This window comes from Desulfobacula phenolica, from assembly GCF_900105645.1.
Lineage (GTDB): Bacteria > Desulfobacterota > Desulfobacteria > Desulfobacterales > Desulfobacteraceae > Desulfobacula > Desulfobacula toluolica.
In genome coordinates this window covers 57,672-115,342 of the sequence record NZ_FNLL01000013.1, presented here as the reverse complement: position 1 = coordinate 115,342, position 57,671 = coordinate 57,672, and the positions used below count along the sequence as shown (strand labels likewise).

Annotated in this window: 52 protein-coding genes and 1 tRNA gene (2 of these 53 cut by a window edge); 40 read left to right on the top strand and 13 right to left on the bottom strand. The window is 42.3% G+C overall.

Annotated features, from left to right (window positions below; translation table 11 throughout):
- Positions 1-164, bottom strand: the beginning of a protein-coding gene (gabT, locus tag BLT94_RS18605; RefSeq protein WP_014955657.1) for a 4-aminobutyrate--2-oxoglutarate transaminase. 1,144 nt of this gene lie to the left of the window's left edge; the window shows 164 of its 1,308 coding nt (coding positions 1-164); the start codon lies at positions 162-164; the stop codon falls past the left edge of the window.
- Positions 165-917: 753 nt separating this feature from the next.
- On the opposite strand from gabT, the gene BLT94_RS18600 reads away from it, so the two are divergent.
- From BLT94_RS18600 to BLT94_RS18545, 12 genes are all read left to right on the top strand, one after another.
- Positions 918-1,973 (top strand): TRAP transporter substrate-binding protein, encoded by a 1,056-nt coding sequence (locus tag BLT94_RS18600; RefSeq protein WP_092237469.1) that lies wholly within the window; start codon positions 918-920, stop codon positions 1,971-1,973.
- A 57-nt stretch (positions 1,974-2,030) separates the two neighbouring features.
- The gene (locus BLT94_RS18595; protein ID WP_245743181.1) at positions 2,031-2,555 is read left to right on the top strand and encodes a TRAP transporter small permease subunit; all 525 of its coding nucleotides are present in this window, start codon (positions 2,031-2,033) and stop codon (positions 2,553-2,555) included.
- Entirely contained in the window at positions 2,552-3,874 is a 1,323-nt protein-coding gene (locus tag BLT94_RS18590) for a TRAP transporter large permease (RefSeq protein ID WP_092237463.1), read from the top strand. The genes BLT94_RS18595 and BLT94_RS18590 overlap by 4 nt, the downstream gene beginning before the upstream one ends.
- Before the next feature lie 74 nt (positions 3,875-3,948).
- Positions 3,949-4,221 (top strand): MoaD/ThiS family protein, encoded by a 273-nt coding sequence (locus tag BLT94_RS18585; RefSeq protein WP_014955653.1) that lies wholly within the window; start codon positions 3,949-3,951, stop codon positions 4,219-4,221.
- Positions 4,222-4,403: 182 nt separating this feature from the next.
- Positions 4,404-5,381 (top strand): CoA transferase subunit A, encoded by a 978-nt coding sequence (locus tag BLT94_RS18580; protein ID WP_092237460.1) that lies wholly within the window; start codon positions 4,404-4,406, stop codon positions 5,379-5,381.
- 48 nt (positions 5,382-5,429) lie between these two features.
- Positions 5,430-6,191 carry a CoA-transferase subunit beta gene (locus tag BLT94_RS18575; protein ID WP_092237457.1) on the top strand — a complete coding sequence of 254 codons (762 nt, stop codon included), beginning with the start codon at positions 5,430-5,432 and terminating at the stop codon, positions 6,189-6,191.
- Between the two features lie 388 nt (positions 6,192-6,579).
- Positions 6,580-7,770, top strand: a complete 1,191-nt coding sequence (locus tag BLT94_RS18570) for a multidrug effflux MFS transporter (RefSeq protein WP_175530410.1) — start codon at positions 6,580-6,582, stop codon at positions 7,768-7,770.
- Positions 7,771-7,819: 49 nt separating this feature from the next.
- On the top strand, positions 7,820-8,248 hold the full coding sequence (locus tag BLT94_RS18565) for a MarR family winged helix-turn-helix transcriptional regulator (protein ID WP_092237452.1): 429 nt from the start codon (positions 7,820-7,822) through the stop codon (positions 8,246-8,248).
- A gap of 108 nt (positions 8,249-8,356) precedes the next feature.
- Entirely contained in the window at positions 8,357-9,601 is a 1,245-nt protein-coding gene (locus BLT94_RS18560; protein ID WP_092237448.1) for a TetR/AcrR family transcriptional regulator, read from the top strand.
- A gap of 377 nt (positions 9,602-9,978) precedes the next feature.
- Entirely contained in the window at positions 9,979-10,260 is a 282-nt protein-coding gene (locus BLT94_RS18555) for a hypothetical protein (protein WP_014955644.1), read from the top strand.
- Positions 10,261-10,278: 18 nt separating this feature from the next.
- Positions 10,279-13,101, top strand: coding sequence for a sensor histidine kinase (locus BLT94_RS18550; protein ID WP_092237446.1), 2,823 nt, complete (start codon positions 10,279-10,281; stop codon positions 13,099-13,101).
- 71 nt (positions 13,102-13,172) lie between these two features.
- Positions 13,173-13,547 (top strand): response regulator transcription factor, encoded by a 375-nt coding sequence (locus tag BLT94_RS18545; protein WP_014955642.1) that lies wholly within the window; start codon positions 13,173-13,175, stop codon positions 13,545-13,547.
- 93 nt (positions 13,548-13,640) lie between these two features.
- Here BLT94_RS18545 and dksA read toward each other — a convergent pair whose 3' ends face one another.
- Positions 13,641-14,003, bottom strand: a complete 363-nt coding sequence (gene dksA / locus BLT94_RS18540) for an RNA polymerase-binding protein DksA (protein WP_322787305.1) — start codon at positions 14,001-14,003, stop codon at positions 13,641-13,643.
- Between the two features lie 277 nt (positions 14,004-14,280).
- Between dksA and BLT94_RS18535 the strand changes: the two genes are divergently transcribed.
- A complete protein-coding gene (locus BLT94_RS18535) occupies positions 14,281-14,475 on the top strand; it encodes a hypothetical protein (protein WP_092237441.1) in 195 nt (64 codons plus the stop codon).
- Between the two features lie 109 nt (positions 14,476-14,584).
- Here the strand turns inward: BLT94_RS18535 and BLT94_RS18530 are convergent, their stop codons facing one another.
- Both BLT94_RS18530 and BLT94_RS18525 read right to left on the bottom strand, forming a co-directional pair.
- On the bottom strand, positions 14,585-15,994 hold the full coding sequence (locus tag BLT94_RS18530) for a sigma-54 interaction domain-containing protein (protein ID WP_092237438.1): 1,410 nt from the start codon (positions 15,992-15,994) through the stop codon (positions 14,585-14,587).
- 175 nt (positions 15,995-16,169) lie between these two features.
- On the bottom strand, positions 16,170-16,415 hold the full coding sequence (locus BLT94_RS18525) for a hypothetical protein (protein ID WP_092237435.1): 246 nt from the start codon (positions 16,413-16,415) through the stop codon (positions 16,170-16,172).
- 415 nt (positions 16,416-16,830) lie between these two features.
- Here BLT94_RS18525 and speA point away from each other — a divergent pair, with 415 nt between their 5' ends.
- From speA to speB, 4 genes are all read left to right on the top strand, one after another.
- On the top strand, positions 16,831-18,744 hold the full coding sequence (gene speA / locus BLT94_RS18515) for a biosynthetic arginine decarboxylase (RefSeq protein WP_092237429.1): 1,914 nt from the start codon (positions 16,831-16,833) through the stop codon (positions 18,742-18,744).
- An 83-nt stretch (positions 18,745-18,827) separates the two neighbouring features.
- Entirely contained in the window at positions 18,828-20,021 is a 1,194-nt protein-coding gene (locus tag BLT94_RS18510) for a saccharopine dehydrogenase family protein (RefSeq protein WP_092237426.1), read from the top strand.
- The gene (gene nspC, locus BLT94_RS18505; protein WP_092237423.1) at positions 20,018-21,184 is read left to right on the top strand and encodes a carboxynorspermidine decarboxylase; all 1,167 of its coding nucleotides are present in this window, start codon (positions 20,018-20,020) and stop codon (positions 21,182-21,184) included. The genes BLT94_RS18510 and nspC overlap by 4 nt, the downstream gene beginning before the upstream one ends.
- A gap of 20 nt (positions 21,185-21,204) precedes the next feature.
- Positions 21,205-22,086: an agmatinase gene (gene speB, locus BLT94_RS18500; RefSeq protein ID WP_092237420.1), complete on the top strand. Its 882-nt coding sequence runs from the start codon at positions 21,205-21,207 to the stop codon at positions 22,084-22,086.
- 13 nt (positions 22,087-22,099) lie between these two features.
- On the opposite strand, the gene BLT94_RS18495 is transcribed toward speB, so the two are convergent.
- Entirely contained in the window at positions 22,100-24,349 is a 2,250-nt protein-coding gene (locus tag BLT94_RS18495) for a DUF294 nucleotidyltransferase-like domain-containing protein (protein WP_092237418.1), read from the bottom strand.
- A gap of 624 nt (positions 24,350-24,973) precedes the next feature.
- Between BLT94_RS18495 and BLT94_RS18485 the strand changes: the two genes are divergently transcribed.
- Positions 24,974-25,813: a CvfB family protein gene (locus BLT94_RS18485; RefSeq protein WP_092237412.1), complete on the top strand. Its 840-nt coding sequence runs from the start codon at positions 24,974-24,976 to the stop codon at positions 25,811-25,813.
- Between the two features lie 217 nt (positions 25,814-26,030).
- Here the strand turns inward: BLT94_RS18485 and BLT94_RS18480 are convergent, their stop codons facing one another.
- Entirely contained in the window at positions 26,031-26,783 is a 753-nt protein-coding gene (locus BLT94_RS18480; RefSeq protein WP_092237409.1) for a cytidylate kinase-like family protein, read from the bottom strand.
- A 415-nt stretch (positions 26,784-27,198) separates the two neighbouring features.
- On the opposite strand from BLT94_RS18480, the gene BLT94_RS18470 reads away from it, so the two are divergent.
- The 5 genes from BLT94_RS18470 (at position 27,199) to cooS (ending at position 32,302) form a co-directional block, all read left to right on the top strand.
- Entirely contained in the window at positions 27,199-27,675 is a 477-nt protein-coding gene (locus BLT94_RS18470; protein WP_092237403.1) for a methylated-DNA--[protein]-cysteine S-methyltransferase, read from the top strand.
- Between the two features lie 84 nt (positions 27,676-27,759).
- Positions 27,760-28,113, top strand: a complete 354-nt coding sequence (locus BLT94_RS18465) for a hypothetical protein (RefSeq protein WP_092237400.1) — start codon at positions 27,760-27,762, stop codon at positions 28,111-28,113.
- A gap of 141 nt (positions 28,114-28,254) precedes the next feature.
- Positions 28,255-29,181 (top strand): MBL fold metallo-hydrolase, encoded by a 927-nt coding sequence (locus BLT94_RS18460; RefSeq protein ID WP_092237397.1) that lies wholly within the window; start codon positions 28,255-28,257, stop codon positions 29,179-29,181.
- 103 nt (positions 29,182-29,284) lie between these two features.
- The gene (locus tag BLT94_RS18455; RefSeq protein WP_092237394.1) at positions 29,285-30,031 is read left to right on the top strand and encodes an N-acyl homoserine lactonase family protein; all 747 of its coding nucleotides are present in this window, start codon (positions 29,285-29,287) and stop codon (positions 30,029-30,031) included.
- 306 nt (positions 30,032-30,337) lie between these two features.
- Positions 30,338-32,302, top strand: a complete 1,965-nt coding sequence (gene cooS, locus BLT94_RS18450; protein ID WP_092237390.1) for an anaerobic carbon-monoxide dehydrogenase catalytic subunit — start codon at positions 30,338-30,340, stop codon at positions 32,300-32,302.
- A gap of 128 nt (positions 32,303-32,430) precedes the next feature.
- Here the strand turns inward: cooS and BLT94_RS18445 are convergent, their stop codons facing one another.
- Positions 32,431-34,056 carry a sigma-54-dependent Fis family transcriptional regulator gene (locus BLT94_RS18445; protein ID WP_245743180.1) on the bottom strand — a complete coding sequence of 542 codons (1,626 nt, stop codon included), beginning with the start codon at positions 34,054-34,056 and terminating at the stop codon, positions 32,431-32,433.
- Between the two features lie 281 nt (positions 34,057-34,337).
- Between BLT94_RS18445 and BLT94_RS18440 the strand changes: the two genes are divergently transcribed.
- Complete coding sequence (locus BLT94_RS18440) at positions 34,338-35,582, top strand: reductive dehalogenase (RefSeq protein ID WP_092237384.1); 1,245 nt, start codon at positions 34,338-34,340, stop codon at positions 35,580-35,582.
- Positions 35,583-35,608: 26 nt separating this feature from the next.
- On the opposite strand, the gene BLT94_RS18435 is transcribed toward BLT94_RS18440, so the two are convergent.
- Positions 35,609-36,385 carry an MBL fold metallo-hydrolase gene (locus tag BLT94_RS18435; RefSeq protein ID WP_092237381.1) on the bottom strand — a complete coding sequence of 259 codons (777 nt, stop codon included), beginning with the start codon at positions 36,383-36,385 and terminating at the stop codon, positions 35,609-35,611.
- 3 nt (positions 36,386-36,388) lie between these two features.
- The gene (locus BLT94_RS18430) at positions 36,389-36,649 is read right to left on the bottom strand and encodes a hypothetical protein (protein WP_041279166.1); all 261 of its coding nucleotides are present in this window, start codon (positions 36,647-36,649) and stop codon (positions 36,389-36,391) included.
- 297 nt (positions 36,650-36,946) lie between these two features.
- Here BLT94_RS18430 and BLT94_RS18425 point away from each other — a divergent pair, with 297 nt between their 5' ends.
- The 3 genes from BLT94_RS18425 to BLT94_RS18415 are packed head-to-tail and all read left to right on the top strand — an operon-like array spanning position 36,947 to position 41,199.
- The gene (locus BLT94_RS18425) at positions 36,947-39,082 is read left to right on the top strand and encodes an HDOD domain-containing protein (protein ID WP_092237379.1); all 2,136 of its coding nucleotides are present in this window, start codon (positions 36,947-36,949) and stop codon (positions 39,080-39,082) included.
- A gap of 13 nt (positions 39,083-39,095) precedes the next feature.
- The gene (locus BLT94_RS22080) at positions 39,096-40,094 is read left to right on the top strand and encodes a GspE/PulE family protein (protein ID WP_092237376.1); all 999 of its coding nucleotides are present in this window, start codon (positions 39,096-39,098) and stop codon (positions 40,092-40,094) included.
- 10 nt (positions 40,095-40,104) lie between these two features.
- The gene (locus BLT94_RS18415) at positions 40,105-41,199 is read left to right on the top strand and encodes a MinD/ParA family protein (RefSeq protein WP_092237373.1); all 1,095 of its coding nucleotides are present in this window, start codon (positions 40,105-40,107) and stop codon (positions 41,197-41,199) included.
- On the opposite strand, the gene BLT94_RS18410 is transcribed toward BLT94_RS18415, so the two are convergent.
- From BLT94_RS18410 to BLT94_RS18400, 3 genes are read right to left on the bottom strand one after another with little or no spacing between them, the layout of a single operon-like run.
- On the bottom strand, positions 41,177-41,986 hold the full coding sequence (locus tag BLT94_RS18410) for a S16 family serine protease (protein ID WP_092237370.1): 810 nt from the start codon (positions 41,984-41,986) through the stop codon (positions 41,177-41,179). The two genes, BLT94_RS18415 and BLT94_RS18410, sit on opposite strands and share 23 nt — an antisense overlap.
- Complete coding sequence (locus tag BLT94_RS18405; protein WP_014955618.1) at positions 41,979-42,566, bottom strand: hypothetical protein; 588 nt, start codon at positions 42,564-42,566, stop codon at positions 41,979-41,981. The genes BLT94_RS18410 and BLT94_RS18405 overlap by 8 nt, the downstream gene beginning before the upstream one ends.
- 16 nt (positions 42,567-42,582) lie before the next feature.
- Positions 42,583-43,278 carry a sigma-70 family RNA polymerase sigma factor gene (locus BLT94_RS18400; protein ID WP_175530409.1) on the bottom strand — a complete coding sequence of 232 codons (696 nt, stop codon included), beginning with the start codon at positions 43,276-43,278 and terminating at the stop codon, positions 42,583-42,585.
- A gap of 145 nt (positions 43,279-43,423) precedes the next feature.
- On the opposite strand from BLT94_RS18400, the gene BLT94_RS18395 reads away from it, so the two are divergent.
- Complete coding sequence (locus BLT94_RS18395) at positions 43,424-45,613, top strand: DUF4384 domain-containing protein (RefSeq protein ID WP_092237364.1); 2,190 nt, start codon at positions 43,424-43,426, stop codon at positions 45,611-45,613.
- 98 nt (positions 45,614-45,711) lie between these two features.
- Complete coding sequence (locus tag BLT94_RS18390; RefSeq protein ID WP_175530408.1) at positions 45,712-46,293, top strand: OmpA family protein; 582 nt, start codon at positions 45,712-45,714, stop codon at positions 46,291-46,293.
- An 89-nt stretch (positions 46,294-46,382) separates the two neighbouring features.
- On the opposite strand, the gene BLT94_RS18385 is transcribed toward BLT94_RS18390, so the two are convergent.
- Positions 46,383-46,458: transfer RNA gene (locus BLT94_RS18385), tRNA-Val, on the bottom strand.
- 309 nt (positions 46,459-46,767) lie between these two features.
- Here BLT94_RS18385 and BLT94_RS18380 point away from each other — a divergent pair.
- The 11 genes from BLT94_RS18380 to BLT94_RS18330 form a co-directional block, all read left to right on the top strand.
- The gene (locus tag BLT94_RS18380) at positions 46,768-48,072 is read left to right on the top strand and encodes an ATP-binding protein (protein WP_092237358.1); all 1,305 of its coding nucleotides are present in this window, start codon (positions 46,768-46,770) and stop codon (positions 48,070-48,072) included.
- Positions 48,073-48,405: 333 nt separating this feature from the next.
- Complete coding sequence (locus BLT94_RS18375) at positions 48,406-50,145, top strand: SUMF1/EgtB/PvdO family nonheme iron enzyme (protein WP_092237356.1); 1,740 nt, start codon at positions 48,406-48,408, stop codon at positions 50,143-50,145.
- A gap of 85 nt (positions 50,146-50,230) precedes the next feature.
- Positions 50,231-50,758, top strand: coding sequence for a hypothetical protein (locus BLT94_RS18370; protein WP_092237353.1), 528 nt, complete (start codon positions 50,231-50,233; stop codon positions 50,756-50,758).
- A gap of 27 nt (positions 50,759-50,785) precedes the next feature.
- The gene (locus BLT94_RS18365) at positions 50,786-51,841 is read left to right on the top strand and encodes a hypothetical protein (protein ID WP_092237350.1); all 1,056 of its coding nucleotides are present in this window, start codon (positions 50,786-50,788) and stop codon (positions 51,839-51,841) included.
- Between the two features lie 15 nt (positions 51,842-51,856).
- Positions 51,857-52,606 carry a hypothetical protein gene (locus tag BLT94_RS18360; RefSeq protein WP_092237347.1) on the top strand — a complete coding sequence of 250 codons (750 nt, stop codon included), beginning with the start codon at positions 51,857-51,859 and terminating at the stop codon, positions 52,604-52,606.
- A complete protein-coding gene (locus tag BLT94_RS18355) occupies positions 52,590-53,783 on the top strand; it encodes a hypothetical protein (RefSeq protein ID WP_092237344.1) in 1,194 nt (397 codons plus the stop codon). Before BLT94_RS18360 ends, BLT94_RS18355 begins: the two co-directional genes overlap by 17 nt.
- Before the next feature lie 14 nt (positions 53,784-53,797).
- Complete coding sequence (locus tag BLT94_RS18350; RefSeq protein ID WP_092237340.1) at positions 53,798-54,367, top strand: hypothetical protein; 570 nt, start codon at positions 53,798-53,800, stop codon at positions 54,365-54,367.
- Positions 54,364-54,813: a hypothetical protein gene (locus BLT94_RS18345; protein WP_092237337.1), complete on the top strand. Its 450-nt coding sequence runs from the start codon at positions 54,364-54,366 to the stop codon at positions 54,811-54,813. Before BLT94_RS18350 ends, BLT94_RS18345 begins: the two co-directional genes overlap by 4 nt.
- The gene (locus tag BLT94_RS18340; protein ID WP_092237335.1) at positions 54,810-55,619 is read left to right on the top strand and encodes a lytic transglycosylase domain-containing protein; all 810 of its coding nucleotides are present in this window, start codon (positions 54,810-54,812) and stop codon (positions 55,617-55,619) included. Before BLT94_RS18345 ends, BLT94_RS18340 begins: the two co-directional genes overlap by 4 nt.
- Positions 55,620-55,715: 96 nt before the next feature.
- The gene (locus BLT94_RS18335; RefSeq protein ID WP_092237332.1) at positions 55,716-56,897 is read left to right on the top strand and encodes a hypothetical protein; all 1,182 of its coding nucleotides are present in this window, start codon (positions 55,716-55,718) and stop codon (positions 56,895-56,897) included.
- Between the two features lie 98 nt (positions 56,898-56,995).
- A protein-coding gene (locus tag BLT94_RS18330; RefSeq protein WP_092237329.1) for a hypothetical protein crosses the window boundary here: on the top strand, positions 56,996-57,671 show its 5' portion. The gene runs 428 nt beyond the window's last position; only the first 676 of its 1,104 coding nucleotides appear in the window; its start codon is at positions 56,996-56,998; its stop codon lies beyond the right edge, outside the window.

Sequence of the window (57,671 nt, the reverse complement as noted above, 5' to 3'; positions counted from 1 at the left end):
TTGACACCGATACCGCCGGCAAAATCAATAAACTCTTTTCCGTCCACATCGGTCATGACCGCACCCGAGGCTTTTTGGATAACCGCTTGGGTGATGTGGGCCGGTCCCTGGGCTACATGTTCCTGACGCATTTTTCGAAAGTATTCTGATTTAGTGGAAGTCATCTTGTTTTCTCCGCTTATTTATATTAATGGTCTGTGTATTGGCGACAGATCGGTTAGAAGGAAGATCCAGTAAAATTGCCGGCTTCTTCATGAACAAATCCGGGGTTCGTTCCAATTAAAATCAATTTAGCAAATCTCATGCCACAACTTAATATTTTATGCCAAGATCACCATAAAAGCCCTGTATTCAAAGGAAATATCTTTATTTTAACCTCATATTCCAAACCAGACACAAATACAAAACACACAAAAAACTATGCACAGGCGCATAATAATGCATTTGTGCATAAATCGCATGAATTTTACAACCAAACACAGACGAACAGGCGAATAAGCCATTGAAAGGCTATATTATAGCCTCGAAAAAACATAAAATATTATGCTAATATGCATAATATCATTAAATCTCAGCTAAATATTGGGATCTCCTCATGGTCAACAGGCAGGCTTTTTCCTTTTATATAAGGGCAATCAGGAAAGTTCATTCCTGGCACACCATTTGCATTCATCTATGGTCAATAGCCTATATTTTACAAACGTGTATCATATGGCGGCAAATTGACGATAATGAATTTAATTTAAAAAGATCAAATTCATAACAAACCATGAGGTATTTCACTCATCACGGAGCGTATTTGTTTGATCGGGGAGGAAAAAACATAATATTATTTTCATTGACATGACGGGGTTGCAGATTAAAAATAAATTTAAACAACACAATTTAAACAACACAACTTTAACAGGGAGAAAGCAATGTCAATAAACAAGAAAACTTTATCATTAAGCATTATAATGGTATTCATTTTTTCAATGGTGATGGTAACCGGATTTGAAAAATCTTTTGTAAAAACAGCTCACGCAGCAAAGACCTATCGGTTTACAATGCAGAACATGTTCTCTCTGAATCATCCCATAACCGCTGCGATTAACCAGATGGCAAAAGACGTGAAAAAAAAGAGCAACGGCCAGATTGCCGTTCAGGTTCTGCCATCGGGTGCCCTGGTAAAAGGCCCCAGTATTTTTGAATCCGTAAGCCTTGGATCAATTGACATGGGAACCACATGCAGCGCCTATCACAGCGGTATCCTGCCCATGGCAGCCACAGCTTTTGCACTCCCCGGAGATCCAAGAGGACTCCAGGAAATCATGGATTTCATTTATCAGGATGAAATCCTGACCTTTTTCAGAAACGCCTATGCCACTCAAAACGTATTTTACGGTGCCCCCCTTGTCATGGACGGATATACCATTGTCTCCAAAAAACCCATCAACACATGGGCAGACCTGAAAAAGATGAAGGTCAGAGCATCGGGGTCCATTGCGAAAACCTTACAGAAAATGGGTATTCCCACGGTTTTTATCCCGTTCTCCGAAATCTATGTCGCCCTTTCCAGAGGCACCATTGATGCTGAAATCAGTGGAAATCATGCTGAAAGCTTCCTTGCAAAAACCTATGAAGTGGCAAAATACCAGACTGTTCCCTATATCTCCGGTGCCCAGAACTGTGAAGTAATTATCAACCAGGACAGATGGAATGAACTTCCGGAAAATCTCAAAGTGATCTTTGAAAAAGCTCTTAAAGATTGTTCCACTCAGGTTGGTGTGTTGTTCAACGCAGAGAACAAAGCGGTCATGAACAAAATGACGGCCCAGGGAGCCCAGTTCATACAGCTTCCCGACGAGGTCATGAGCAGATGGACAAAAACAGCCGTCAAGATGTGGGATGAAGAATTCACAAAAGACAAATTGTCTGCCGAATATATCGCTCTTGTAAAAAAAGATCTGAAAGCTTTGGGATACGACCTGTAGACAACCCTATTATCTTCCTTCCGGATATCTTGATCCAAGAATATCCGGAAGGTGTAAATGTTAGGATTTAAAATGCAACTCATTGAAAAAATGATTAATTTTATTGAAAAAACAAACAAGAATATTGGAAAGGCAGCCTGCTATCTGATTTTTGTATTCATGTTCCTGATGGTATACGAAGTCATTGCCAGGTATTTTTTTCAAAGCCCTACCATCTGGGTCCACGAAATGTGCGGATATATTTTTGCCGCCTATATTGCCATGACCGGTGGCTGGGTACTCCTTGAAAAAGGTCATGTTTCCGTGGATATCATTTACCAGCTTTTTCCCAGAAAAGTAAAATTAACGGCTGATATCATAGTCTCCATTGTTGCCCTGTTCATGTTCATCATTTTGTTCTGGCAGGGGTATAAATTTGCCTGGCATGCTTTTTCAACAAACCAGCATTCCCATACCCTTTTTGGTCCGCCTTTATGGCCTGTAAAGATTTTGCTTCCCATCGGCTCCCTGGTGTTTATTCTTCAGATACTGGCGGATTTCGGTAAAACGATTCTGAAAGCCAAACAAAGGAGGGTAAAATGAATCCCGCTCTAATCGTTCTATTCATGTTTCTGGCCGTTGTCATTCTTTTTGTACTGCGGACACCGGTTGCCTTTACCCTTGGAACTGTGGGCATTGTCTCCCTGTACCTGATCAATGGTCCTCGATTTCTGCAGATGCTGCCCCCGTCCATTATTGAAAGCATGACCAGTATTATTCTGCTGGCCATTCCCCTGTTCATTTTTATCGGCTGCATACTTGAGAAGTCGGGCATTGCCGATGAAATATTTGAAATGATCTATAAATGGCTGGGGCCCATACCGGGCGGACTGGCAATTGGAACCGTATTTATCTGCGTAGTTTTTGCCGCCATGGTGGGAATTGTGGGCGCTGCAACGGTTACCATGGGGCTGATTGCCCTGCCTGCCATGCTGAAAAGAAATTACAAACCCTCCCTTGCCATTGGCTGTATCTCCGGTGGCGGTGCCCTGGGTTTTTTAATTCCTCCCAGTGTGACCATGATCGTGTATGCCTCCCTATCCAATCTTTCCATCGGAAAAATGTTTTTGGCCGGCATTATCCCCGGACTGTTGCTGGCATCCCTTTTTATCTCCTATATCCTGATCAGAAGCCTTGTCAACCCAGAACTTGCCCCGCCTATTCCCGTTGAAGAACGGGCCACATGGAAAGAAAAATGGATGTCTGTGAAAAATCTGGCCATGCCGTTTATTCTGATATTTTCCATCATGGGAACCATTTTTTCAGGACTTGCAACCCCCACAGAAGCTGCTGCTGTTGGCGCGGTTGTTGCCATGGTCATTGTCAGCTTAAGATCAAAATCCTTTAAGGATACAATCGGGGTTGTGTCCAATGCTGCTGAAAAGGCAGCCTTTCTGACCAGCATGGTGCTGTGGATTATTATAGGATGTCTTGCTTTTTCAGCCGTGGTCAATACTCTTGGACTTCCCATGCTGTTAAAGGATCTGATTGACTCTATCGGGCTGAACCGGTGGTCTGTCCTCATTGCCATGCAGATCAGTTTCTTTTTGCTGGGAATGGTCATGGATGATCTTCCCATTATTATGATCACGGTTCCCATTTACGTTCCGCTGATCACCCTTCTCGGGTTTAACCCCCTGTGGTTTGGTATCCTTTTTATCGTAAATATGCAGATGGCATATTTGACACCGCCTTTTGGATTTGTCCTGTTTTATATGAAAGGGGTTGTGCCGCCAAATATTTCAATGGGAGATATTTATAAATCCGTATGGCCTTTTATCGGGCTGCAGACCCTGTGTTTGATTATTATCATGGTGTTTCCCGAAGTAGTCCTGTGGCTGCCTTCCCTTGTTGGTATGTAGCCGGGGTTTATAATCTTGTACAGTGAGATTGATTTTTGCCCGTTTGGGGGCGCAAGAAAAAGAAAGGAAACATTTTGGGGGCAAGTATCTTCATCCCGATAACCCATCGGATCTATACAAACGGGCAAAAACAGATCCAAACAGATTCAAGCACCTTGAAAAAAGCGATCATGGCCCTTTATGCTGCCTGTCCGGATATAAAGGGTCATATCCTGGATAAAAACGGCAAGCTTCATGAAGGTATGCAAATAACGGTGAATTCTGAAATTGTTTTTCCATGGGACCCTGAAAAGCAAATAAACAATGGTGATCAGATTTTAATTTCATCTATTATCACAGGCGGTTGATCCTGGCGTTGCACCCACTTTAATAACTGCCACGGGCAGACCTGATATTTCACCTTGGTTTGCCCACAACAAAGATTGAAAGTCTCTGTGTGAATTTTTCAAAACTTTCATATAAATAAAAAGCAAGTCACTGGTATGATGAAAATATAAAAGGAACAATACTTCAACTGCGAGGTGTGTGAATGGAAGTAAACAGCAATAAAATTACAAATTTAAAAGATGCAGTCACAAAATATGTAACACCCGGATGCCATCTGTCCATTGGCGGGTTTACCATCAACAGGAATCCCATGGCAGCCGTTTATGAAATCATCCGGCAGAATATCAGGGATATTCACCTTTACGCCCATTCCAACGGGCAGGGGATGGATGAACTTGTGGGCGCAGGTTGCGTATCCTGCCTTGAAATAGCTTATGGCGGAACCGGCAAATTCATGTCAACCTGTATCAGGTTCAAAAAAGCCGCTCAGGAAAAAACGATAAAAATCGAAGATTACTCCAACTATCAGATGACCCTTCGATTCCTTGCCGGATCAATGGGAATCCCATTTCTTCCGACCCGGTCTTCCCTTGGAACGGATATCATCAACAAATGGGGATTTTCCAAAGAATTCCGGCAGGACAACCAAAAAATACCGAACCAGAAACTGGTTGAGTTTGAAAACCCCTTTGACAACTGGTGCGACACGGAACGTGTGGTATTGGTTCCCGCCATCAACCCGGATGTTACCATTATTCATGTGCAGCAGGCAGACTACCGGGGAAATTGCAAAATCGACGGGTTGACCTTTGCCGACATTGAACAGGCAAAAGCGGCAAAAGTGCTGATCATCACCTGTGAGGATCTGCTGGATGACGACTATTTGAAAAACAATCCCGACAGAAACCAGATTCCGTTTATCCATGCTGATGCCGTCATACACATCCCCTTTGGTGCCTATCCCACAGCCTGTTTTGGTCATTACGACTATGACCCTGTGTATCTGAAGAACTATACCCGGGTTGCCAAGAATGATGATCTTTATAAGGGATATATAGAAGAGACAATATTCAAGAATGGCACACACAGGGACCTGCTGGACAGCGTTGGCAGAGAACGACTTGAAAATATTCTGGCCGATAAAAACAGGGGCTATGCAAAAAAACTGGATCGAAGATAACTGGATCTAAGATAACTGGATCTAAGATAAAAGAACGGAGAAATATCCATGGAATATACGTTAAAAGAGATGATGACCATTATTGCAGCCCGGGAAATCAGAAATGATGACATTGTTTTTTGCGGCACCGGCATTTCAATGCTGGCGGCCATGGCGGCTAAAAACATCAATGCACCCAAGAGTGTTATTTTTTTTGAAACAGGAGCCATTGATTCTAAGCTGGAAGATCTTCCCCTTGCCGTGGCAGACCCGAGAATCATGTACCAATCCTCATGCAATGCAGGACTGTTAGAAGCCTTTGCCACAATGCAGAACAAGATTACCGGAAAGCATGTCGTGGGAATTCTGGGTGCTGCCCAGATTGACATTTACGGAAATTTGAATTCCACTGTAATCGGTGAGTATGAAGGGCCGGATGTACGGTTTTCCGGCAGCGGAGGTGCATGTGACGTGGGCTCTTTTGTGCCAAGGAGCATTATCTTCATGACCCAGGAAAAGCGAAAATTTAAAATCAAGATAGACTACCTGACGACTCCCGGCTATCTGGACGGGCCGGATGGCCGGAAAAAAGCAGGTCTTCCCGAAGGAGGCCCGGACAAAGTGATCACTGACATGGGCGTGATGGGCTTTGATGACCAAACCAAAAAAATGTATCTGAAAGGCTATTATCCCGGTATCACACCGGAAAAAATTCTGGAAAACATGGAGTTTGAAATAGATACGTCTCGGGCCGAAGAAGTTTTACCCCCCACCCCGGAAGAGTTGAAACTTTTAAGGGAAAAATGCGATCCCCAGCGCCTGATCTTGTAGTCAGAGCTTTTAAATGAAAGAACTTTTAACCTTCTGAAATTAAATATCTTTCATCCTGCCAAACCATGTATTAATTTTTTGTTTTTCATCTGTTTTTTCATATAACTGCCACGGGCAGACCTGGTCTTTCATCCTGGTTTGCCCACAACAAAAAATAAAAGTCGCTGTTTGGATTTTTTAAGACTTTCATAAAAAAGGCCATGGCAGAGCAAGCTGACATGGCCTTTTATGCTATTATCCCTCTGTTTCAAAAACCTGACGGTCTTTCCTAAAAAGCCTTTCAATTTTCTTAAAAAAATATTGATTTTATATGATCCGCATATTAAGTTGCAAAGACAATTGTTGCTTATGCAACTATTTTGCCAAACAAAAAAAGGGGGAAATCATCATGGAATCTCGAACCAATTTGTCAGCAGCTTTGCACATTCCGTTTTTAATTCCGCTGCTGGCAGTGCTGTCTGCCTTCCCCCCCCTGTCTACGGATATGTATCTGCCGGCCATGCCTTATCTTGGAAAATTGTGGGGAGTGGAACTAAAAATCATAAGTTTGACCCTGATCGGATTTTTTTTGGGTTATAGCCCTGCCCTGCTGGTGTATGGGCCGCTTTCCGATCGGTTTGGCAGGAAGGCACCCCTTCTGGCAGGACTGTCTTTGTTCATACTGGCAAGTCTTTTATGTTCGATTGCAGGATCGCCTCAAACCCTTATCTATGCCAGAATACTTCAAGGAATCGGAGCTGCCGCCCCTTCGGTTTTAGGACTTTCAATTACCAAAGATCACTATACAGGCCCGGAACGATATAAAATTCTGGCCCTGATCAGTATTATCGTTGGGCTGGCACCCATGCTCGGGCCGACACTGGGATCCTGGGCACTGCTGTTCGGCAGCTGGCATATTATTTTTATTCTCCAGGCAGCAATTGCATTCATCGCCTTTGCAGGTGTTCTCAGAATACCTGAAACCAACCCGGCCCCAAGGCATATCCCTTTAATGAAAATGGCCGTGCCTTATCTTGCCCTGTTCGGAAATTTACGATTTTTAAGCCTTTCTTTTTTATTTAGTGCGTCCATGAGTCCCCTGTTTGCCTTTATTGGTGCCTCGGCCGATATTTACATCACCGGGTTCAGCCTGTCGGAACAGGTATTTGGATTGTTTTTCGGCATGAATGCATTTTCCATAATGACAGGTTCGTTTATCTGCATGAACCTGTCTGCAAAATTCAGCGATATAACGCTTATCCGGCTTGGGTTCGGCGGCATACTGACCGGCGGCCTTCTGATCATGACGATACCCCATTCACAGGTGTTGTTTTTTACCTTTCCCATGTGCTTTATTTCTTTTTGTTTCGGTTTTACCCGCCCTGTGTGCATTAATCTGATCCTGGAAACAGTAAACCGGGATATCGGATCTGCCTCTTCATTAATGATGTTTTCCAATTTTATTTTCGGTGCAGCTGCCATGTGGATTATTTCTCTGGGCGGAGAGTGGAAAATAACAATGATCGGATTCATGGCTGTCTTATCCGGACTGGCAACTTTTTTTGTTTTCTGGTTTCTGTTAAAGGGTGTTAAAAAATGAACGCGAAAGTCAAGGAGAAATTACTCAATCAAAAAAACAAGGACATAAGATGGCAGAAAAAAAATTACTGGGTTACATGCTGGGAAAGCTTCATCGTCTCCATCTGGCTGCGGTAAAAGAAAAGATAAAACCCCTGGATATACAACCGGGGCATCTTCCTTTTATAGCAACCCTTCTGGATCATGAAACACCAATGATTCAGGATGATATTGGGTCCCATGTGTTTATTGACAAAAGTGTGGCGGCCAGGGGGATAGATTCTCTGGAAAAAAAAGGTTTCCTGAATCGATCCATTAACCCTGAAAACCGCCGACAAAAACTGGTTGAGCTGACGAACATGTCAAGGAATATAAAACAAAAATTATTTGACTCGCTTAACAAAGCCAGTGAAGAGCTTTTGAGTGCATTAAGCCCCGAAGAACAGGACCGGCTGATGGATCTGCTGGATAGAATGCTCCATGGGGCACTAAAGAGATAAAGTCGCTTTTTGGATTTTCGAAAACTTTCATATAAATTTTTTATAGAAAATCCGTTTTTTAGACAAAGCTTAAAATTTAGATACAGCGTAAAACATATTAAGGTGAACATGAAAATAAAAAAAAAGGGGATGACTGCCAGCCCTCGAAAACAAATTTTAAAGGCAGTCCAGAAGATCATTTCTCAAAAAAACCTTGAAGATTCCAGCATATCTGAAATCGCAGGCAGGGCCGGGGTAACGGATTCCATTATTTATCATTATTTCAAAAACAAAGAAGATTTATTGTTTTATGCGCTGGCAGACAAATTAACGGATGTTGAGAAAGATCTAAGGTTTCACCTGGAGGGAGTATTGGACCCTGTTTCAAGATTGAGCAAGATGATATGGCATCATCTTTACGTCACTGACCTGAATCCTGATGATTCACGGACTTTAAAAAACCTTCTGATTGAATGCCGCTCCAATAAAAATTTTTATACACATGAAGGATACAATACCCTCAGGGAATATACCAGATTCATGGGCCAGACCATTCAGCAGGGGGTTGATGAAAATGTATTCCGTCCGGATATCAACGTGAACCTCATCTTGAATTTGATTCTCGGATTGCTGGATGAAGAATCCTTAAGTTGCCTGGCTTCCGGAGAAATTAAAACCACAATGCCGGATTTCAAAGGTATAATGGATTTAGTGTTTGCCATTATTTCCAGCGAGTCAGTCACATCAATAAACAATGATGACAATAATAAAAAGAAAAGAATACTCAAGGCAGCAGTGCAGGTATTTGCTCAAAAAGGATACAATGCAGCGACAATGAATGAAATTGCAAATATTGCCAATGTGAGCGAGGGAACTATTTACAACTATTTTAAGAACAAAGAAGACCTGCTGTTTTCCATCCCCAAAAAACGGCTCCGACGTTTGAAAAAAAGCGGAGAGGAAATGTTTGATATTCAACACCCCATCAAAAAATTGCGACGGTTCATTCGACTGCTGTTCACGATCTTTATGGAGGACAGAGATTTTACAAAGGTGTTCCTGCTGGAAATCAAACTAAACAAAAAATTTTACAACTCTATTCTCTATAAGGATTATATTGATTATGTGTCGATTTTAGAAAGTATATTAAAGGAGGGTCAGAAACAAGGTATTTTCAGATATTCCGTCGATCCCCGATTGTTCAGGAACATGTTTATCGGTGCCTTCACCCATCTTGCCATAAAATGGACTATACTTAAAAAAGAAGAACCCATTGATATGCTGAAGGAAATTGAAAAAGTGGTTGAGATGCTATGCAGATCCGTTGTAGCGGATAATTCAATCATAACTAAATTAAATTCGATATACAAATAAAATGAAAGGTCAGGCTTGTTTTTGCTTCTAAATTCAACCTTCAGACTTAAGCTTTAGTGGACAAGGTAATGGCACTGCTGTACCCGATGCTCCATGGCGCATTCAAATTATGAAATGGCAATCAGATTACAGTTGTTTTTATTGCCTTCCCACGCATCTGCTGATATCCATACCCAGCAAAAAGAAAACAACACTGAATAACGGCCATGGCCGATCAGCCTGCCACAGCAAAGAATGAAAGAGGTTTGATTTCAGCAAGTTAAAAATTCTTTCATATAAATCCCTTGATTTATTTTTGTCGTTCATTGTATTCAATGAGAAAGCATAAAAAAAATTATTGATACAAAACCGGGCTTATCGCATATAAGGATGACGCCATGCTGGACAGCAGATCCATAAAAGAACGGTATATAGGGCTTTTCTTATTCGCGTGTTTTCTGTTTTGCTATCCTGTTTTGACTATCTTCAACCTGCCGATTCGCCTGTTTGGAATCCCTTTGTTTTTTTTGTATATTTTCACGGCCTGGTCAGCATTGATTTTTTTTATCATTTTTTTTGGAAAAATCCCCGAGACCTTTCACCTGACAAAACCGGATACGCCGGCAAACAATTCAAACCATCAGGCTGATGCCAAAATTAACGATATGAAGCCTGATTAATGGAAACACAGGGCCATTATGTTAGAACAAAAAATCATTGTTTTTGTCTCTTTCGGATATATGGGACTCTTGTTTGCCATTGCCTTCTGGGGAGACAAACGGGCTGAAGCAGGCAAAAGCATTATCAGCAATCCCTATATTTACGCATTGTCCCTGGCTGTCTACTGCACGGCCTGGACCTTTTACGGGAGCGTGGGGGCGGCGGGCAGATCAGGAGCCACTGGATTTTTAAATATTTACCTGGGCCCCACTTTCATGATGATCCTGGGGTGGCCCGTCCTGAGAAAAATTATCTGCATCAGCAAGATCAACCGGATCACCTCCATTGCCGATTTCATTGCCTCACGATACGGTAAAAGCGCCACCATTGCAGGAGCTGTAACGATCATAGCCGTTCTCGGCATTGTGCCGTACATGTCCGTTCAGATTAAAGCCATCTCAACCTCGTTTCAATTGATCAGCCAATACCCGGATGTTTACATGGCGCAAAGCGAGGTCAACCTTTTCGCCACAAGAGACACGGCTTTTTTTGTGGCCATTTTGCTGGCCTTGTTTGCCGTAATTTTCGGAACCCGCCACCTGGATGCCACAGAGCGCCATGAAGGACTGGTGGCAGCCATTGCCTTTGAATCCATTATAAAGCTGCTGGCCGTCATCTGCGTGGGACTTTTTATCACCTATGGACTGTATTCCGGATTCAAAGACCTGTTTGAACAGGCAAGCCTTGTTCCCGGTATACGTCAGCTCTTTGTCATGCAGATCAATTCAGACACCTTTACAGGATGGTATAATGCGCTTTTTCTGGCCATGATGGCCGTCTTTTTGCTGCCCCGTCAGTTCCAGGTAATTGTGGTGGAGAATGTGGATGAAAACCATTTGAAAAAAGCGGTCTGGCTTTTCCCTTTGTATCTTCTGGCCATTAATATTTTTGTTATCCCCATTGCCTTTGGCGGGATGATCTATTTTTTTGAACAATGCGGGCTTGACCCGGCCTGCAAACAGTCATTTTCCCAACCCTTTGGAGGAATTTTAAAATTTGCCGGCGGCAGCGTGGATGCCGACTATTTTGCCCTGACCCTGCTGATGGCTCAAAAGCAGCAGGCCCTGGCCTTGTTTGCTTTTATCGGCGGGATGTCCGCGGCCACGGGAATGGTCATCGTGGAAACCATTGCCCTGTCCACAATGGTCTGCAATGACCTGGTCATGCCGGTACTGCTGCGCCTGTCCTGTTTAAGGCTGGACCAGAAAGCCGATCTCAGCCGTCTGCTCCTGATTATCAGACGAATCAGCATACTGCTCATCGTGATTTTGGGATATCTTTATTTTCATTATGTGGTTCAATATTATTCCCTTGTCTCCATTGGAATGATCTCCTTTGCAGCCGTGGCCCAGTTCAGTCCGGCCGTGATCGGCGGAATTTTCTGGAAAGGCGCAACCCGTAGGGGAGCGCTCTTTGGATTGCTGGCCGGATTTTTTGTCTGGATGTACACCCTGGTGCTGCCCTCACTTGCCCAGGCCGGGTTTTTGTCCCAGGATTTCCTGGTCCACGGGCCATTGGGACTTAAACTTTTAACCCCCAGGCATCTGTTCGGCCTGGATGCCGATCAATTGGGATTTAACCAGTATACCCATGCCGTATTCTGGAGTATGTCAGCAAACCTGTTATTGTTTACCGGCGTATCTTTGTTTTCCAGGCAAACGGCAATGGAGCGAAAACAGGCCACCTTGTTTGTGGATGTGTTCAAGTATTCCGTGGAATCGGAAAAATCTTCCTTCTGGCGGGCCACGGCATCGGTTATGGATTTGAGAACCCTGCTGGAACGATTTTTAGGAAAACAAAGAACCCGGGATGCCCTGACACTCTATGCCAGAAAAAACAATATCAACCTGGACCGGGAACTGATTGCCGATGCAGGCCTTGTCAGTCATGCTGAAAAACTGCTGGCAGGAGCCATAGGATCGGCATCAGCCCTTGTCATGGTAAAATCAGTTGTGGAAGAGGAACCCCTGGGCATGAATGAAATCATGCATATTCTGGACGAGACTCAGCAGATGATTATTTACAGCCGAAAACTTGAAAAGGCCACCAAAAATCTTGAGGCAGCCAATGAGCGGCTAAAAGAGCTGGACCGGCTGAAAAACGAATTTATCTCCACAGTCACCCATGAACTTAGAACCCCTTTAACCTCTATACGGTCATTGGCTGAAATTGTACATCACACCCCTGACCTGGATGCTCAAAAACATCATCTGTTTGTCGGTATCATCATCAAGGAAAGTGAACGGTTGACCCGGCTGATTAATAATGTTCTTGATTTTCAAAAAATTGAATCCGGCCGGATTCAGTGGCAGATGGCACAGGTTGATTTTAAATATGTCATTGAAGACTCTGTTGTTTCAACCGGCCAGTTAATCAAAGAAAAAAATATTGATTTGACCCTTGACCTGCCTGAAAAACCTTTTTTTGTATCCGGTGATAAAGACCGGTTGATACAGGTCATGGTAAACCTGATATCCAATGCCGTCAAATTCTGCGATATCAACAATGGCAAAATCAAGATCGGGATGAAAAAGGAAACCAAACAAACCGGGGAAAATAAAACCCGGTATTTAAAGATCTTTGTCCAAGATAACGGCATTGGTATCGGCAAAGACGACCAGGAGATTATTTTTCATGAATTTCGCCAGGTGGTTTCCGGTTCAAGGGGAAGGCCTGCCGGAACCGGCATTGGATTGACGATTTCCAGACATATTATTGATGCCCATAAAGGAAGGATATGGGTGGACAGCAAACCTGACAAAGGGGCAACTTTCTTTTTCACTCTGCCTCTGGTAGAATAAATATCGCAAACAAATACTTCATTAAACCGCCCATCTCAACCTAATCTTGATTGCAAGATAAAGGGGACAACATGAAAAAAAAAATATTGATTGTTGATGATGAACCAAATATTGTCGTGCCTTTAGAATTTTTAATGACCCGGAACAACTATGATGTTCAAACCGCAGATACCGGGGAAAAAGCGCTGGGCCTGATATTGAGCTGGAAACCGGATCTTATTTTACTGGATATTATGCTGCCCGGAATGGACGGGTATGAAGTATGCCAGAAAATCCGTCAGGAAAAACAATTCAGCAATACCCGGATTATTTTTTTATCTGCCATGGCCCGTTCCATTGATATTGCCAAAGGCATGGGACTTTCAGCTGATGATTACATCACCAAGCCATTTGCCAATGACTATGTGGTAAGCAAGATTAAAAATCTGTTGGCAGACAAAGATTAAAAGGGGTGGTATCATTTGCGATCTTTTGCCATGATGCCTCTTTGGCACAAATCAAATCCCGGATGGCAGGCCAGAAAATAAAAACAAATACGGTTACTGCATGATCAGTTCCTGTTTTTCTTCCTCTTCTTTACAGTGAATACACTTTGTAGTAACAGGTCTTGCTTCAAGTCTTTTTATTGAAATGTCTTCACCACAGGATTCACAAATACCATAAGAATTGTTTTCAACCCTGTCCAATGCAGCCCGGATTTTTTTTATCAACTGGCTTTCCCTTGATCTGATTCTTAATTTCAAAGTCTGATCTGTATCAACACAGGCCCTGTCAATGTATCCTATTTCCTGAATGCTTTGGGATACAAGTTCCGACATTGTATGTCCGGCATGGTTTATAAGTTCATCAAGCCGCAGAGTCAAAACGGTTTTGAAATATTTAATTTGATCTTTTTCCATCATTGCCTCCTTTAGTTTAAAATTTTTCTCCGGATCAATTTTGTGACGTGTTTTTAAATTTTATTAGCAAAAAACATGCCTGCAAACTTATTCTAAATATTCTATGAACAAAATCATTTGATTTCATTGAAAAAAATCTCAAAACAATATTTTGATGCTTCATAATTGACAATAGTTAGCGTTGTCTCTGGTATGGAAAATGCAAACATTTAATGATTTAGAGATGATTGGTGAACCAGGTTAAATCCTTTTTGAAAAAAAACATCCGTGAGGAAGCATTATGGGAAAATACAATTCAGATGAAATGAATGTAAATCAAGAAAAAAAGCAAAAGATTCGAAAATTCAAGGATCATCAAGATGAAGCCTACAGCAATGAGGAAAAAAAAGAATTTTATAAAAGAAAAAAGAAACTGGGCAAGAAAAAAAGAAAAACAAAACAAGATTATGATTTACCAATCAGCTCCACTCGATAAAAAGCTTGAGTCAATAGTATGTATAAGGACTTACAGACCGTTATGATACAATTCTAAAACCAGACATTTGATGTCGGGAGATGATGATTACAAAACTCATGACCAGACATCAAATGTCCTTTTTTCGTTTAAATTTATTTTTATTCAACCCATGACGGTTTAAAAGCCTGTTAAGCTGTCGCGCAGTGATTCCGGCTTTTTGTGCTGCAAGACCAATGCGTCCCCCGGTCTGTTCTAACAAAGCGGTCAGGTAGGAGTGTTCAAACAAGTTAATGGCATGCTGCCTTGCCTGAGCAAGAGAGGTTCCGGCATCGTTGCCGGCACTTTCACAATCAAACCCGGGCATGGTTTCCCTGGGGAAATTTTGAGGCGTCATGACAGATGAATCTTCAAGGATATAGGCCCGCTCCAGAATATTTTCAAGCTCGCGAATATTGCCGGGCCAATCGTATTTTTTAAACCCTTCAAGCACCAAATAATGAAATCCGTCAATTTTTTTACCATATTTAACATTCAGGTTTTCAAGAAAAATTTCAGTCAAATAAGGCAGGTCTTCAAGCCTTTCCCTGAGCGGCGGAATTTTAATGGGAAAAATGTTAAGACGGTAATAAAGATCTTTTCTGAATTCACCTGTTTTTACCTGCCGGGCAAGGTCTGAATTTGTAGCCGCTATAATGCGGACATCTGATTTCAGCATAGACTCACCTCCGATCCGGCTGAATATGCCGTTTTGAAGAACCTGGAGCAGTTTGATTTGAGCAGAAGGTGTAATGGTTCCTATTTCATCCAGAAAGATGGTTCCGCCCTTGGCCATTTCAAATTTTCCGGGCTTTCTTCGATCAGCCCCGGTAAAGGCCCCTTTTTCATGCCCGAAAAGTTCACTTTCGATCAAAGTATCGGGTATGGCACCGCAATGAACTTCAATAAAAGGCTTTTCTGAGCGCTGGCTGTGCCAGTGGATCAGCCGGGCCATCATTCCCTTTCCAGTGCCGGTATCACCCAATAACAGCACTGTTGCAATCGTTGGGGCCACAGAACGAATATTTCCATAGATTTCTTTCATATTAAAATTCTTGGAACGAATAATCTCAAGCCATTCTGTTTTCCAGAAGTGATCCCGAAGGTAGTCTAATTCAAAGTCTCTGGAAAGAGTCCTGATAACCGACGGCAACAGCAATTGAATGTCCCGTTTCTGAACAGGATACATAAGATAGCCCGCCGCCCCTTCTTTTACGGCTTTAAGTGCTTTTTGAAGATTGTTTTTAGGGCATAGTATAACAAATTGCACAAAAGGGCTTGCCTTGACAAAAGGATGTGTTGAAAAGCTGAAATCTTCTGTGTCTCCTTCTTTTTCAAACAGAGCAATATCCGCCATGATCATATCAAACGGGGCTTTGCTGTGCATTGCCTGTGCTGCGGCAAGATCAACTGCATGCTTTACGTTGCTGGTTTCTGGCAGGGCGCTTGCAATAAGGGAAAAATCATCTGACCGGCTGGTTAAGACCAGAATATCTTTCATGCTGATTCCAAAAAAAATAAACTTTTAACAAAACCTGTTGACCGGTATCGGAAACAGTGTAAGAATTTGACAGTTTCATTATCAGCAACAATAATCGTTGTCAATAAAAACAAAAATTGACAGGCAAGAATGCAGTATCAGGCAATTTGATCTCAACCATTTAATAGTGTGGTTTTTAAATATTTTGATGAATCTCGAAATGTTCCACCCGCATCTTTTTTACGGTATTGATGATGCTTATTTCACCGCTGACAGTAACGGTTTTCCTGATATGATTCATCAAGCTTCGACAACAGGCGTTGTCTGCAACCATGACTGTATCTTCATCAAATGTTACAATTGCAATTTTGAGAGCCTTGCCTTCCGTGTTCCAGTCAACAGGTATGATGATACCGTTTATTGATGTTTGATGTTTGTCCATGCTTCTTATGTTTACAATTAATATGCCAGAAGGAACAAGCAAATGAATAAAACAAAAGGGGCAGGCTGATTATAAAAAAACCAACCCCACAAAACTTCCATCACCAGCAGATATTGGCATTTTTGTTGCTGTTAGCAAACCTGGAATAAGGATGTTGAATAGTTATGATTGCCTGATTGAATTAAAGGAGGATCAATCAGGTTATAGCGATTTTGATAAAAAACGATTCTTGCGATCTCTTGCATCACAAAACAAGACATTTCAGGTCTGGTTGTCAAATAGAAAAAATGTTGCTGGATTCGGTTAAGAAAAAATTGGAAAACAGGTTGCATTTATTCAGAAATTTTTATAGTAATCGGCCTTTCATTTGCAGAAATGAACAGGACAAATTAATACTGCGGAAAGAGAAATTCATATGAACTACACATTTGAGCGATGGAATACAAACAAATCCAGTGATCTTTATGGCATAGATGACTGGGGCGGCGGTTATTTCTCACTGTCGGACAATGGTGATCTGATGGTTATGCCGTCTCCGGGTGAAATACGCAATGCGGTCAGCATACCCGAAGTGGTGGAAGGCATGAAAGCAAGGGGCATGGACATGCCGGTGCTGCTGAGGGTTGAAAACATTCTCAATTCCCGGATTATCGAGTTAAATGAAAGCTTTTTGTCCGCCATCAATGAATTAAATTATGGCGGTTCATTTATAGGTGCTTATCCCATAAAAGTGAATCAGCAAGAGCAGGTGGTTGAAAAAATAACCCAGTTCGGTGCCAGATATCATCATGGACTTGAAGCAGGCAGCAAAGCCGAACTGATTGCCGCCATGGGGATGCAAACGGACAAAAAAGCCCCTTTGATATGCAATGGATACAAAGACCAGGAATTTATTGATCTTGGACTCTATGCTTCAAAAATCGGACACTTCTGCATCCTGGTTGTGGAGATGCCAAGCGAGCTTCCGCTGATCATTGAACGGTCAAAAATATTAAACGCAAAACCGGTTTTAGGCATCCGAATAAAATTGTCAACACAGGCCGGCGGACACTGGGCGGATTCTGGCGGAGACCGAAGCATATTCGGTCTTAATACCACACAAATCGTTCAAGCAGTTGATCTGCTGGCCCGGGAAAACATGCTGGATTGCCTGCAAATGGTTCATTATCACCTGGGGTCGCAGATATCCAATATCCGTGAAATCAGAACCGCAGTCAATGAGTCATGCCGAGTGTATGCAGGCCTGTTCAAAGAAGGTGCCAACATAAAATACCTTGACCTTGGCGGAGGTCTGGCTGTTGATTATGACGGATCACAGTCAAATTTTCTCAGCAGCAAAAATTACACCCTGAGTGAATACTGCACAGATATTATTGAAAGTGTGATGACTTCGCTGGATGAAGAAAAGATTCCTCATCCGACAATCATTACCGAATCGGGCCGTTCCCTGGTTGCCTATTATTCCATGCTTTTGTTCAATGTTCTTGATGTTACAAGGTTTCAGCCCGAACCCCTGCCGGACATACTGCCCGAAGAGTGTCACCCCCAGATCCAGTATATGTTTAATGCTCTGGAAACATTGAGTATCAGAAACATACAGGAATGTTTTAATGATGTCCTTTTTTACCGGGATGAGGTCCGCAAACTGTTCAATCATGGAAAGATAACCCTTCGGGACCGGTCTTTAGCAGAACAAATTTTCTGGGCAACCATGAATGAAATAGCAAAAAAAGCCAAAGAGATGAAGCACATCGGCCCTGAACTGGAAGATATCGAACGTGCCCTGGCAGATATTTATTATTGCAATTTCAGCGTGTTTCAATCCCTGCCGGATTCCTGGGCCATTGAACAGCTGTTTCCCGTAATGCCCATTCATCGGCTGAATGAAGAGCCTTTAAGAAAAGCCATTATTGCAGACATCACCTGTGACTGTGACGGCAAGATGGACCGGTTCATTGACTCCCATGGATTTAAACGGTATCTGCCTTTGCATGAATTAAAGGATTCCGAAGAATATTTTCTGGGAACCTTTCTTGTGGGTGCCTACCAGGAAACCCTTGGAGATCTTCACAACCTGCTTGGCGACACAAATGTGGTGACCATTAAAATCCTTGAAAACGGAGAATATGAATTTGTAGGAGAGCAGGAGGGGGATACAGTGGCCAACATTTTGTCTTATGTGGCATATGATCCCAAGCGTTTGCTGGTCCGGTTCCGGAAAATTGCGGAAGCTGCGGTTCGCCGGGGAAAAATCTCTCCCCAGGAAAGGCGTGAAATCATGCAGGTGTATGAGGCCGGTTTAAGAGGATATACCTATTTTGAACGATAATCCAAAAGGTGTAAGATAAAAAAAACAAGCAAAAATATGCATTTGAGTTTATCCGGTTTTAAACCGTTATCAGGAGGTGTGATATGTCCAAAGTTTTGATTGTTGGCGCGGGAGGGGTTGGCAGTGTTGTTGCCCATAAATGCGCCCAGGTGTCTGATGTATTTTCCCAAATTGTTCTGGCAAGCAGGACAGCGTCAAAATGCGATGCCATTGCCGGTGAGATAGAAAAACGGTTCAAGAAAAAAATCACCACGGCAAAGCTGGATGCTGATAATATTCAGGAAACCGTAGAACTGATAAAGTCCGTCAATCCTGACTTAGTCCTCAATGTGGCATTGCCTTACCAGGACCTGGCCTTGATGGAAGCCTGTCTTGCCACAGGTGTGGATTATCTGGACACGGCCAATTATGAACCGCCTGACCTGGCAAAGTTTGAATACAAATGGCAATGGGAATATGAAAAACGATTCCGGGAAAAAAACCTCATGGCTTTGCTTGGATCAGGATTTGATCCGGGTGTGACCAATGTTTTTTGCGCCTGGGCACAAAAACATCATTTTGATGAGATCCATCAGCTGGATATCATTGACTGCAATGCCGGAGATCACGGCCAGGCATTTGCCACCAATTTCAACCCGGAAATCAATATACGGGAGATAACCCAGCCGGGACGATACTGGGAACAAGGAGAATGGGTGGAGACCGACCCCCTGTCCTGGTCCATGAATTATGATTTCCCTGAAGGAATTGGTCCGCGCAAGTGTTACCTGATGTACCACGAAGAACTCGAGTCCCTTGTCCTTCATTTAAAGGGTTTAAAACGGGCACGATTCTGGATGACCTTTTCCGACCAGTATCTCAATCATCTCAAGGTTCTGGAAAATATCGGCATGACCCGCATTGATCCCATTGATTTTCAAGGAGAAAAAATAATTCCATTGCAGTTTTTAAAAGCGGTTCTACCCGAGCCTTCGTCCCTTGGACCGCTGACAAAAGGCAGAACCTGTATCGGCTGTGTGATGAAGGGAATCAAGGACAATAAAGACAAAACCCTTTATATATACAATATCTGCAGCCATGAAGAAGCGTTCAAAGAGGTCGGCTCACAGGCCATATCCTACACAACAGGGGTGCCGGCCATGATCGGGGCCATGCTGATGCTTCAAAAAAAATGGCACCTGCCGGGCGTCTGGAACATGGAACAATTTGACCCTGATCCGTTCATGGATGCGCTCAATCTGCACGGATTGCCCTGGAAGGTTGTGGAACTGTCGTGAACGGATATACGCATTACCGGTTTGATCCTGATACGGTTCCCAGCCCCTGTTTTGTCGTGGATGAAGAGTTGTTGAAACACAACCTTGCCATTTTATCAGACCTGAAACAGCAAACAGGTTGCAAGATTCTGCTTGCCCTTAAATGCTTTGCCATGCCCCGGGTGTTTGCCCTGTTGAGAACCGTGCTGGACGGCGTTTGTGCAAGCTCTCCCCATGAAGCCAGGCTGGGCCAAGAAGAGTTTGGCAGGGAGGTGCATACCTTTGCTGCCGGCTATTCCAGAGATGATATTATTGAGCTTTGCCACACAACAGATCATCTTGTGTTTAATTCGTTCAGCCAGCTTGAGCGGTTCAGGGAACTGGTCAAAAAGACAACGGCATCCCTTGGCCGAACCGTTACATTGGGAATCAGGATCAATCCGGAACATTCCGAAGGAGCAACACCAATGTATGATCCGTGTGCCAAAGGTTCCAGGTTAGGCGTTAAAAAACCTCAATTTTGCGAAGACCTGCTGCCCCATATCAAGGGACTGCACTGGCATAACCTGTGCGAACAGGATGCAGATTGTCTTGAAAGAACAGTGAAGGCGGTTGAAACTTCATTTGGCCGTTATTTTTCTGATATGGACTATATTAATTTTGGCGGAGGCCACCATATTACAAAGCCGGGTTATAATCTTCGCCTGCTTGAAGACATTATTTTGTCGGTTAAAAACCGCTGGAACGTGGAGGTCTACCTTGAGCCGGGTGAGGCAGTTGCCCTGAATACCGGCTATCTTGTTGCCACGGTTCTGGATATTGTTGAGTCGGATATGAATATCGCCATAATGGATGCATCCGTGCCCGCCCATATGCCGGATGTGCTTGAAATGCCTTACCGGCCCCATATCATCGGTTCTGCAAACCCAGGACAAAAAAAACACACCTGCCGCATTGCAGGGGCTTCATGTCTTGCCGGGGATGTGGCGGGTGAATATTCTTTTGACACTCCCTTGCAAGTTGGTTCAAAACTTGTTTTTTCCGATATGGCAATTTACACAATGGTAAAAACAAATACGTTTAACGGTATCCGGCTTCCTGCCATTGCCCTGTTCCGGTCACAAGACCGGCAAATGGAGATCGTTAAAACATTTGGCTATTCAAATTTTAAAAATCGGCTGTAAAACTTTAAAAAGGAAAGCATATGTCATCCATTCCTGATTTTATAGAATCTGAAAAAGGAAACCGGCAGGCAGACCAATCTTTATTTCATGTTATTCCAACACCGCTTGAGGCATCCGTCTCCTATGGCAGCGGTACGGCAGACGGTCCACGGGCAATCCTTGAAGCATCCCAGCAGCTTGAAGCATGGGATGGCGAGTCAGTCCCACTGGAATCGGGAATCCATACCACAGCCACGGTTGACTGCACAGGCAATATCCAACAGGTGCTTTCACGCATAGAAGCCCGTGTTGAAAAATCCATATCCATGGGGGCGATCCCGGTACTTTTAGGCGGAGAACATACCGTAACCTTAGGTGCCCTCAGGGCAATTAGCTCAAAAATAAAACAACCCATCGGCATCGTACAATTTGACGCCCATGCTGATCTTCGGGACGAATACCAGGGAGAACGCTTCAGCCATGCCTGTGTCATGAAGCGTGCCATGGATGAACTCAACCTTCCCCTGTTCCAGATCGGTGTCAGGGCCATATCCCGTGAAGAGCATGAACTGCGCTCATCCATCGGCGTGGGGTATCTTGATGCCCGAATGCTGTATAAAAACAAGGGTCGTGACATGGTGTTGCCTTTGGATTTTCCTGATATCATTTATCTTTCCTTTGATGTGGACGGCCTTGATCCTTCAGTTATCCGGGCAACAGGGACACCTGTGCCCGGAGGCCTTGGATGGTATGATGCGCTCTGGCTTATTGAAAAATGCCTCTGCCAAAGATCCCTGGCAGGGTTTGATGTTGTTGAGCTGGCACCCATACCCGGTGATCATGGATCGGATTTTGCCGCGGCACAGCTTGTGTATTCCATCATGGGAATGATTCAGCGCAACAGGCATTCCCTTAACGATTAAAAGGGTAAAAACATTAAGAAATCAGACCGTCTGTGTCACCTATAAAATCAAACCTCAGTTTGGCCTGGATAGCTTTTATTTTTTTTAATACTTCTTTGAGCATTTTTTTTTCAATGGAAGACAGGTGCTTGGGATTGATGTAATTATCCGGTTTTATATTTTGACCGAGAATCGCCTGGATCTGTGTCATGAACCGTATCTGCATATTAAAGCAATAGGCCTGATCCAGTTCATTATACTCATTGCGGGATAAAACCTTTTTCACATATAGTTGATAAAGCCTGTCCTGAGTGGCGGTGGCCCTGATGCCGTGCTTTAGAGAATAAATTCTTGCAAAATCAACAATGGGGATGGAGGCCATCTTAATATCAAGACATTTTTTATGCGGTGCTTTGGACCGGACTGAAAAATTGCCGAAAAATCCAATCGGAGGTTTGAAATACACGGCATTTTCCGCCATATTTCGGAAAAATCCAGTCCAGTTGGATAATTGGTTCATCATATAGGCTGTCAGTTCATCTGTGATCTGTCTGTCTCCATAAGCAAACCGGAAATCAAAGAAAATACTGGTATGAAGCAGATCCTCGGGTGATGCCGCATGTATCCAGGAGGAAAAATAGTCTTTCCATATGGAAAGAGGCTGACACCATTTTGGATTTTTCGCCATGATGCCGCCCTGGCAAAAATCAAATCCCGACTGATCAAGCCAGGTGCAGACTTTTTCCCCAAGTTTCAGAAAATAGGGCTGAAGAATTTCAATTGTCTGACCGTCGTCCTCAGAATCTTTGAAAATAACGGCATTATCCTGATCAGTTTTCAGGGTCTGCTCTTTTCTGCCTTCACTGCCCAAAGTAACAAAGGCAAACGGAACCGGGGACGGTCCAAGAGCTTTTGTTGCAAAAGTCAGCAGTTTATGTAAGATGGCATCTGAAAACGCCGTGACCAGCCATGTCACGGTCTTGATTTTTGTCCCGCTGGTGAGCATGCTGTGAATCAGCCTTGGCAACTGGCTGTGTTTGCCGATAATCTCTTCAACTCTTGTTGCCTGGTTGATTTCACGGATAAGCGAGGTGTAGGAAAGCTCGGTCAGCAAACGGTTGTCCAGTTCCAGAGCCTGATCGGAATGATCAAACGCTTCAATATCCCCGATCTGTATCCGGCTTTCCGGAATCAGGGAAACCGGTTCAAGGATGTTTTGCACCAAACTCTCATCTGCCGGAATAAAAAATCTTACACAAGGCATATCATTAACTTCATCTTGTTCGGGGTATGTCCAGATTACACTCTGGTGCTGGTTGAGTGCCTCTTTTAAGCCGATATTTAAAACCATGTTTTGTGTACCAATATCCAGGCTTTCCCATTGTTTTAGCAATTGAGGGCTTACCGGATCTCCTTTCCAGGAAATATCGATCAACGCAATGGCATTTTTCTTATAAAAATTAAAATAAAATTCAGTCAGCCCGGTTTCGGTTTTCAGCCGACCCAACATAAAAATAAACACATTGATAAAGGTGTAGGGATCGGCTTTAATTTTTATGTTTTCGGCATCAAAACGGTTAGTAACGCGGCAGATTAGCCCAAGTTTATCTTGGGACCGCCTGGAAACTGTTTGTAAAAAATCTTTTACGAACAACGGTTTCAAGGTCTTGTTTGTGTTGATAAGACGTGAGTATTCATCTGATACGCTATTGAGGATATCGCTTAATACAATGGATTCCTTGTAAATGATCTCTTTGAACTGATGCTGGTGCTGTTCATCCATCCCGGGGAACTCTCTCATGGCTTCAATGGCGGCCCTGATACTTGCCATAGGGGATCTGGCATTTTTGGACAAGGTGTTTAAAAGGGACTCTACCCGTTTTTGTGCCCGGCTTTGCTGGGTAATATCATCAAGGATCACAACAAACCCGGAAAATAGACCGGCAGAATTTAAAACAGGCACCACCTGGGTCTCTAAGACAAGGGCGTGGGTTTGTAAAATAAAGGTTGAAACCGTATTTTCGACCTTTTTTCTTAATTGCTCGTTGATTTCGTCAAGCGCATGTTCAACAAGGTTTTTGTCAATGAGCGCAGTAATGGGTTTGCCGGTCATCAAAACCGGTATCACAGGATTGCTCTTATCCGCCAAAAGATATATTTCAGACTGGTGGTCGTGCAGCAGGATTAACCCGTTGGCATCACAGATAATAATGGCTTCCGGCAGTTTTGAAATAAACGAGGCCAGCACCTGTTTTTCTTTCATGACGTCATTTTTGCGGGACATAATATTTCAAATATCGGCTTTTGTATCACGGTGTTAAACAAACATTGACCCAGAAAAAAAAAGTTGGAGATTGTCGACGGCCTTATTGTTTTATTGTAATAAAATGCGTTCATATGTCAACAAGTCTTTAAAAAAGCTGTAAATCCAAACTATTGAACTGCACCCGATTTTGTTGTTGGCAAACCAGTATGAAATACCAAGCCTGCACATGGCAGATCAATCTGACATGGCCGGTATTCAAATAATTTTATAACTCCCCTCTGGTTAAGAAGGCAGTTGCTTTTTTTAATTTCTACAAATGACGTTTTATCCCTATCTGCAGGAAGTTGTCGCATAAATCGTTTTTTTATTAGAAAAAAACTGTAAGATGTGGTGTTCAGGTTATTCATACTCTCACCCATAAGACAAGGACTTTGCAATATTTACATGCATTAGCCCTGAGGTGGCTTGGGGATACTGTGGCGCTGTTTTCTTCAATGTGATATAATGCTTGAATAAAAGACATAGTGGGCAAAAGAACTCCTCAAAAACAAAGGAAGCCCTTTGCTGACAATGTATTTGACAAAAAAATCCGGTTGAAAACAAATTGCCGGGTTTTTCCATTTAAAATTAAATAGGATAAGCATGCTTAAAATTGGAAAATATAATGATCTGGTTGTGGAGAGCAGGGTTGAATTTGGTCTGTATTTACAGTCTGACGAAGGAAAAATTCTGCTTCCTCAAAAATACGTTTCTGAAGATATGCATATAGGTGATACCATTACGGTGTTTATATATACTGATTCTGAAGACCGTCTTGTTGCAACGACTTTAAAGCCGGATGGAGTTGTTGGAGATTTTGTTTTCCTTGAAGCAAAAGATGTTGTATCTTTTGGGACATTTATGGATTGGGGACTTGAAAAAGACTTGCTGATACCCAAAAGTGAGCAGCAGGACAAAATGGTTCCCGGAAAAAAATATCTCACAAAAATATGTTTTGATGATATGACAGGCAGAGTTTACGGCACTACAAAAATATCCGTAAATTGTGATAAAAACATCACGGACCTTAAGGTTGGTCAGAAAGTAGATCTTCTTATCCATTCTTTTACCCAAATTGGTATTATGGCTGTAATTGATAACAGGTATTTTGGTATGTTATACATAAATGAAACCTATCAAGACCTTTCCATAGGTGATACCTGCACGGGTTATATCATGCGGCTTCGTGAAGACAACAAAATAGATCTCACGTTAAAAAAACCAGGATATGATTCTGTAAAAAGTTCTGCTGAAATAATTGAAAGCTTATTGGAACAAGCCGGTGGTTTTATACCCTGCCATGATAAAAGCTCACCCGAAGAGATTAAAACGGTTTTTTCCATGAGTAAAAAAGAATTTAAAAGAGCCATTGGCGGTTTGTTCAAAAAAGGTGTTCTGGAATTGAAAAAAAACGGGATCAGGCTTAAACAGGGAAAATGGTAAAAAAGACAATGCGTCCAGCATATCCTGATACCAAAAATTAATAATAATGACGCTATGAAAGCTTATATGAAAGAACTTTTAAACTGCTGAAATTAAATACCTTTCATTATTTGTTGTGACATAATGATCTGCCATGGCCGTTATTCAAAACATAATTTCAAGGATCAGCATATCCGGTTTAAAAAGCACTGATCACAGGCATCAAAGTTCAAGATTGTTATAGTGCTGTTAATCCGAATTTTTGTTCAAAAGCACATGCCACGATCCGGGCGGCATGGAAACTTCCGTTGATACGATCCCTGTTGATCACCAGGTCAAATTCATCAAGACCGGTTTCTTTGTTGTGATAAACGGTTTTAAAAAACTCATGCTGTTCAATATCCATAATATTTAATTTTGTTTTTGCTTCCGACCTGCCGATGTTCAGGATATTGGACAGCCTATCAACCCTGTAATCCCGGCTGCAGACAAACCTTACCGACAAAACAGTATTGCCGGGCAGAATCAAATGGGTTCCCCTGCCGACAAAAATAGAGGGTTCGGTATCGGCCAGCACAATGATAGCTTTCATCAACTGTCTTGCATAATCGTTTTTCAGAAAGGGTTTTTCTTTGATGAGCATGGAGAAACGCTCAGCCATTTTACCAGGGTAAAGATCATCGTAAAATTCAATTATTTTTTTTGTCAGCCGGGTGTCTTGCGTCATACATTCCAAAATTTCCCTGTCTATAACACGATAATGAAGGATACCGGACAAAAGATCCGCAATTTCCAAAGCCCCCACTCCGATTTGCCGTGAAAAACAAATATTATGGATTGCCGAGGATTTTTCCTTTATGTCCTGTTTTTTATCCGCGTTCCCCTTATTGTCCCACTTTTTGATCGTCTCATCCAACCAGTTCTCAGCACTTTGTCTTTTTTTGCCATAATATCCCGGCCTATAAATGGTATCCTGGAAAGTTTGATTCATTTTTTTCTCCTTGTTTTGCCAACTAATAAAATTAAGGTGTTTGATTTAAATACGCTTTGTTCAATTCATTGTGCTGCTTTTTTTATGGATCTGGTTAATCTCCTTTTTTTGACTGCTGCAAACAATAAAGGCAATAACAATGCCACTGCACAAGAAATAGTTGGCCGCTCCCTGTTTGTCAGGACAGACTGGCTTAACAGAACTCATAGTGCCGTAAAACTTTTATGATTGATGTTAAAACGCCTGAATAACATAAGGTAATATCGAAAAAAATATCAATTAAAACGTCGACTTATTTTACAGCCTGGAAATCCAGCTGACAGGAAATTTGAATATTTATTGCAAAAGAAGTATTGTTAAGCTCATTGTTTTTTTATATTTAAGTGTGACAGAATAAGGCCATAGGGTGGAAAATATGAATTATTGCTATTTTGAATCCCCGGTTGGAAAGCTTTTATTAACCGGCAACAAATTGCTTGAAAACCTTTATTTTCCCTTGGGAAAGACAAGGGTTGAGCCTGAAAAAGACTGGACATACAACCCGAAAAAATTTATGGATATTATTTTGCAGCTTGAAGCCTATTTTAAAGGAGAGCTGACAAGATTTGATCTTGAATTGTCTATTACAGGAACAAATTTTCAAAAAAAGGTCTGGCAGGAGCTTGTAAAAATTCCCTATGGAGAAACAATATTCTATGGCGAACTGGCAAAAAGAGTCGCAAATCCGAAAGCTTCAAGAGCGGTTGGCATGGCAAACGGAAAAAATCCGATTCCAATTATTATACCCTGCCACCGGGTTATCGGTAAAGACGGAAGCCTGACAGGTTTTGGCGGAGGCCTTAATGTGAAAAAAAGATTGCTGGACCTGGAGAAAAAATATAAAAAACAATGATGATTAATATGGTATTGGCTTATTAATGAAAAAGATCCTGAATATTATTAAGGATGTCATCTTTACAAAGGGCTTGGATTATCAATGAAAAAAGATCCTGAACATAATAAAAAAAATGGGCGTGTTGAAATCAGAACAGAATGCCGGAATAATGCCAGCGTTGAATTTATACCCGGAAAAAATGAAATGGCCTATCATTTTAGAATAAAGGATTTTTCTTCAAATGGCTTTGGGATATTTGTGCGCGAGGATTCCAATGTACTCAAGCATATCAAGGCAGGCGATATTTTGATGATGAAATATCACCCGGAAGAAGCCTCAGTAAATCCAATAAGTCATAGGACACAAATAATCCATATATCAGCACCTGAGCCTGGAAAACACAAGGGGCATATGCTGGTAGGACTTTTAATTCTTGACGAAAGTTCATCAGAATAATGTTAAAAACGGATGTTAAAACAGCCGTATCCGCAAAAAAACGTATTCTTTTTTGACATGGCAATCTGCTTTTTTACACTTTTAGCAAAAAGGGAAAGAACAGGCTTGAATTTTGAATAGAAAAAAAGGAATGCTTTTTTTTTGAAAAGAACAAAAATCACAGACAAGATTACCTATGTGGAACCTGATTCCATGGCAAATTTTACTTCCTGTGCCGGGATGATACTGTTGTCAAAGCAAAAAATTTTGATTGATATGAATATGGGGACAGATGAAATCCCTAAATTGCTGGAACAGGAAAAACCGGATGCAGCCATGATTACACATTATCACCTTGACCATTCCACCTGGACCCGTCAAGTTAATGCTTATACGGATGCTGTGGTGTTTATCCCGGAAGGTGAAGAACCATATCTGACGTCCACGGATTTCGTGATTGAACATACAGCCGGAGCCTTTGGCATGTCAAAGCCATGGACCTCCTTTGTTGTGGATTTTCTTGGATATGAACCCCTTAAAGACTACGAGTCCTGCAGCGAAACAACATCTTTCAAGGATATGGCACCCGAAATGGTTCTGATTAATACGCCGGGCCACTCTCCTTCTCATACCTCCTTTTATTTTCCGGAAGACAAAATTCTGTTTTCCGGGGATATGGGACTGGACCGGTTTGGCCCGTGGTATGGCTGGGCAGACTGCAGCATAAAAAAGCTTGTTGAATCAATTTTACGGCTTGAGGGGATGGACATTGAATTAATTCTTACAAGTCATGGAGGTGTTGTTAAAAAGGAAATTCAACATGCATGGGCCTCAGGTATTTCCACAATTTTGCAACGGGAAAAAAAAATCATTCAAAACCTGGACAAAGGAATGGAAACAGATGACATTATCCGGCAAGGGGTATTTTTTTCTGATAAAGAAAAAGTATCCGAGCCCATGAGGTCTTTTCTTTATATGTGGGATACTGCCATGTACAATCACCATGAATCCCTTATCAATGAAGGCGGATTGATTAAGTTTTTTCCTGAAATACTAACATTGTCAACTGTTCCTTATAATTTGGGGTAACCTTTGAGGTGAGATTTTAATTTTTTTTATCTTCGTTGACACAGCAGACACATTTTCCATATAGTCATACACTGATACTTATCAGTAAAAGGAGCAATATATCATGGCACAATACACCATTCATCCCATTGTCATGGGTACAAAAGTTTTTGATAAAAGCATGATGACTTATCAATACGGCCAAGGAGAGCAGTATACAATACCGATTTATACCTGGGTGATAAAAGGCGGCGATAAAAATATTCTCGTGGATACGGGGGAGATGAACCCCATTAGATCAAAGGACAGGGAAGATGCCATTGGCGGAAAAATTTACACCTTTGAGCAGGGACTTGAAAAACAAGGCTTATCGCCTTTGGATATTGATATCGTCATTCACACCCATCTTCATATGGATCATTGTGAAAATGATTATAAATGTGAAAATGCCCGGTTTTATGTTCATGAGAAGGAGCTTGAATCAATTCATGCCCCCCATCCCCTTGACTATCGCTATCTGGAAGACTATATCGACGATATTGAAGAAAATGATCAGATTGAAATCATTAAGGAAGATTGCGAAATCATAGATGGTATTCGCGTCAAACATACACCGGTCCACACAAAAGGCGGTTTAACCGTATTTATTGAAACACAAAAGGGCACGGCTGCAATCACGGGATTTTGCATCATTGATGAAAATTATAATCCCCCGCCTGAAATTAAAGGCATGGAAATGGATGTGATCCCGCCGGGAACCCATGTGGATGTTTACAAAGCCTATGATATTATGAAACAGGTTCAAAAAGAAGCGGATATTATTATTGCTCTTCATGAACCAAGGTTTGCATCCGTCAAATCAATTGGTTAGCCATCTCCCTCCACACTTTTTTTTACTTGCCCCCCACCCCAATGCCTGAAAGCCTATGGCTGTTAAGTCTTTGGGGTGATATTTCATGCCGGTATTTTTTTTCTTTAGAGTTTTTTTCAACCAATAAAAATTTAGAATAAAAAAAACAAAAAATTATCATTTTAATTAAATTATGCTTTACAAAATACCACAATGTATTAGTTTGTAAAAAGATACCACGGTGTATCACCTTACGATAACTGAAGTAATAAAATTCGTATGGTGACTGCATCATTGCAACCAGGAGCAAAAAACAAGGAGATATGAATGGGGAAAGAAAACAGTGAGAAAAAAATGGTGAGTGTTGAGGATCGCACAATGTGTGAAGCCACTCAGCAAATGCTTACAAAAGCCAGAAGAGACGGTGTTAAACTGGATCTTGACCGCGGGTATGAAATGAAACCCTGCCCCATTGGTGCGGAATCCGCCTGTTGCAAGCATTGCTACATGGGACCCTGCCGCTTGAATCCAAGAGATCCATATAAAAAAGTAGGCGTATGCGGTGCAACCATTGATACGATCATGGCACGAAATTTCGGACGAAATGTGGCGGCCGGATCTGCCTCCCACAATGATCATGGCAGGCATATCCTTGAATTGTTCAGGGGGATTATTGACGGTAAGGTCAAGGATTTTACCATTGAGGATACCCTGAAACTTGAACGGGTTGCCAAATCCCTCGGCATTGATGTTGAGGGAAAAGAGGTTCTGGAGGTTGCAAAAGAGCTGTGTGATGAACTTGAAAAAACATTTTCCAATGTTGACGGTGAAATGCCTTTTACCAAACTGGCACCTGAGGCAACCCGGGAATTGTGGAGAAAAGATGGCGTCATGCCCAGAGGGGCCATGCTGGAAATCATGGAAATGATGAGCAGGACCCATATCGGATGTGACCAGGACTATGACAATTTAATGAAACAGATCACCAGAACAGCCCTTGCCGACGGATGGGGCGGTTCCATGGTGGCAACCGAACTGTCCGACATAATGTTCGGAACCCCCTCTCCCACCCTTGCAGATGTCAATATGGGAGTATTAAAGGAGGATCATGTAAATATTATTGTGCATGGCCATGAACCTGCCATGTTTGAAGGCATGCTGGCGGCTGTAAATGATTCTTTTTTTATTGAAGAGGCCAAAGCCAAGGGTGCCAAAGGGATTAATCTTGTGGGAATGTGCTGTTCCGGTGCGGAAATGATGTCTCGTCACGGAGTTCCTCATGCCGGAAACTTTGGATCAACAGAAGCGATAATCGTTACAGGTGCAGTGGATGCCATGGTGGTGGATATCCAGTGCATCAAGCAGGGTCTGGCAGAAGTGGCCAAATGTTATGATACCCATTTGATAACCACAAACCCGAGAGCGAAAATTGAAGGGGCCACCCATGTTGAGTTTGATGAAATTGATCCCAGGAAATGCACGGATGAAATTCTCTCAAAGGCCATTGCCAGGTATGGCACCAGAAGTATGCCCATAGAGATTCCAAAAAAGATCCAGGCGGGTGTCCACGGCTTTAGCCACGAATATATCGAATATATGCTGGGCGGAACCTTCAGGGGCAGCTATTCACCGCTGAATGACAATATTATTAATGGAAGAATCCGAGGGGTTGCAGGAGTTGTGGGTTGTACAAATCCAAAAGTGAAACAAGATTCAGTTCATGTTGCCCTGGTAAAAGAGCTGATTAGAAATGATGTTCTGGTACTCCAAACAGGATGTTCACAAATAGCGCTTGCCAAGGCGGGCCTTCTGGTTCCTGAAGCTGCACCACTTGCAGGCCCTGGTCTTGCCGAGGTTTGTGAAACCGTTGGTATGCCTCCGGTTCTGGGCCTGGGTTCCTGTGTGGACAACACAAGAATTCTAATTGCAGCGTCAGCCATGGTAAAAGCCGGAGGTCTTGGAAACAGCATTGCAGATCTTCCGGTAGCCGGATGTGCGCCCGAATGGATGAGTGAAAAAGCATTGGCCATTGGCCATTATTTTGTAGCTTCAGGCGTTTATACTGTTTTTGGTGTCGGTTTTCCAACCATCAAGGAAACTAAATTCCATGATCTTATGTTTAATGGTCTTGAAAAAAAGGGTTATGGAAAATGGGGTATGGCTTCTGATCCCATTGAAATTGCTAGAATGATGATCGCTCATATTGACAAAAAACGAAAACAGCTTGGCATTGACAAGGCAAGAGAAAGAACGCTTGTGGATATGTCCGACAGGCGTGAACTGGCATCTTAAATTATTTTGCAGCATCTTAATTGTTTAACATCTTAAATAAGCCCGGCACTATCTGTGCCGGGCTTAATCTTTTTTGCGCAAGTTTCACCTTAATTTGCAAAAAAACATATAGGGGTAGAGAGCCATGATTACTTTTTTATTTCCAGGATATTAATATTAAATTTTTTAATTCTGGAACAAAGCGTTGTGGGCACACACCCAAGAAGATTTGCAGCTCCATCTTTCCCATAAATCTTCCCATTACATGCTTTGAGTGCAGCCTGTATGTTTTTTTTAACAAACCGATTTAACTCCTTGTCTGTCAGTACTTTGTCTGTCAGTACTTTGTCTGTCAGGGCTTTGTCTGTCAGGGCTTTGTCTGTCAGGGCTTTGTTTTTTAGATAATTGCCTGCGGGGTTATAAGATAACGGTTGTTGTTCATTGTCCGGGAATGTAAGTTTCAGGTTCATGTCTCCGGATGTGATAATGGAGCGCTCAATGATATTTCTCAGTTCTCTTACATTTCCAGGCCAATGATAAGAAATAAGCTGCTTGATTCCGGCACTGGAGATGTCTGGAATGTCTCTGTTCATGTCGGATGAAATTTTTTCAAGAAAATGATAGGTCAATAAACGGATATCCTCTTTCCTGTTTCTCAGGGGTTCAATCTCTATGGGAAAGACATTGAGCCTGTAATACAGATCCTGCCTGAACCGCCCTTGTTTGATTTCTTGTTTGATATTTTTATTTGTGGCTGCAATAATCCTTACATTTACATGTCTTGTTATATCTTCACCAATTCGTTCATAAGCACCTTCTTGTAACACCCGAAGAAGTTTGCCCTGAAGTGCAAGAGGCAATTCTCCAATCTCATCGAGAAAAAGGGTTCCCCCGTCAGCCGCCTGGAACCGTCCGGCCCGGTTTTTTACGGCACCGGTAAACGCGCCTTTGATGTGGCCAAAAAATTCACTTTCATAGAGTTCACCCGGAATAGAGGCACAATTGACTTTAATCATGGGTTTGTCTTTCCGAAGGCTTCGGTTATGAATTTCCCGTGCTGCCAATTCCTTGCCTGTGCCGGATTCTCCAAAAATAAACACACTGGCATCTGTTGGTGCCACAAGCTCTATCTGGTTCAGAATATTCATCAAAGACGGGCTTTTACCTATAATACTGCCAAAAGAACGAGCCTGGTTGATCTCTTCTTTCAGATACTGGTTTTCAAGTTCCAATTGAGATTTTAAATGATCAATTTGTCTGAATGCATTGGCGTTGGCAATTGCGGCAGCAGTGTGGTTGGCGATCATATTCAGCCAGAACCTGCCTTCTTTTACCCGGTCGGATTTGATCCTCGAATAAATGGCAATCACACCGAAAACATCGTCTTTAAAGCGCAGGGGTTGGCCGCCGAATCCGAGAAGATGTTCTCCTTTGGCCCAGTTGTCCCTGTTTTGCCAGTCAGGATCTGACTTAATATCTTCCGGGCTTAACGGTTTTTTGTTCTGAGCCACTTTCCCGATACAGGTGACCCCCATGGGAATCCTTTGCCCATGCCCATTGAGATCAGAAAAATTATGAGGAGGCATTGATATGGAATCGCCTTTGCTTGCAACCAAATGGAGACACTCTTTTTTTTGTCCGCATAATTTGAACATGGAGCATTTATTGCAGATATCCGCCTTTTTTTTTAACCAGATTCTAACCAGAGCTATGTGAGGGCGCTGCACCATCCGGTTGACAATGAGATTTAAAAGAACGTCAACAGACCGTTCCATGGCCATTTCAATTAAGAGCGCTTTTAGCGACTCAAATTCAGGTTGATAAGTTGAGTTGATATTCATAAGGATAAATTAAATGAAATCTCATTGTATTACAACGAAAAATCATTAAGACTGAAATTTCGTTGCTTTTCAACAGACCTGACAAATCCAACCAACTGAATTAATAGCATAATTTTGATTATAGGCACTGGCATAAATATTGAACATTAATATTTGGTATTGGTATTTAAATTGAGAAAAACACACATACTGGAACCTTTTAACAGGAGTAAAAAATGACACGCATCTTTACATCAGATATTCGAGATGATTGCAGAAAAGACAGGCCAGACCCCTATCCTGTTCATATCCTTGACAGGGTTGACCGGCCCACAACCGCTATTCATGATAACAAGATTCAAAGAGTTGATGAAAGGGATGGCGGATTTCAACGGGCTGGAAAAGGAGAGTACGGAGAAAAACTCAAAAAAGAGTATGGGCGATTCATTGGCAAGCACCCGTTATCAGGGGCATTGTGTACCATGGGCGGCGCACTTGGGCATATGGTGGACGAGCCCATGAAACTCAAACAAGCCGGCCGCTCCCCCTGGAACACTTCTTTTTGGCCGCCCATGCCCGATACTTCAGATGATATTGCCCCAGGAACAGATGATCCTAAAACAAATGCCTGGCATATAAAAGAGACAGCCTATTTTTTGAGAGCAGATATTGTCGGCATCTGTAAACTCCCTCAATATGCCGTGTTCTCACACTCCAAGCACAAAGGCAAAAAAGTTGAACTCAATCACAAATATGCTATTTCCATTGTAGTTGATCAGGACTGGCGAACAGCATCGGCATTTAACGGGAGTGACTGGATCAGCAATTCCATGAGTTTTTTAGCCTATGCCGGTTCCGGGTATATTGCCTGTATTCTGGCGGATTACATCCGGCGGCTCGGATATCCGGCAAGATCCCACCATGCCATGAATTACCAGGTAGTGGTTCCCCCTATCCTGCTGTGGTCCGGCATTGGAGAGATGTCGCGTATGGGGGATGTGGTGATCAACCCTTTCCTAGGGCCGAGATATAAGGCAGCTGTAGTTACGACGGATATGCCCCTTGAAATTGACAGGCCCATTGATTTCGGACTTCAGGATTTTTGCAGCAAATGTGGCAAATGTGCTGAAATGTGCCCGTCCCAGGCCATCAGCTATGGTGATAAAATCATGCACAACGGGTATGAAAAATGGCCCAATGACGTTAAAAAATGCACCTCCATGAGGGTGGGCAACCCAAACGGTTCCGGTTGCGGCACCTGCATCAAGGTATGCCCGTGGAATAAGCCGTTCACCCCTTTTCACAGAACGGTCAACTGGTTTTTAAGAAAATTTCCATCCACCCGGAAATTTGGGATATGGTGTGATGACCTTTTAGGATATCATAAACCCAATTATAAACAAAAATGGTGGTTGGATTTAGATCAGGTTGACGGCAGGTTTGTTACACCCAAAAAATCAGGATATACAAAAAAAAGATAGCAGAAGCATGAACATGTGCTGTGAATTTAAAATGTTAAGCATTCATTTATTTGAGGAACAATAATCCTGGTATCTTTACACTTTTTTTTGATTTGATCCACAAAGGGGCTGATATCAATTGTTTTTGATATGGGGGGAAAAAAATTATCATGGTGATGGGGAATAACCAGTTTCGGTTTAAGATATCTGACATGGTTCAGGCCGATTTTACAAATATTTGAATGGCCCTGCAATGGAAACATCAGGATATCAATGGGGGTGTTCCCGATTTTCTTAAGGGTTTTTAAAGATGACCGGGCACTGCCGAAAAATTGTATTATTTTATCTTCAATCATAAAGCGCCAGCTTAAAACCCGGCCGCAGGGGAACCTCCAAAAAAGGGGAAGATATTTAAACAATTGCACATGTGTTCTTAAAAGAGTTGAAAAAACCAGTTTTTTATCAAATTGAATATGGTCGCTGAAAAAAGCCCTGGCTGAATACCGTTTAAAATCAAATTTTTTTTTGTCCGCAATAACGGGGTTGATCCGGTGTTTGTCCACCTGATGCCGGATCAGCATGTTTGCCGCAACTTTTGAGCAATAAATATCCGCGTTTGTCTGCCGGGCGATTTGGGGGATATCCAGAATGTGGTCAAAGTGACTGTGGGAAATAAAAATCTGGGATGCTGTTTGAATATCACAAGGCATTATATCCTGCCTGGGAAAAGCATTTTGGTTCCTGGACAGGTAAGGATCAATCAAAAACACCTGATTTCCTGTCTTAACTTCAAACCCTGCCGTTCCAAGCCATTTGATTTCCATGGATTATTTTTCAGCAATACAAACTTTAAATGTACTCATACAATCAATAATATCTTCGGTTTTCCCTTCGTCTGCAGACCAGAACACATTTGTTTCATCTTCAATTTTCATAAGGCATTCAGGAAAAAAATCATAATGATTCTTATTGATTTTTAATACGGTCAATTTGTCCTCGGGAAAAGTTGGGTCCGGGACATGATCGATCACTTCCCAGTCATCTGGAACAATAAATTCAGCTGTAATGTTTACTTCGATGGTTTTCATTTTAAAATCCTTAAAAATAAAGACATTTTAACACGGTATTTAACTTTAAACACCTTTTTTGTATTAATACCAACGGTACAGGTTTCTTTCAAGAGGAATCCCAAAAAGTTTATGGATCTTTAATTTTCAGACAAGCTCTTTTCAAAAAATTTTATGTTAAAATATACTGAACTTTGCAGTTTAATTGGCAAAAGTATTGATTTATAGATGATAAATATCTATAGATCCTTAAAAATCCTTTTTTTATTTTAAAAAGATTTTTAATTGTTTTTAACAACTTAAGTGCAGCTTCGGGTAATGAAACAAACAAATATTTTTGAAAAAATAAAACAATCCAATACTCTTCCCCAGCTTCCCCAGGTCATGCTGAGACTCATCAAGGCCTGTAACAGTGGAAAGACAAGTATTGATGAGCTGGCCGAAATTATTTCTACAGATCCTTCTTTAACGTCCAGGCTTCTGCAGATTATCGGATCACCCTATATAAATTTGCCCAAGGCTGTGAACAGCATAAAAAATGCTGTTGTCTACCTGGGCGTTGATACGATTCGGAATATGGCCATCAGCACATCTGCCATGCGTTTTTTTAATGTATCAAAAATCGTTCCCGAGTTTGATATCGGCCGGTTCTGGTATCATTCTTATAAATGCGGTGTGATTGCTAAAAAAATAGCCCTGGAAAATAATTTCTCAGACCCTGATGAATTTTTCCTGGCAGGATTGCTGCATGATATCGGCAGGCTGGTTCTTTTGCAGAATTTTCCCGATGATTACAAAACCGTTTTGCAAACAACGCCCAATGAAAAACAGATCCTTGCCGCTGAAATGGAAATGTTTGGTGCCGACACCCCCCAGGTAAGTGCATGGCTTTTCAGGCAATGGAATTTGAATCCACTGATTGCAGATGCCGTGCTTTTTATCAATGAACCCATTGAGCAGATTAAAAGCGCGCTCTTTCATGTGAAAGTTGTATTTATTTCAAACATTCTGGCCGGGCGGACAGCGGTACTTGAAAAGATCCCGGATATTATCTGCCTGACGGATATTCCCCGGACAGGACTGGAACAGATTGCTGTTGAGGCGGAACAAGAAGTCTTTGACATGGCCAAAAGCCTTGGCATAAATTCGGATTATGTTCAGGATAACGACTGCGAAGAGTCATTGACCTGTGAAATAAAGGATCTGTCTTTGTTTTTCGGCACATTGCGAAATCTGCTGCAAGCCAGGGATGTTGATTCGGTTCTGGATGTTGCACAAAACGGGTTTAAAATCATATTCAATGTTCCCCGGATGTTTTATTTTTTTTTGGATGAAAAAAAAAATATGTTAACCGGGGGGTGCAGCAGTAATGATAAAGCCAATAAAATAATCAAAAGTATTGCCCTGCCAATATCCAATACATCCAGCCTTGTGGTGAAATGTTTAAAAGAGAACACGGTTCAAAACAGTTTGAAACAGACACCCTATCAAAAACTTGCCATATCGGACACACAGCTTATCCGGCTGCTTGAGGCAAAAGGCATGTATTGTATACCCATCTGTTCTTCAAAAACCACATCCGGGATCATGGTCCTCGGAGTTGATGCGGCAACAGCCAAAACTCTTGATGATAACAGCGGCCTGGTCAGGCTTTTCTCACAACAGACAGGCGTGTGTATTCAAAGTATCCGGTTTTATAATGACTATGCAGTCAATATTCACGAAAAGAAAATGCAAGCTTATTCAACACTGACCGATAAGGTGATTCATGAAATCAACAACCCCATCGCAATTATTAAAAATTATATTCAAACCCTGGGCCTGAAACTGCCTGATAAACATCCGGTTCAAAAAGACCTTTGCGTGATCAATGAAGAAATGATCCGGGTTGCAGGGCTTTTGGATAAACTTGGAAGCTTCTCAAGCCCGAAAATCGACGGATTTGAACCTGTTGACATTAACCAGCTTTGCCTGGGCATATTGGAAATTTTAAAAAAATCAATCCTGCTGCCAAAACAGATTGAGGCCGACATTCTTGTTGATCCTGAAATGCCCAGAGTCAAGACCGACCGGAACGGATTAAAACAGGTGTTTATCAATCTTATAAAAAATGCAGCCGAAGCCATGAATACAGGGGGTAAAATAACCGTAACCACACGATTTTTATCAGACTCCGCAAAAATTATGATTGACGAAAAAAAGCGAATTCCGGGAAGTGTGGAGATCGTAATTTCCGATGATGGGCCGGGAATTGACGAAACAATCAAAGAAACGTTGTTTGAGCCGTATACCACAACCAAAACAGGAACGGCCAATGCAGGGCTGGGGCTTGCCATTGTCCATTCCATTGTCAAAGAGCTGAACGGAAAAATCACCTGCAAGACAAAGCCGGGCAAGGGAACCTTTTTTATCATCATCCTGCCGGTTATCTCATCAAAAATGAAACAAGGATAAAGGTTTAAGACCATTGCCAGACAAGAAAAAAACACTGTCCGAACAGGTTGGGGCGTTGAAAACCGGTGAACTTTTTGTCGAGCAAGGATTAATCTGTCCGGAAGACATTGACAGGGTTCTTTTGATCCAGGCAAAAATGCAGGATTCTCCGGGCCTGATAAAAAATCGCCTGTTTGGAATGATTTTATGTGACCTGAATCTGGTCACGCCGGTGGATAATTATTGTGTTCTTCATAAATATAATAAGCTTGTATCCATTCAATCGGCACTGATTTCAAAAAAGACGAAGTTAAAAGAAATGGTGTCAAAAAATATGATATCAAGAGAAAAAGTTTTAAACGCACACAATGCATCACTGACTCTTGATCTTCCATTTATCAGCCTGCTCCTCAAAGACCGGGTGGTTTCAATCAGCGAAATGCAACAGCTGTTATTTGGTTTGTTTCATATTCCGTTCAGATCCATCATTGATTTTGTTTTTAATGAAGCAGACAGGACAAGGCTGGTTAATGTTCTGGATAAACACGACTCCCTGGAAAATCGAATGATTCCCCTGGTTTTAAAGGGCCATACCATCCTGATAGGGATTACAGACCCTGAAAACCTGTTGTTCATACAAAAATTGAACAACAGGTTTCCCCAATACAGGTTTAAGGCCGTGTTCATTTCGTTTTCAGGATTTTCCCGGTTTTACGGAATCATTTACAAAACCAATATAGATCATTCCTCATCCGGGAGAACTCCCCTGGATCTGCCTTTTCTTTTAAGCTTTAAAACATCCATAAAAGATCCTGAACAGGAAAACGAATCTATCCAAACATTGTACGACAGATATGAATTGTTGAGGCGCTTGAGCGGGAACCCGAAGCGAGATAATCAGCAGATTGAATTTAACGAGTTTATTGTTTGTGCCCACAAGAAAATAACCCGGGAATATAAAAGCCGCTGCATTGAGTTTTCCTTGAAACAACAGGGCCGGGACGTCAACATAATTGCATTTCCAAAACAATAGGCAAATCATCATGGCAAGAATCATTACCATTACCAGTGGGAAGGGCGGGGTCGGAAAAACAAGTATCAGTTTGAATGTATCTTTGGCACTGGCATCAAAAGGATTTAAAGTCTGCCTGTTTGATGCTGACCTTGGTCTTGCCAACGTGAATATCCTCACCGGCATTTATCCTGAAAAAGATCTTGAATCGGTTATTGAAGGACAGGCCGACTTAACGGACATCATAATCAAATCATATCAGGGGATTGACATTATACCGGGAAGTTCCGGTGTGGAAAAAATTGCAGACCTGACCCGGACTCAAACCGATAACCTTATTTCCGCGTTTTTAGATCTTGAAGACTATGATTATTTTATTTTTGACACATCTGCCGGCATCTCCGCCCAAGTGCTGTCTTTTTGCATGGCGTCCAATGAAATCATCCTGGTGGCCACATGCGAACCCACCTCCCTGACCGATGCCTATTCCCTGCTCAAAGTGCTGTCAAAATATCAATATGATCGTCCGGTCAAGGTGGTGATCAACCAGGTGAGATCCGGCAAAGCCGCTCAAAAAGCCTATGTTCAGCTAAAAGAGACTGTTAATCGCTTTCTTTTGATTAAAGTGGAACCGTTGGGTATTATGGCATCGGATAAAAATGTCCGGGCCTCGGTGATTTCCCAGACTCCTTTTTTTATGCTTTTCCCGGACACAATTGCATCAAAATGCATCAATGCCATTGCCCGAAAACTGATCGCCACCCCAGGCCAAACCGGCCAGATGCCCATGGAGCTTTTCTGGGATCAATGCCTGGCATTTCTTGAAAAACATCATGCCCCCCAAAAAAAAACTGTTCCCTCAAAAGCGGCAACACCCCAAAAAGCGATAAAAAAAGATGAGACAGAAAACAATCCTGATATTTCAAACGCACTTTTTCGTATTGAAGACAAACTTTCCTTGCTGATAAAAGAAGTAAGGGAGATCAAACAAGTCCTTAACCCCAATACGCCCGTTCCTGAGAAAAACAACGAAAAAACACCTGTGCTGCCCAAACCCAAAGCGCTTACCCTTGATTTTGAATCCTGGCTGAAAAAAAGAAAAATTAGTCAAAGCCCGTGTCTATAGGCTCGATCTTAACCGGTGGCAATTTTATCGGCTTTGGCAGGGACGGCTTTGGTTTTTTAATTAAAGGGGAAGGGTCCGCTGCAGGGGATAATGGCATTGGTTTTGTTATTTTTGTTTCTAAGGAAGTTAAACCCATGTCAGTAGTGCTTAAACAAAAGTACCCCACCAAGCCGGTCAGTATGAGCGCAAGAATCAGAAGAATGATTTTCTTTAAGGTTCCTGTTGTTTGTTGCGGCGGAAGCAGGATATCAAAAACCTGGTTTATATGCGTAACTCCATGACATCGTAAGTTTTTTTGTTTAAAAACAGACCAAAGATCATCAGAAATCTCATTGCCATTGATTCTGGGATAAAAGATAAATCCGTTTTCGCTTACCAGCTTGGCAGCGGTCGTCAGCTTGGTATGGAGACCTTTTACTTTTTTTATGCTGCCGTCTGCCGTGAGAACGCCGGTGGCAGCAATGTCCGGCATATCAACCTTTAACAAGGCTGCTGCAATGGCAATGGCAAAGCAAAGCCCGCCGCTTTCACCGGCAATATTGGCTTTGGCATTGATTCTTTCCAACAACTCAATTCCGGCGGTAAAAGGGGATATTTTTTCTCCTCTTGATTCTAAACAGGTATAGGCGGCAAGGGCGGCTGTTCTTGCCGCCAAGGTAAAATCGCCCTCACTTTCCGATACAATGAATGCCTCTGCGGGTCTGGGGTTTCCCGGCTTTGGCGGCCAAAGAGAACACATTACAGAATAATAACTGCCGTTGTCAAACAATAGCCGGATATTACTCATGGGTATCTTTATCTGCTGATCCGGACAATATAATGGTCCATGTTGACAGATCCAGGGTATCCAGATGGTCGGTTATGGACGCGGCCCGGCCCTGTTTGACAGTGGCTTCCATGACCATGAAGCCGTTGGCATCCCGTATGCTTGCCGTCATGCCCTGGCAGGATTTGCCGGCACTTGTTGTTTCCAGCACGATCATGGCCTTTTGGGGGTTGTCATTGTCCGGGAAAATGCCCAGCCTGAATTTGTCACAACTGCTGTTGATATAGACCGGTTCCGTAAAGGCGCTGGATGCTGCCTGCAGCAAGCCATAGCTTAAAATTTCTTCTCCCTGTTTTTCATCCGGGTCATCAGCCAGTGAAAGTTCGCTCAAAGAGCAGAGCGTTTCCCAGGCGCTAAGACACCGGGGACAAAGTGACAGGTGATGGATATCATAGTTGTCGGCCTTTTGCAGGCCGCCGGGCAATGAAAACAAGTATAATTTTTCTTGGCTAATATGGTCCTGGTGTACTGGCGAATACTCAGCCCAGATTTTCAGTGCCTGTTTGGTGCTGATCTGTTTGATACTGATATGTTTATCCATGACAAACTCCCAATCTTTAATTGGTTAAGTCCCATCCTTTTTTTTCAAGACAGGATTTCATGCTTTGTTGTGCGTTGATCTGTTTTTGCCGGGCTTTTTCAATTGAAAAGCCAAGGCGCTCTCCCACCATTTTCAAGGTCATTTCCTCCAGCTGCCTTGCCATGAAAACAAGCCGTTCCGTGTCATCGTCTATTTGGTCCAGGCATTGTTTAAAAGTGTGTGCAAGATCCTTGTTCAACACTTTTTCTTCAATGGTGTCTGTTGATTTTAAATCGAACCAATTGCTTGTACCAGGATTTGCGTCTGCAGATATCACATGGCTTGACAGGCGCTCTGTTTTTAAAACCTCTTCATCAGTCCAGCCCAGTTTTTGCGCAATTGTTTCAGGATCAGGTGGTATATTTTTGTCCAGCAGGGCCTTTCTTGCCTGCTCCAGCTGTTTTGCCTTTTTTCTTTTTGCATGCGGCAACCGGATTATGGGACTTTTTCTTATTGCATCCATAATTTCACCATTAATCCTAATTACAGCATAGACATCAAACGGGATGCCTTTTTCTTTTTTAAAGCCTTTTTTTGCTTTTAAAAGTCCGATGATGCCGTAATGAAACAGATCCTCCACAGTAAAAACACCCATCTCACCTTTGGGACAATATATTCGGTATAGTTTAAAAGCAATTTTTTTAACAAGCCTTTCGTTTTCTTCTGTCAGCAACAAAAATTTCCTTCTGAATATACATATCGAACAATTAAATTTTTTTTCTGAAAAAAACTTGTAATTTACCTCTACCCGGTATAGGTGCATTCATAGTCATAAGTACAATGATTTGTCAAACAAGAAGCTTTAAAGGCAGCTAAATATGAGAAAAATAAAATTTTCTGTGTGCGTGGGTTTACTCTTTTTGTCCATTGTTTTATCGTCCTGCATTACAACACAGACACATGTTGCAGGAAAAAATTCGTCTTTATCTGCTGCATCAAAACAGATTGTTTTTAACATAAACTCCCTGTTTGATGTTACATCAAGCCATATTCAAATCAGTGCGAATAATTTCTGGGAAAAAGACACCCTGCTGAATTTACCTTTTTCATCTGTGCTGGCCGAAGCCCTGGCATCTGAATTTTCAAAATCAGGTGCTATTCTCAGTGTTCAGGACACAGGCGAAAAACCCTTGAGAGCCATGGGATCTTACAGGGTTGCTGGAAATGATGTGTGGATCACGGTCCGGCTCAGACGCATGGGAGAGGCAGCAAGCACAGATCTTGCGGTTGTGGAAGGCCGCATCAGCAGAAAAAACATGGACCCGGGATGGCTTGAACCTGAATTTGAACGAATCTCCCGATCCCTGGTCCGGCTGCTGGAGCTGAATTACAGCGGCATGATGTCTCTTCAGATCAAAACTCCGCCTTTTCAGCCAGTCAACCCGTTGCAACCCGAGCTTGCCCTTGGAGATGAACTTGCAAAATACATGAAAGATGCATTTGCCGCTTCATTAGTTTTCCGGGATGCCGGAGATTCTCCGGAACAGGCTAATGCCGTTTTAAAGGGCGATTATTCAGAAATGGGCCATGCCATGGTGTTTCATGTGTCGATTCTGGACAAGAATACGGGCAGACATCTTGCCGGTGCAAAGATTTTGACCGACCTTCAAAGTATTCCGGAACAAATGTTACAACCAAAGATTCAATCCCTTGATGATCTTACTCAAACGGTTTCGCAATTGATAATAGAAGAAGCTATTAACAAAAAAAAGATTATTAACGAAGCAATAGGCAAAAACAATCGACAGGATTTAACAAATCCAAACAACAGGGTTTATATCGGCAGGCATAATTTCCATGATACCGGTTTGAACGCTATTACACCTCTGGGTCTCAGGATTTTTGAAAACTTAAAATCCATTTTTGGAAAAAACCGCTTTTTCTCCGTCACAGACGACCCGTCAGCCCATGCAGACTTGATCCTTTCCGGTCAATATGTACAAGATCATGAAGCAATGGTCCTGTCCCTGGATCTGAACCGGTTGGAAAAAAGTTCCTATGGATGCCGCAAAACCATCATTGCCTCTGCCCAGGCAAAGATGGGGCTTCAATTTTGCCGCACAACATGGTTTAAGGCAAATTTAAAAGGACATATAAACTTTTTAATGTACCGCCTGGAAAACGAGGCTATGGCAAAGCGGCCCTGCCGCAACAGAACTGATGTGGTGATCAATAAATTCAAGCTGGAAAACAAACAGAGATATTCATTGTTCAGTGATTATTTAAATGATTGTTGCCTGGATTATTTTGCATCTTCTCTGTATTTTTCGCCGGTCACCCATACGCAAAAGATAGTGACCCGATCGTTAACCAGGAGAACCAGAACCATTGTGGCAACAAAAAATCCGGAAGCAACCATTGCATCCGTGGCAAAGGTTTCACATTTTATCAGCGGCAGTTTCTGGCCCAAAGACAACGGCACCATAGAAATTAAGACAACGCTTGAAAATATTGACGGAAAAATTCTGGCTGCTGAGCAGACAATAGTAAAAGCCGCTGATATTGACAGCGACTGGCTGAACTCTCCGGAACCGGAAATTATTCTGCCGCCAACTGCCGAGCTTTTTGTTGAGCTGTTCACACAAAAAGGCAGAAACAACCTTTCCTTTGGAAAAGGAGAAGAGATTATTTTTTTTGCAAAGGCCAATAAGCCGGTCTACATCAAGATTTTTACATCAGATGCACAACAGCAAGTGTTCAGAATTTATCCCAATGAGTTTGAAAAAAAATCCCTGCTGTTCAGGGCCGGAGAGGTGACGGCCATCCCCGGCGCTCAATATTCAGATAATTTCAAGTTTGAAATTCAGGGCACAACCGGCAATGAACAGGTGGTGGCCTTTGCCTCGGACCGCCCCCTGCCGGATCTGCCCGGTTCAAAAGATGCGGTTTATGGTATGAAACAAATTAATCTGAGCATAAACGAAATAGCTGACTGGTTTACTGATTATGCACGCAAGAGAGGGATAGCTTTGTCATGGGATTTACTGCCTGTTTTGACGCAAGAGTAATCATGAATAATTTTTCATAGCCAAAATATCGTTTATAATTGTTAAGCTTGCATGCAAAATTAATAAAACATAATAAAAAGGACATGGAGAAAAACAAAATGATTCAAAAAACAGCTCTATTGGTTTGGGTTGCCTTTTTAGTATCGACCTCTTTTTTGTGGGCAGATGAAGTTCGGTTTCAAACCACGAGCGATGAGATGGTAAAAGAGCTGACCCGGCCACCGGTGAAATATCGAAGCTTTGCCTCAAAAAAGCGGACTATTGCCGTGGCCGAAAGGATCAACAATAAAATGGAAAAAACCATTGTGGTGGTTGATGAAAACCTGGATGTCCCAAAGCTAAAAATTAGAATAGAATTTGATTATGATTCTTCTGCCTTGAAAAAATCGTCCTATACCCTTTTAAATGAAGTTGGAACGGCATTGATATCAAATGCGATCAAAGACAAAACCATCATGATCAACGGCCATACGGATTCTGACGGAACACAGACGTATAATCTAAAACTGAGTTTTGACCGGGCCGACTCTGTTAAAGCCTATCTGGTTGCCGCTTTCAATCTTCCCGAAGAAAGGCTGCAAATCAGAGGGTATGGAGAATTGCTGCCTCTGAAACCCAATACAATCCCTTACAACAAACAGATCAATCGACGTGTTGAATTTGAAATTGTTAATCGGTAAAAAGAAAAATATTATGCTTTTTATCACACATATAAGAGTTAGGTATCAAAAAAGGCTCACAGTTAAAAACTGTGAGCCTTTGATTTTTATGGTAGGCACGAGCAGACTTGAACTGCTGACTTCTACCGTGTCGAGGTAGCACTCTACCAACTGAGTTACGCGCCTGAACAATTATGGTTTATTACCAAAAACCTTTGAGGATGTCAAGAAAAACGTACACAACGAACGTATGAAATATTTTAAAAAATTGTTGTATTGTTTTTTTGAGCTTTCTTCGGTATCCCTTTTTTAAATCATATCGAATTCATAAAAAATATCAGATATTATCCAAAAGATACGGACTTGTCTCAATAAATTTTAAATAATACATAATCCAGGCTCCCCAAAAGTGCATTGTAAAATTACATTATCAATGGTATATTTACCTTGTAAAATTACTTATTCATGTAATAATGAAAAGTGGGAGGTGGGATTATGAAACGGGATATTGACACACAATTGGTTGAATGGAAAAAAAGTGAATTCAGAAAACCCTTGGTAATCAGGGGGGCCCGCCAGGTCGGGAAGACATATTCCGTGTGCCGGTTTGGAGAAACCCATTTTGAAACTTTTATAAAACTGGATTTTGAACGGGATCGAACTATCCACAGGATTTTTGAAGGAGATCTGTCCACTGAAAAAATGATTCTGGAGCTTGAAGTTCACGCAAACATAAGCATTACACCTGGGAAAACTCTCTTGTTTTTAGATGAAATCCAGGAGTGTGAAAGAGCCTTGTTGAGTTTGCGGTATTTTTATGAAGAAATTCCAAAACTTCATATCATTGCAGCAGGTTCAATGCTTGAGTTTACATTGGGCAGCATCTCTTTCCCGGTTGGCCGCATCTCTTTTGAGTGGATGCGGCCCATGACGTTTCATGAATTCTTGAATGCTTCCGGCAGAGAAATACTTGCAGACAAGCTGCCTTGTATTTCAAATTTCAGCCCTGTCAGTGAAACCATTCATCTTAAAATAATAGAGCAGCTCAAACGGTATATTCTCACTGGCGGAATGCCTGAAGCTGTAAAAAGATATTGCCGGACAGGTTCTTTAACTCAAAGTTTTGTCGTTCATGAAGAAATATATCAATCTTTTTTGCAGTCTTTGGTAAAATATCAAAAAAGAGCAGATATTGACAGTCTGGATCATTTAATGAGATCTGTGCCGTCGCATGTGGGCAGTCAGATAAAATATACTCGGCTGGATCCGGATCGAAGGATTGAAAAAACCAAAACATCCCTTCACATCCTTGAGCGGGCATTGCTGTTGCACATCATCAAATCCTCAGATGCCACAGGGCTTCCGCTGAATGCAACCGCATCATCCAAAGTAATGAAACCGCTTTTCCTGGATGTGGGACTGATGCAGTATTGTTGCGGGATTAATCCGTCGGATGTCTTGAAAGAAAAAAATTTGTCCAATGTATATAAAGGGGCATTAGCAGAGCAGTTTGTCGGGCAGGAATTGCTTGCAGCCAGCGGTTCTGAAAATTTTAAACTGTTTTACTGGTCAAGGGCAAAAAAAAGCAGTTCCGCAGAAGTGGATTACCTTTATGTCAAAGACGGCAGGATCTGGCCTATAGAAGTTAAAAGCGGACCTGCCGGAAAGCTTAAGAGCCTGCATATTTTTTTAAATGAACATCCCCATGTCGAAAAAGGATATGTTATGTCACCAGTTTCATTTGAGAGACAGGATGTGGATAAATTAACATTTATCCCTGTTTACACGAGATTTGTTTGATTCGTAACAAATTCTGGAATTTTTTTATTCTCACCGATTAATCATGTACTTTAACGATTAATCATGTACTTTATTGCTCAAGTTTTATGTACTTTATGTAACATTGTTACATTTATTTCATAGAATACCCACCATAATTGCTTGTAATTTTTTGCTAAATAAGATTTTGAGGTGCAAAGCCACAGGTATGGTTTTTGCTGTTTTATATAGAAAAAACCTATATTTATCTGGTCATCCTCTTTGTTTATCTTGAATTCAGTTTTGTTTAAATAACTTGAAACAGATTTTTATCCACTGGAAAAGCGGAAGAAAGATCATATTCAGGAGCTGGCAATGATTCAAAAAATGATATTTTTTGCAGTGCTGCTGCTGTTTGCCGCCAATATTCCCATGGCAACAACCGGCAAGCGCACAGCGCTTGTAATCGGGAACGGTAGCTACCGGTCCGGCCCTTTGAAAAATTCTGTGAATGATGCCGTTGCCATGGCCCGCGTGTTAAAAAAGCTTGGCTTTGATGTTATTTTAAAAACAGATGTACCTAAAAAAGTCATGCTGAAATCTTTTCGTGAATTTAGCAGAAAATTATTACGGTCTGAGATAGGTCTGTTCTATTTTGCAGGGCACGGGATGCAGATCAACGGGATAAACTATTTGATTCCTGTCCATACAACTATCCGGGAAGAATCAGAAGTGGAGTTTGAGTCAGTTGCTGTCAGCCGACTCCTTGCCAAGATGAAACGAGCGGGAAATCCTTTGAACATTGTTATCCTGGATGCCTGCCGGGACAATCCGTTTAAACGAAGTTTTCGAACATTCCAAAAAGGATTTGTCCAAATGAATGCTCCTTTGGGCACGGTGATTGCTTATGCCACATCTCCCGGATCTGTGGCAGCTGACGGGGACGGCAGGAACGGGACTTATACTGAAGCCTTGTTAAAAAATTTTCAGAACCCAAATCTGGATATCCAGAAGATGTTCAACCAAACAGGGCTGGATGTGATGAAAAAAACAAACAAACAACAGGTGCCATGGGTGTCGACAACCCCGTTTCCCGACTATTTTCTTGCCGGAAAAGCTTTGCCTCCATCATCAGAATCATCCGACAAGAGCCATTTTAAGCTCAAACCGGTTCACTCCCCCCTGGCAAACAAATCCCTGGGCAATAAACCGGTAACCCACAAACCGGCCAAACCTGAACCAGGTGACGCTTGGACAGATCCGGTACTGGGCATGGAATTTGTCCGGGTGCCGGGCGGATGCTTTAAAATGGGGCAGACCAAAGCTGAAAAACAGTACCTGATCAAAGAGGCGGGGCAAGATATGTACAGCAGATATTGCATGGATGAACTTCCTCTGCACAAAGTCTGTGTGGACGGGTTTTGGATGGCAAAGACCGAGGTGACCCGGGGGCAGTTCAAACAATTTGTTAAAGAGACCGGTTACAGGACAGATGCTGACAAAAAAGGCAAGGCCTGGATCAAAAACAAGCACACAAACTGGATTTGGAAAGAAGAGATAGGCTATAATTGGAAAAAACCAGGCTTCAGCCAGACAGATATTCATCCTGTTGTCTGTGTCTCCTGGAATGATGCCAAGGTTTTCATAAACTGGCTGAACCAAAAATCAGAGCAAAAATTTTCCCTGCCAACAGAAGCCCAATGGGAATATGCAGCCCGTGGCGGGACAAAGTCCATGCGTTTCTGGGGGGATTCTGATTCCCAGGCGTGCAACTATGCCAATGTAGCGGATAAAGGAAGCGGCTGGGACCCTTCATTTGCGTGCAGTGACGGATATCAGTTCACAGCACCTGTGGGAACATACCTGCCCAATCCCTTTGGTCTGTTTGATATGCTGGGCAATGCCTGGGAATGGTGTGAGGATGTTTATGATAAAAATGCTTATTCAAAACATGATCATAACAATCCATTCATAACATCCGGGAGCGCCTTTCGCGTTGATCGCGGCGGCAGCTGGGATTACCTGCCCAAGTTTTTGCGGGCTGCTTACCGGCGCAGGGATTTGACCGATTACCGGGACAGCTTCCTGGGATTCCGGCTAACAATTAACAATTAATTGTTTTTTTTTCAGAAAATCAAAATTTTCCTTCGATATAGATTTCAAAAGGCAGAGAAACTTATCAACAAAAGGAGGAAAATAAATGATTAGTCAACAACATCGTATACTGCTTGCCCTGTTCCTGGTCATAATTTTATTTGTTGCCCAGGGATGTCTGGGAAAAACACAAACCGTTGAACTTATGCAAACACCTAAACAGACGATTTCCTGCAGCCAGGCTCTATCCATGGGGCAAAATGAAATTGCAGGCGATGAACTGGCCTTGGTTCTGGATCAGGCCTTGTTTGAAAATAATTTGCCCTGCTGGAAGCGCCTGATGAAAAAATCATTGATCCAGAGCCGTCCTATTCCCATGAACCACCTTGCCAAAGCGGTTCATGAGTTTAATGCAAATGAGAGTGAAAATGAGTTTTCCCTGGCCACCTACACCTATTTTCTCGGGATCATCAGGGGCGGCAAATCCTACCGGGAAAACGATCAACGCCTGATGAAGGCCTATGTCGGTTTTGAAATCAAAAAAGCCAAAACAAAGCATGATGCAAGATTAAAAAGAGCCATGCGTGTGTGCAAGCGGCTTGATACGGATCTGTACCGAAAATTTTTCTTATAATCTTAGCGTTTGCGAAAGGAGAGCGTGATGATATCACACAGAGTGTTAAATGCAGTATTTATTTTCCTTGTTGCCATAATATTGACGTTGGCCCAGTTGATCGGCAGTACTGATGTTAAGGCGGCTGACAGGGCTGTTCAGATTGCAAAACAGTCACGGGACAGGATTGAGAGCAGCGGGTCTCTTTTAAAAGAATCTTCCAGGACAATGTTTTCCGAGTTTGCCGTCCGGACCGGTGAACTTCAAAAATTGCTGGATACCCGGGAAAGACTTGAAAAAGCCGGCATGCTGTCAAAAGATGATCCAGAGGGAAAAACAAGGAGGGCCAATATAAATGCCCGGATTATTCTGGAAGTCGGGAAACTCAAAGATGTGTGTGATCAAAACATTGATCCACTTCTCTTGTCCCTGGAGTCATTTGACAGTGCCATTGCAGAGTCCATCGTCGATACCCAGGCCACCCGGTCCATCAACGACAATCATGAACTGAACATTAAAAATTATAAAAAAACAGAACTTGCACGCTTTAACCAGGCCGCTGCGACAGCGGAAAATCTTCTTGACCGGATCAGAACAGCGGATGATCCAATGATGAAAAAACGGTTGCTGGCCAAATACAACCGGGTTAAAAACCGGATCAGGCAGATTAAGCAAAGAAGAGTTCTGTATGAATCAAGGCTGAAGATTGCTGCCATGAATCAGAGGTTGTCTGAAAAAACCCGTGAAAAAATCCGGGAACACGGGGAAAACATTCCCCAAAAATTTATCAATGTGATTTCCAATTTAAATTATGCATTTAATAAAATTATTCCTGTTGCAGAAACCGGGGGCACGGGTTTTGCCGATTCTCTTTCAAGTATAGGATTTTCAAATCTTAAAGAGCTTTCCAATACACTTGATATTGTTTCTGCTTCCACGGACAAACTGGACGGGGTGTTAAACGACATGGTCAATGATGTGCTGGAGGGGCTGGACGGAATCAAAACCGTTGATGATGATAATGTGACCACGGGAGGTGCCATCAGTTATGAAAAAGAGATTGAATTTATTGGCAAAGAACGGGCAGCCTGGTCCCAAGGGTGATAAAGGAGGAAAAAAATGAAAAAAAATAATGTTATGACAATTATGGTCTATATCATCAGCCTGACAGTTCTGGTGTCAGCCAACAGCTTTGGTCAGTCGCTGTTCAAAGCGTATACTGAAACCTCGCAACAGGATCTTGCACAGGAAACTCAACAGATGTCCGAACAGATCATAAAAAAATTTAATCCTCAGTCCATGGCATCCACTCAGCAGAAAATCTATTTTTACGAATATTTTTCAAATTTAAAGAAACTTGTGTTGTACGGAACAAAACTTGCCACTTATGCCGAGTATGAGCAGGATCTTGCCTTTGCAAAAAAAAACGAGGTGTTCAAAGGACTGCCTGAAAAACATGCAGCAGGAAAAACAGGGAACCCGTCTGATTTTAACAGAACCGATTTTAACAGAACCGGGTTTGTAAATGAAAAATATAAGATGATGCAAACCAATATCAAGGATGAAATTGATACATATAAAGACCTTATTCAAAGCAGCCTTGATTCTTGCGAACACCTGTCCTTGTATGATCTGAACCCATCTTCCATGACCGCGAAAAATACGGACCGAATCCAATATTATTTTCAAACCTCAGAATCCTATAAAGCCTATCTTGAAAAACAAGACAAACTTGCAGCAGCATGGCCCCTGCTTGCGCAAAGAATTAAAAAACAAACAGATATGTGGCAGGAAAAAGGTCTGGAGCCAGAAGACCCTGTCATTGATCGAAGCATAACAAAGGCAATCAGCAATGACGGCGCTGTTTAAGCATAATACAGGAAGGCTGAAAGTCACAAGGATTGCTCTTTTTGTCTTTCTTGTACTGCTGACAGGTGTGTCCATTGTTTATAAAATGGGAAGGTCTGCAGATCAGGTGCTTGTTACGATTGAGCATGTGTTTGAACCTTCAAAGCCGCAACCCCTGCCGGACTCAAAATCAGAGTCAGAGCCTGTTACAATAACCAAACCCGTTAAACAACCCAAGCCTTTGTCTGAACCTGTGTCGGAGTCTGAGCCTGTGTCGGAGCCTGAACCGGTGGTGAAGCCTATGAATAAAGTCACACCTTCTGCAACACCAAAACCTTTGGCCCAACTTCAGGAAAAACAGGCAGCTCTTGAGCAACAGCCTCTAGAGGCAAAACCTGTAAAACAGGTAGAATCAAAACAGATAGAACTCAAACAAGTAAAAGCAAAACAAAATGAGTCAAAAGGATCTGATAAAAACGCTTTAACTGAAGATAAAGCATTTGCTGTGATGCTCGAGAACAATGATATGCCGATTGCCTCGGGAGAGACTCAGGCAGTATTGGATGACAAGATAATGGAACACAGATCACAAAAAGAGCGGTTAACCCTGCCATCCAAAGAATATTTTGATGCCTATAACCAATGGCAGGCCCAGGGACAAAGCCTGGATAAAGATAAAAAACCAATACCGTTGAGAATTCAGCATCTTGAAAAGGCATATGATTTGTTTCAAATGAAGGTTGTGGCCTTTAAAAACAAGATGCCCCATACGGATCTGGGTGACGGATCAAGAGTGGCGGGTCCGTCCTTGTCGGAATTTTCCACGACCTGCTTTGTGGTGTCGGAGCCCTGGGAAAAATGGGGACAAGCGCTTGAAGAATCAGGGTTTAATAAAAAAGATGATGTTCAGGTCCGTTATTATACCTATGAATTTGTCAGAAATTCCATATATGCACGGGCCATGACGGCATTTGAATGGAGCCTTGAAAAAAAGGGCCTGCCGCTGACAACCGATCCTTCCAGGGCGGATGTATTGGGGGATGTCTATGCTGTTCACAAAGACGGGGGCGGCAGATTTGGTGTATTTGTTCCCAGACGCGTTGATTTTCAATCGCAAGAATCAGTAAAAATTGATCCTCTGGCCTGTTTTAAAGGTCAAAAAGATATTGAGGCTCTTGTTAAGGCAGGACTTTTATAGAATAGGATATGCCCATGGATTTTATAAAATGGTTTCTTGAAAATTTCGGAGTATTCTTTGGAATGGTGTTCCTGGGATACCTGTTTTTAATTATCCGCCGCATTGTGGTGCTGTATGACTACTTGCGGCATGTGCCCAACAATGAAATTCAGGCCCTGTCCTTTCTGGGTTCTTTGTTTGACCGGCTTGAGCAGACAGAACGCGAAAAAAAAGAGGTGGTGCCGTTTGTCGTGGATGCGATCTGGGCGGAGATAGACTGCCGGATCATGGTTCATTTCCAGGCAATTTCAGGCTATATCAGCACCCTTATCCTGATCGGGTTTGCAGGCACCATTTTCGGGTCCATCGGGGCGTTTAACGAAATGTTCCAGGGGCTTGCAACCGGCAAGGCCGCATCCCTGGTTTTTGCCGCGTCCTGGAACAAGGGGCTTTCAACGGCATTGTATACCTCGCTTGGTGCGGCCGGTATTGGCGGGGTGGTACTGACGCTGATCGGCTCAAGGTTTTTACTGACCCGGGCCAAACGATTTGAGGCAATGGTCAGCCTTAAAATTTGTCGCATACTTGGAGGAGACAGATCATGAGACGACGGCAATCAATCAACATATCCCTTGCAGCAGGAGATCCGGGTAAAGATCTGTTTGCCTACCTTTTTTTGCTGATCATGGTGTTCTCTTTTATGCTGATCATGTCGCTTGAACAGCCAGGGTCAGCCCAGGCCGCACCGGACCGGAAAAAGAGGGGCGGATCAACATTTTCCAAATTGGCAAAACAGAGGTTGGCAACCCTTGAAAACAGGGACTCAAAAATCTATCTGCGGTTTGGAAAAGATATCTATGACCCGCAGACAGATCTTAAACGGCTGGAACAGGACAAAAGAATTGTTATAAAAAAACAAGGCAAAACAATTCAAAAGATTTTGTACATCAAGAAGACCAAAGATAACAACATTTCTTTGTCTCAATATCTTGAAACATTTAAATCCTTTTCCGATCATAATATCTCCATTGCCTTTGCGGTGACAATATGATGAAAAACGTATTAAATTATCTGATTATTTTTTTTCTTGCCATTTGTGGTGCAGGATATGCCAATGAAGATCCCTGGTTTCAATTACAGGAAAAATTTCATGCCAGGGATATTGAATCGGTCTCAAAACCTGTTTCACCGGCGAGTTCAGAATCAATTCCAGAACCGGTTTCAGGCCAGGTTTCAGATTTGATCTTAGATGATGACGATCCATGGAAAAAATTAAGAGCGGTTTTCCTTCCTTTCTCCGCTGAGGAAGAAAAACAGGCTCCTGTTGATCCCCTGGCTGCCAAAACCATGGCCCAAAAAATTTCTCTTCGATTAAATCAGTATGAGGTTCACATTGAAAAAGCCGCTCAAATATTTGATATCCCACAAGCAATCATTCAAGCGGTGATAATGGCCGAGTCAGGCGGTGATTCTTTGGCAAAGGCTGGCACAACCTCTGCGAAAGGGTTGATGCAGACCATTGATTCAACGTTTAAGATGGCGAAAAAAGCCCTTGAAAAACAAGGAATTTACATTCCAGACACCCCGTTTGACCCTGGCGCATCAATCATGGCCGGATCATGGTATCTGGACAGGATGTATAAAAAGGCGCTCACAGATCAAAAGATGAAAATTGCGGCAAGGCAGGATATTTCTTCGTGGCGATATCCGCTTGAATATTACTATGCAGGTCCCGGCAACGGTGCAAAGCCAAAAAATAAAATTTTTGTTTTCTCCAATGGAACAAAAAGAATTATTGATAAGCGGGCCTATTCAAAAAAAATCCAAACCTGGGCGAAAATCCTTGAAGAAAAATAAATAATCATTGTCAAATGACATTTGTTTTTGTACTTGTAATATACAAAAAACAAGTAAAGTTTCGTTCCTCAATCATACGGAGTCAAATTCATAAGAATGAAAAAATTCACAATTAATATTGCGATGCCGCTTTTTTTGCTGCTGGTGTTGATTTTTACCGGTTGTAGCCAGCCTGTGATCAAGCCCCAACTAAAGTCTGAATTTGATCAAAAAATAGACCGGCTTATTCTTGAAACTGTTTCAAATTGCAGAACAAAAATTTCGCAGAATGCCCCTGTTGCAATTGTTTCAAAGGCTTTATTAGAGGGAAAAAATTACACCCGGCTGGATGAAATGATGGTTCAGCGAATGGAAACCCGGCTTGCATCGGACAGGGAAATAATAAACCTTTCACGGGAAAACTGGTTTGAGCTTCGCGAATCAAAACCGTTTTCTTTAAACGGGCATCCATCAGCACATGCTGATTTTCTTGACGGTTTCATTGTTTTTATTGTTGATGTCGAACCTGATGAAATTTTTGAACAGATAAAGGTTTCCATCACTGCAAAAGATGCAGAATCAAGGAAGCTTTCCGGTGTAAAAGGACAGACAATGCTGAACTATGATGAAGCCAGTCCTGGAACCCTGCTTTTGAAGACATCTGCCAAATCCAATCCACTTCCCTTGGGGCTTAAAGAAAATCCTTATGGGTCTATGGAGCAATTGTGTTACAGCATGGCATCCGAGCTGTCATTTGCATTGAAAAGGGGGATTAATTTTGGAAAACAGATCGCATCTGATGATGAAATCCAGGTGGTGTTATGTTCAAACAGTTTCAAAAGCACGAATCCCATGTTTAAAACCGCTTTAATCCAAGAGTTGCAGCAGGCACTTGTCTCCATGGACGGCATGACCTTTGCGGTCAGCCGGGAAGATGTCGGCCCTGTTTTTAAACAGATTGATTTTTATCAAAAAAACAATCATCTTTTTGAAATAGACAATGAAAAATTTAAACCGGGCTCCGTACTCTTGATGGCACAAACCAAGTCCAAACCGTATACCACCATGAAACAGGTTGCACTCCGGGCGGTCTGGCGGGTGAGTCCGATAACGGATAAAAACGGAGGTTTTGTGCCTCAAAACATTTCCGGCACCTATGTTTCCGGGTTTACATCCAGGGCTTGGTTTAACGGTGAAGTTCCCCTGGTTTTAAAAAACAAAGAGTATATCCCTCAAAGTATACCGAACAAAATGCATACGCCCCCTTATCATACATTGCCTGATAAGGGGTTTGATTGAAAACAACTGTTTCTTGGAAAACAAATTTATTTGTTCGATAATGCATTTAGAAAAATAAAATGAATTAAACTATAAATTAACACCACCCGGAGGAAGGTATGGAAAAGGAAAAAAGGCAACGAACCATGTTCATCATTCTGCTTACAGCTGTTTTTGTTATGTTGGGTGCCTTATCAGTCCAGGCGAAATTAAGAACCAGAATCGCGGTGTTGCCGTTTTATGTGGAGCAGGGAAATGATGCTGATACCAGAGACATCGATTTAGGACTGCACTATCGGAGAATGTCAGGGTTTATTGAGAATCAACTGGTTGGTCATGATTTTGAAGTTATTGATCCTTTTGCAAAAGATGCGTCGGAAAAAGAGTTGAACCGAATCATGGAAAAAACAATAGAAGATTCCATGCTGGTGGCAAAAGATATGTGCCAAAAGTATGCAGTGGATGCGGTGTATATTGTCTGGCTGAAAATCAAGACAAGAAAAACATCTGACGGTTATTACAAGGCATCTGCAATGCTGGACGGCAAAGGATATGACAGCGGGGGAAGGTCTTTGGGTGCAAATGTCTTGAAAACTTTTAAGGTAACAAGAAGAGACTTTGATGAAGCCGTTGCCATTGTTGAAAAAGAGGTTGGCGATGTTGTTGGCAGGACGTTGACCAACTGGAGCGGAACAGCACAGTCCCAGCTCATAAAGAGAGCAAGTGGCGGATCTGGTAACGGCAATGGCATTCTTGCGAGAAATGCTCAAAAACAGACAAAATATTTAAATATAA

Excerpts from the sequence above, each read along its gene's own strand:
- BLT94_RS18600 (WP_092237469.1), top strand. The coding sequence starts at position 918 with ATGTCAATAAACAAGAAAACTTTATCATTAAGCATTATAATGGTATTC.
- BLT94_RS18595 (WP_245743181.1), top strand. The coding sequence starts at position 2,031 with ATGTTAGGATTTAAAATGCAACTCATTGAAAAAATGATTAATTTTATT.
- BLT94_RS18590 (WP_092237463.1), top strand. The coding sequence starts at position 2,552 with ATGAATCCCGCTCTAATCGTTCTATTCATGTTTCTGGCCGTTGTCATT.
- BLT94_RS18580 (WP_092237460.1), top strand. The coding sequence starts at position 4,404 with ATGGAAGTAAACAGCAATAAAATTACAAATTTAAAAGATGCAGTCACA.
- BLT94_RS18575 (WP_092237457.1), top strand. The coding sequence starts at position 5,430 with ATGGAATATACGTTAAAAGAGATGATGACCATTATTGCAGCCCGGGAA.
- BLT94_RS18570 (WP_175530410.1), top strand. The coding sequence starts at position 6,580 with ATGGAATCTCGAACCAATTTGTCAGCAGCTTTGCACATTCCGTTTTTA.
- BLT94_RS18565 (WP_092237452.1), top strand. The coding sequence starts at position 7,820 with ATGGCAGAAAAAAAATTACTGGGTTACATGCTGGGAAAGCTTCATCGT.
- BLT94_RS18560 (WP_092237448.1), top strand. The coding sequence starts at position 8,357 with ATGAAAATAAAAAAAAAGGGGATGACTGCCAGCCCTCGAAAACAAATT.
- BLT94_RS18555 (WP_014955644.1), top strand. The coding sequence starts at position 9,979 with ATGCTGGACAGCAGATCCATAAAAGAACGGTATATAGGGCTTTTCTTA.
- BLT94_RS18550 (WP_092237446.1), top strand. The coding sequence starts at position 10,279 with ATGTTAGAACAAAAAATCATTGTTTTTGTCTCTTTCGGATATATGGGA.
- BLT94_RS18545 (WP_014955642.1), top strand. The coding sequence starts at position 13,173 with ATGAAAAAAAAAATATTGATTGTTGATGATGAACCAAATATTGTCGTG.
- dksA (WP_322787305.1), bottom strand. The coding sequence starts at position 14,003 with ATGATGGAAAAAGATCAAATTAAATATTTCAAAACCGTTTTGACTCTG.
- BLT94_RS18535 (WP_092237441.1), top strand. The coding sequence starts at position 14,281 with ATGGGAAAATACAATTCAGATGAAATGAATGTAAATCAAGAAAAAAAG.
- BLT94_RS18530 (WP_092237438.1), bottom strand. The coding sequence starts at position 15,994 with ATGAAAGATATTCTGGTCTTAACCAGCCGGTCAGATGATTTTTCCCTT.
- BLT94_RS18525 (WP_092237435.1), bottom strand. The coding sequence starts at position 16,415 with ATGGACAAACATCAAACATCAATAAACGGTATCATCATACCTGTTGAC.
- speA (WP_092237429.1), top strand. The coding sequence starts at position 16,831 with ATGAACTACACATTTGAGCGATGGAATACAAACAAATCCAGTGATCTT.
- BLT94_RS18510 (WP_092237426.1), top strand. The coding sequence starts at position 18,828 with ATGTCCAAAGTTTTGATTGTTGGCGCGGGAGGGGTTGGCAGTGTTGTT.
- speB (WP_092237420.1), top strand. The coding sequence starts at position 21,205 with ATGTCATCCATTCCTGATTTTATAGAATCTGAAAAAGGAAACCGGCAG.
- BLT94_RS18495 (WP_092237418.1), bottom strand. The coding sequence starts at position 24,349 with ATGTCCCGCAAAAATGACGTCATGAAAGAAAAACAGGTGCTGGCCTCG.
- BLT94_RS18485 (WP_092237412.1), top strand. The coding sequence starts at position 24,974 with ATGCTTAAAATTGGAAAATATAATGATCTGGTTGTGGAGAGCAGGGTT.
- BLT94_RS18480 (WP_092237409.1), bottom strand. The coding sequence starts at position 26,783 with ATGAATCAAACTTTCCAGGATACCATTTATAGGCCGGGATATTATGGC.
- BLT94_RS18470 (WP_092237403.1), top strand. The coding sequence starts at position 27,199 with ATGAATTATTGCTATTTTGAATCCCCGGTTGGAAAGCTTTTATTAACC.
- BLT94_RS18465 (WP_092237400.1), top strand. The coding sequence starts at position 27,760 with ATGAAAAAAGATCCTGAACATAATAAAAAAAATGGGCGTGTTGAAATC.
- BLT94_RS18455 (WP_092237394.1), top strand. The coding sequence starts at position 29,285 with ATGGCACAATACACCATTCATCCCATTGTCATGGGTACAAAAGTTTTT.
- cooS (WP_092237390.1), top strand. The coding sequence starts at position 30,338 with ATGGGGAAAGAAAACAGTGAGAAAAAAATGGTGAGTGTTGAGGATCGC.
- BLT94_RS18445 (WP_245743180.1), bottom strand. The coding sequence starts at position 34,056 with ATGGAACGGTCTGTTGACGTTCTTTTAAATCTCATTGTCAACCGGATG.
- BLT94_RS18440 (WP_092237384.1), top strand. The coding sequence starts at position 34,338 with ATGACACGCATCTTTACATCAGATATTCGAGATGATTGCAGAAAAGAC.
- BLT94_RS18435 (WP_092237381.1), bottom strand. The coding sequence starts at position 36,385 with ATGGAAATCAAATGGCTTGGAACGGCAGGGTTTGAAGTTAAGACAGGA.
- BLT94_RS18430 (WP_041279166.1), bottom strand. The coding sequence starts at position 36,649 with ATGAAAACCATCGAAGTAAACATTACAGCTGAATTTATTGTTCCAGAT.
- BLT94_RS18425 (WP_092237379.1), top strand. The coding sequence starts at position 36,947 with ATGAAACAAACAAATATTTTTGAAAAAATAAAACAATCCAATACTCTT.
- BLT94_RS18415 (WP_092237373.1), top strand. The coding sequence starts at position 40,105 with ATGGCAAGAATCATTACCATTACCAGTGGGAAGGGCGGGGTCGGAAAA.
- BLT94_RS18410 (WP_092237370.1), bottom strand. The coding sequence starts at position 41,986 with ATGAGTAATATCCGGCTATTGTTTGACAACGGCAGTTATTATTCTGTA.
- BLT94_RS18405 (WP_014955618.1), bottom strand. The coding sequence starts at position 42,566 with ATGGATAAACATATCAGTATCAAACAGATCAGCACCAAACAGGCACTG.
- BLT94_RS18395 (WP_092237364.1), top strand. The coding sequence starts at position 43,424 with ATGAGAAAAATAAAATTTTCTGTGTGCGTGGGTTTACTCTTTTTGTCC.
- BLT94_RS18390 (WP_175530408.1), top strand. The coding sequence starts at position 45,712 with ATGATTCAAAAAACAGCTCTATTGGTTTGGGTTGCCTTTTTAGTATCG.
- BLT94_RS18380 (WP_092237358.1), top strand. The coding sequence starts at position 46,768 with ATGAAACGGGATATTGACACACAATTGGTTGAATGGAAAAAAAGTGAA.
- BLT94_RS18375 (WP_092237356.1), top strand. The coding sequence starts at position 48,406 with ATGATTCAAAAAATGATATTTTTTGCAGTGCTGCTGCTGTTTGCCGCC.
- BLT94_RS18370 (WP_092237353.1), top strand. The coding sequence starts at position 50,231 with ATGATTAGTCAACAACATCGTATACTGCTTGCCCTGTTCCTGGTCATA.
- BLT94_RS18365 (WP_092237350.1), top strand. The coding sequence starts at position 50,786 with ATGATATCACACAGAGTGTTAAATGCAGTATTTATTTTCCTTGTTGCC.
- BLT94_RS18360 (WP_092237347.1), top strand. The coding sequence starts at position 51,857 with ATGAAAAAAAATAATGTTATGACAATTATGGTCTATATCATCAGCCTG.
- BLT94_RS18355 (WP_092237344.1), top strand. The coding sequence starts at position 52,590 with ATGACGGCGCTGTTTAAGCATAATACAGGAAGGCTGAAAGTCACAAGG.
- BLT94_RS18350 (WP_092237340.1), top strand. The coding sequence starts at position 53,798 with ATGGATTTTATAAAATGGTTTCTTGAAAATTTCGGAGTATTCTTTGGA.
- BLT94_RS18345 (WP_092237337.1), top strand. The coding sequence starts at position 54,364 with ATGAGACGACGGCAATCAATCAACATATCCCTTGCAGCAGGAGATCCG.
- BLT94_RS18340 (WP_092237335.1), top strand. The coding sequence starts at position 54,810 with ATGATGAAAAACGTATTAAATTATCTGATTATTTTTTTTCTTGCCATT.
- BLT94_RS18335 (WP_092237332.1), top strand. The coding sequence starts at position 55,716 with ATGAAAAAATTCACAATTAATATTGCGATGCCGCTTTTTTTGCTGCTG.